The sequence below is a fragment of the Aminobacter sp. DSM 101952 genome, assembly GCF_001424795.1.
Lineage (GTDB): Bacteria > Pseudomonadota > Alphaproteobacteria > Rhizobiales > Rhizobiaceae > Aminobacter > Aminobacter aganoensis.
This window is the reverse complement of the sequence record NZ_LMCL01000031.1, coordinates 280,368-338,038: the sequence shown is the minus strand read 5'-3', so window position 1 is coordinate 338,038 and position 57,671 is coordinate 280,368. Positions and strand designations below refer to the sequence as shown.

Genomic DNA, 57,671 nt, shown 5'->3' with positions numbered 1-57,671 from the left:
GTTATGAGCCGGGCATCCTCCATGTCGTTCGAAGTCCCCAACCTCACCCTGCTCAAGCACTTCATCATGGTTGCCGAGGACAAGGGAATCTCGAAGGCAGCGAAGCGCCTGCGAATCTCACAGCCGGCCCTGTCGAAGAACATCAAGCGGCTTGAAGAGATGCTCGGGACACGGCTCTTCGAAAGGCATTCCGGCGGCGCCGACCTGACCCAGACGGGACAGGCCTTCTTCAACCGGGCCCAGATCATCGGGCTCGAATACGAGCACGCCGTGCAGGAAATCCGAAACCTGCTGTCCGAACAGGACGCCACCATCCGGGTGGCGGCCGGGCCGATCTGGTCGTCGACCATACTCCCGGCGGCGGCTTCCCGTTTCCACAAGCGCTTTCCACGCCATCGCCTGTCGGTGCAGACCGGTTCGGTCGACCAGTTGATCGAGGATCTGAGGCTCGGGCGCGTCGACATCTTTGCAGGCGCCGTGATCGCCAAGAGCAGGCTGCCTGGCTTCACGTCGCGGCGCGTCGCCAAGGCGCAGCTCGGCATCATGTGCGCGGAGCATCACCCGCTCGCCCGGATCGAAGGCCCGGTCGATCCCAAGGAGCTCGTCAGCTACCCGTTCGTGTCGTTCAACCTGAACAGGGACGTGCTGAAGACGCTGTCCGACTGGCTCAAGGAACGCGGCGCGCCGCCTCCCCGCTACCTTCTCGAAACCAGCTCGATCTACACCTGCGCGGAACTGGCACGCTCGGGCGACTACCTGTTCTACGAGTCGACGATGGTGGCGAGCAGCCCGATCGGACACGGACTGAAGGTGCTCAAGACCGACAAGGAAATCTTCCAGTACGATTTGGGCTTCGTGTTTCGCCAGGGCATGGACCGGCTGCCGCCGCACAGCGGCCTGATGAAGGCCATGGTAGAGGTGTTCGAGAACAGAGGCCTGCGCAACCTGCCGAGCGCCGCCGAATAGGCGGCGCTCCCCGATCGTCAGTCGATGTCGCCGCTGGGCGGCACGATCTCGCGGTCGTCGCCGAGTTCGATCACCAGCCGGTGGAGCTTGCCCGTGAACGGGAACTCGCCTGCGATCGCATCGCACACCGGCGGCATGCCGCTTCGCCCGATGAACATGGGCGCAAGGGAAATGCGCAGCAGCGTCTGGTGCTCACGCTCGCCGGTTTGCCGCTTACCGTTTACAACAAGCGCGCCAATGCCCTTGAGAAGGCCGGTCTTGCGGTATTCGAAGCCGAGCGTGATGGCACCGAACTCACTTAGCCGCTCCGAAGCCAGTCGCGTGATGTCACCGCAATGGTTGTAGACGTAGTTGAGCCTGCCATCCTTCAGATAGAGGACGTAGCCGCTGCCGCAGTTTCCGTAGCTGACCAACGTGCCTTCCGACTGCTGGTCGATCATCACCTCGGCGGTGATGCGATGCGACGTGTCCTGGGTCAGCGGCGCTGCCGACGAGGGGACGGATTCGAGCTGCGGGTAGAAGACATATCTGCCGCGCGCGCGGATGGAGTCCGGCTTTGCCTTGGCGCGGAAGCGCACCTCACGGTCGTCGAGGGGCATCACGTCATACCGCCCGGCCTCCGCCCACCAGCGCTCGGTCATTTCGCGCAGCTTGGCCGGATGGTCATCCGCCAGGTTTCGGGTCTCGTTGAAATCCTCGTCCAGCTTGTAGAGCTCCCAGTCGTCGAGCTCGAAGTCGTCGCCCCGCTTGTGCTTAGTGACCGCCTTCCAGCCCCTGTGCCAGATGCCGCGATGGCCGAACATTTCGAAATACTGGACGTCCTTGCGCGACTCTGCTTCCGGGGCGTCGAAGGTGTAGGCAAAGCTCGTGCCATGGACGGGCATCTGGGCTACGCCCCTGTAGACCTCGGGCGCCTCGACACCGCAGATCTCGAGTACCGTCGGGGTGATGTCGACGACATGATGGAACTGGTGGCGGATGCCGCCCTTGTCGGCAATCCGCGCCGGCCATGACACGATCATCGGGTCGCGCACGCCGCCGCCATGGGTGAAGGACTTGAACAGCCGCAGCGGGGTGTTGCTGGCCTGGGCCCATCCCCAGGGATAGTTGCTGAAGCTGCGCGGCCCGCCGATCTCGTCGATCGCAGCGAGATTTCGCTCGAACGACTCCGGTATCTGGTTGAAGCGTCGGAGCACGTTGGTCGTGCCCTCGGGACCGCAGTCAATCGACGCGCCGTTGTCGGAGATGACCACGATCAAGGTGTTGTCGAGCTTTGCGCTGGCCTCCAGGAAATCGAGCAGCCGGCCCAGTTGCTCGTCGGTGTATTCGAGGAAACTGGCATAGGCCCGCTGCAGCCTGGCGGCAACCTTCCGCTGGTCGGCCGACAACAGGTCCCAGTCTTCCACTCCCGGAGCATCCGGCGGCAGTTCCGTCGAAGCCGGAACGAGGCCCATCGCCTTCTGCCGTTCGAGCCGCCGTTGCCGGATGACGTTCCAGCCCTGGTCCCAGACGCCCTCGTATCGGTCCATGTAGGCCTTCGGCACCTGATGCGGGAAGTGCCCGGCCGAGAAGGCGAGGTTCAGGAAGAAAGGAGTGTCGGGCGCCAGCGAGACGTGGGCGCCGAGCATGGCGATCGACTTGTCGACCAAATCGGCGGTCAGATGGTAGCCTTCCTCCGGTGCATTTGGCTGCGCGACGGCGTGGTTGTCTTCCACCAGCTCGGGATAATACTGGTCGGTGCTGCCGTTCATGAAGCCGTAGAAACGGTGAAAGCCACGACCGAGCGGCCATTGGTCAAACGGTCCGACGGCGGTGATCTCGTCGGTTTGTGCGACATGCCACTTGCCGACGGCAAAATTGGCGTAGCCGACGCCGCCCAGCATTTCGGCAATGGTGGCGGCGCGATGCGAAATCGATCCGCGTCCGTTCTGGTAGCCGAAGTCGAAATTGGCAAGGCAACGCATGCCGACCGCGTGATGGTTGCGCCCCGTCAGCAGGCAGGCCCGCGTCGGCGAACACATCGTGGTCGTGTGGAAATTGCTGTAGCGGAGCCCCGCCTGGGCGAGCCGATCGAAATTAGGCGTCCGTATCTCTGATCCGAAACAGCCAAGGTCGGCGAAGCCGACATCGTCGAGGATGACGTAGATGACATTGGGGCTGCCGGGCGCGGGCCTGGGCCTGGTTTCAAACCAGTTGTCCGACTCGTGATAGGTGCGGCCAACGCGGCCGGGGGTGCGGTCTCTAGACATGAGCGCCTCGGAACATCGGGTAAATCGGAGATGCCGCATCTCGCCGATCATGCCGCATCCGTTGAATCTTGACCCGACCTGCCCACCGGCAGGCCGGGCCTGTGGCCACTACATGGCCACGCCAGGATCCCAGCGAATGATCCACTTCTCAAGCATCGAGACGATGGCGAAGCCGGTGATGGCAATGACCGAAGCCGTCAGGATCGTTGCAAACAAGCGCGGGGCGTTGAAGTCGAACATGCTCTGCAGCAGGAGATAGCCGATGCCCTTGTTGGCGCCGATCCATTCGCCGACGATCGCGCCGAGCACGCACATCGTCACCGAAATCTTGAGCGCCGAGAAGATGTAGGGCAGCGCGCTGTAGACCCGCACGCGGAGGAAGACCTCGGTCTTCGAAGCGGAGAGCACGCGCATCAGTTCGAGCAGTTGCGGATTGACCGCGCGGAAGCCGCGAACCGAGTTGACCAGGGTCGGGAAGAAGCAGATCAGCGCTGCGATGACGATCTTCGGTTCGATGCCGTTGCCGAGAATGATCTTGAGCACCGGCGCAATCGCCACGATCGGGATCGTCTTGATCAGGATCGCGACGGGATAGAACATCTCCTCGACGACCTTGTTGTAAACGAAGGAAACGGCGACGAGCAGCGCCACTGTATTGCCGAGCAGGAAGCCGAAAAACGCCTCCGTGATCGTCGGAACGGCTGCCTCGAGCAACAGCGGCAGATCCCGCGATACCGCGCCAGCTACGTCGGTCGGTGCCGGCACCAGGTAGGTCGGCACTTTGAACAGGACGATGATCAGTTGCCAGATGATCAAGGTAAGAGTGAGCCCCAGCATGGCCATGCCGAGAGCCCGCGCAGCATCGGGGCTTGGGAAGATGCTCCAGATGCGCGGCAATGGCGCGGCTGTGGTACCGACTGAACGATCGATGCTCATGGCTTATCCAGCTCCCAGCATGTCGCGCAGCCTGGCGACGTAACGGCCCAGTTCCGGGGCGTCCTTCAAGGCGAGGTCGCGTTCCGCAGGAAGATCGACCTCCAATATCCCGCCAATCCTCGATGGCCGACGGCTCATGACGACGACGCGCTGCGACAGGAAGACGGCTTCCTGAAGCGAATGGGTAACGAAGACGATCGTCATCCCGCTCTGCTTCCAGATGCGCAACAGCTCGACATTGAGCGTGTCGCGCACCAACTCATCGAGCGCCCCGAATGGCTCGTCCATCAACAGGACTTTCGGGCGGGTAACCAAGGCGCGCGCAATCGAGACACGCTGGCGCATGCCGCCCGAGAGTTCCGAAGGCAGCGCATCCTCGAAGCCCTCCAACTCGACGAGCTTCAGCGCTTCGCGCGGATCCATGAAGTTGCCGGTCTTCGGATTGGCCCCGCCAACCTCGAACGGCAGCCGCACGTTGTCGATGACCTTGGCCCAGGGCATCAGCACGGATTGCTGGAACACCATGGAGAAGGTGCGCGCCGCGCGTGCCGACGAGGTCGTCCCGGCAAAAATGCTGACCTTGCCTTCCGACGGCTCGATGATGTCGGCGATCGTCCGCAGCAACGTGGACTTGCCGCAGCCCGAATGCCCGATCAGCGAAATAAATTCGCCTTCGTGGACCTTCAGCGAGACATTGTCGATCGCGCGCACGGCCTTCGAGCTGCCGCCGAACGTCACCGCCACGTTGTCGATGTCGATGGCAACCCTGGCGGGGGCGATGCCTGCCGTGCCGGCATCAGCGGCCGTCGCCGCATGCGCCATGGCGTTCACCGCTTCGTCCTCTGCGCCGCAACAAGGACACGGTCGTCGAACACGTCGTCGGCCGTGAGTTCCGGCTTGATCTCGCCGATCCTGGCATAGGTCTGCAGCGTCGCGTTCCAGCGGTCCTTGCTGATGTTGGCAAAGCCGTGTTCGCGCGTTTCATCGGTGTAGATGAAATCGGCCACGATCACCTTCAGGGAGGCAAGTTCCTTGTCCTTTTCGATGGCGCTCGACATCGAGGCCACCATGTCGATGGCTTCCTCGGGATTGTCGGCCGCATAGGCCCAGCCCTTGTCGCAGGCCTCCAGGAACTTCGCCAGCATGTCGCTGTCGGACTCGATCAGGTCGGTGCGGGCGATGTAGTAGTTGGACTGGAACTGCAGCCCGTTGTCCCAGATGCTCTGGGTGTTGTAGCCGCCGGCATGCTGCAGGACGGGAGCGTTCTGGGCAACATTGGTCGGCCAGGAGGCGACAACATCGACCTGATCCTGGAGGAGGCCGGGTATCTGGGCCTGGATGAAGGTGATGTCCTCGAACTTCAGGCCACTGTGGTCGAGAACCGCCTTGACCTGGGCGGTTGCACCCTGGCCTGCGCCGATACGCTTGCCCTTCCAGTCGGCGACCGTCTTGATGTTGGCTTCACCGAGCGAATAGAAGGTCAGCGGCGCCTTTTGGAAGGCTGCGCCGAAGGTCTTGATCGGCAGTCCCTGGTTTGCACCATACATGATCTCGGGCGCATAGGTGGTGGCGATCTGCGCCACGCCCGACAGTGCCTCTTGCACCGTATTGGAGTTCGGTCCGCCTGGAAGGATCTCCACGTCCAGGCCCTTTTCTGTGAAATAGCCCTTCTTCAAGGCCACGATTTCACCGGCGGAAGCTGCATTGTAAAGCCAGGCGAGTTGCAGTTTGACCTGCTTCTGCTGAGCATGCGCAGGAACCACGCCCCCAAGCCCCAACGAGGCGAGCGGCATGATGCTGGCGGCTGCCAGAAGTGAACGTCGGCTGATCATCTTTATCCTCCAATCAGACAAGCGCAACGACCTAATCTCGGCGAGGATAGACCGCGTCCAGCGGCTCCACACCATAACATGCTTCTGCGAACTCATTCCATGTGGTTATGGTCGCCACCACGCGCCGAAGCGCGCGAAGAATGCGTCTGGAGGTCGCCCGCACAGCGAAAACCCAGATGGCTCGACGTGGCGCCAAAATGGTTGCAGGTCCGGGCTGCAACCCGATAACGGTCGCAATAGCTCGCGTGGCAAAGATACGAACCGCCGCGCATTGCCATCAATCCGGGTGCCTCGTTCGACCACGGCGAAGCAGTCCACTCCCATACATTGCCGAGCATGTTGTAGAGGCCGAAGCCGTTGGGCGGAAAACTCCGCGCCGGCGCTGTCGCGAGGTAACCGTCGTCGGCCGTGTTGTTGAGCGGAAAGCGCCCCTGCCAGATGTTGCACATGTGGCGCCCGCCAGGATGGAGGCCGTCGCCCCAGGTGTAGACGGCCCTCTGCAGGCCACCCCGCGCCGCCGCTTCCCATTCAACTTCCGTGGGCAGGCGCTTGCCGACGAAGCCGGCAAAGGCGGCGGCGTCATTCCACGAGACATGAACGACGGGATGATCGCGCAACCCATGCAGGGAGGAGCCTTCCCCATCAGGCGCGTGCCAGCAGGCGCCGCGAACAGGGAGCCACCACTCCGGCGCGCGCGCGTCTGCGCCCGCCACGACAGCGGCCTCCGGGTGCGCCTGGGCGATGAAGACGAACGACCATCCGAGACGCTCTGCCTCCGTGACATAACCGGTGGCACTGACGAACGATGCGAAGGCCTCGTTTGTCACCGCGGTCTTGTCGATGAGAAAAGCGGGCAGATCGACATACCTCACCGGCCCCTCCCCGTCATCGGGATTGGCGAAAGCCCGGTCCTCGCCGAGCAGCCAGCTCCCAGCGGGGATTCGCGCCATGTCCGGATGGCCGCCCGCCGCAAGCGAGACGGGAGCAGAGATTTGTTCCTGGGGACGATCGACTGCGGACCGACCCGGAGTGCAACAAGCCATGACGCGGTCCTGTCGAAAAACTGGGATCGTGGAATTTGACTCTTTCTCGATAACACGTAAAGGTAGGACGTCCTACCTCTTGGAGGAAAGAACGATGTCAGGATCTGCCACCGAGCGCGTCATGCAGTACATTCGCCAGCAAAAGCTGGTCGCAGGAGATCGCCTGCCCGCGGAAGTGGACATTTCGCGGATACTCGGCCTCAGCCGCAATTCTCTGCGTGAAGCCTATGCCGACCTGATGGCCAAGGGCCTGCTCAAGAACAAGCACGGCGTCGGCACGTTCATCGCCAACCCGCCCATTCTCAACGCCCTGACAGGCTCGGCCGGGTTCTGGAACCTGATCGAAAAGGCGGGCATGAAAGCGTCCTTTCGCGAGGTCCTGCGCGATCAGGTGATCGCCCCCAAGGAGATCGCCGTCATCTTTGGCCTGGCGGCAGAGAAGCCAACCCAGCGCCTGCGCTGGCTGTTCCTGGCCAACGACCAGCCATGCATTCTCGTCGACCATTATCTGGCACGCAGCATTCCGCCGAGTGCCTTCAACCAGACCACCGAGCATGACGCACTCGCTGCCATCGCGCCGTTCACGGTCGTCGATGGCGCGTCGCTGTCGACACGCACGTCGGCGATCAACGCGACCGACGAAATCGCCGAACTGCTTCAGGTCAACGAGGGAGACGCGCTCCTGTGGAGCACAGCCCTCGTGCACTCGGGCGACGGCAGCGTGCCGCTGGCCTCGCGCTCGTGGATGGTCCCCCACCTTCTCAACAGCCATCAGGTGATGGCTCTCTCTCCCGTTCATTTCCAGGGCAATGCAGCCCCTTCGCCGGAGGACGAACCGAAATGACCCGATTTACCAAGACTGCCCTCGGCCTTGCGTCCAGCCTGTGGCTGTTCTCGGCACAAATGGCCGGGGCGCAGACCCTCCAACCCGTACGCTTCGGCGTCGACGCCTATACCACCGGCTCCCAGATCTGGGTCGCCAAGGAAAAAGGCTTCTTCGAGAAGGAAGGGATCGATCCGCAGATCACCACCTTCGCCACCGGCGTCGAGGCGATCGACGCACTGCTGATCGGCCGCGCCGACATGGCGGTGGGGCTCGACTTTCCGATCGTCTCGCGCATCCAGGGCGGCAAGCTGACCGTGCTTGCCGGGATTTTTCATTCGACGCCGGGCTTCCACAAGCTGGTCGTCAGCAACGAGATCAAGGAAGCCAAGGACCTGGTCGGCAAGAAGCTGGGCATTGCCGCCGGCACGGCTCAGCACCTGGTCACGATGAAATACCTCGAAGAGAATGGCATCGCCGAGGACAAGGTCGAGATCGTCGGCTTCACCAGCCTGCTCGAAATCGTCGCGTCCCTCCGCTCCGGCCGCATCGACGCGGCATTCGTCTGGGCCGACGGCACTCAAAAGTCTATCGATGGCGGCGAGCGCTACGTGCTGACCGACGACGCGGCCGCCAAGCGCAACAGCAGCGCGTATATCGCTGCCCAGACCGATTTCACCGAAAAGCACCCCGAACTGACGGTGGCGACGCTGCGTGCGCTCAACGAGGCAAGCGCTTTCATCACGGCCAACAAGGACGAGGCTGCCGCCATCATCGCCAAGAATACGCGCGCGCCGCGCGACACCGTGCGCGAGCTTCTCGACTACAACGAGTTCGCGCTGGCGCTGACGGACTATGAGCGTCGCGGCTTCCAGGAAGTTGCAGACTTCCTCGTGAAGACCAAGTCGCAGCCAGTGACCTTCGAAACGGGCGTCAACCCGAAATACCTGAAGGAAGCGGCCCCCGACCTGGTCAAGCTGGACAATTGAGCGATACGACCATGACAAACAGCCCAACAAGCGAGACCCCTCCGACGCCGGCGGTGGTCTTCGACAAGGTCGGCATGGCCTATCCCGGTCAGAAGGCCGGCAGCGAACTGATCCTCGCCAACCTCTCGGTTACCGTGCCGCAGGGAGAATTCTTCGTGCTCGTCGGCCCCAGCGGCTCGGGCAAATCAACCTTGCTGAAGATCGTCGCCGGGACCGAGAAGCAGACCGAGGGTCGCGTCCTTGCCAATGGCAACGTCATCGACGGACCGGACCGCCGGCGCGGCATGGTGTTCCAGTCGATCGAGGAACCGTTGTTCCAATGGCTGACGGTCGCGGAGAACATCGGCTTTGGGCCCAGCGTGGCCGGCAAGTCGCGTTCCGAGTGCCGGACAATCGCGCAGCATTACATCGACCTCGTTGGCCTGCGCGGACACGAGGCAAAGTTCCCGCACGAACTCTCGGGCGGCATGAAACAACGCGTACAGATCGCCCGCACCCTTGCCGCCGAACCGGAACTGATCCTGTTCGACGAGCCGTTCGCTGCGCTCGACGCGCTGACGCGCCGCGTGCTGCAGAAAGAACTGACGCGAATCTGGCGCGAGACCGGCTGCACCATGGTCTATGTCACGCACGATATCCGCGAAGCGGTGCTGCTCGGCCAGCGTGTCGCTGTCATGAGCCGGGGACCGCGCGCCAACATCACCCGCATCTACGACATCGACCTGCCCTACCCGCGCGACGACCTCGACAGCCGTTTCGCCGACGCCGTGAAGGCGATCGAGGGCGACATCGAAAGGGAGGCGGCTTCGCAATGGGAGCAAAACTGATGCCATCCTATGCATGGTCGGCGCTGAGCGTCGCCACCGTCCTGATCGTCTGGCAGATCGCCTCGACCTGGCTGGTCGACCCGATGTTCCTGCCCGCCCCGCTGGCAGTCCTCAAGGGCGCAGGACAGATGCTGGAAGAAGGCACGCTCGGCCAGTCGGTGCTGGTGTCGATGATGCGCATTCTCTCAGGCTGGCTCGTCGGCAGCGCCATCGCCATACCGATCGGCCTGGCAGTCGGCGTCTCGCCGGTGGCCCGTCACCTGGTCGACCCGTTCATCCACTTCTTCCGCTTCGTTCCGGCGATCGCGCTGGTGACGCTGTTCATCATCTGGTTCGGCGTGGGCGAGATGTCGAAGATCATCCTGATCGCCTACGCGACGGCCTTCATCGTGATGGTCAATACGGCAAGCGGCGTGTCCTCGATCTCGCAGGACAAGCTGAACGCCGCGCGCTGCCTTGGCGCCAACGAACGACAGGTGTTCTTCCGGGTGATGATCCCGGCCTGCCTGCCCTCGATCTATGTCGGCATGCGGCTGGCGCTTGCCTCGTCCTTCCTGGTGATCGCGGCGGCCGAAATGCTCGCCGCCGACGCGGGCCTCGGATACATCATCTGGACCTCGCGCCTCTACTTCCAGGTGGACTGGATGTTTGCGGCCATCATCGTGCTCGGCCTCCTGGGTTTCGCCACTGACCGCCTGTGGCGGCTCCTCGGGCGCACCCTGCTCAAGCGCTATTTGCGCGGCGTCACAGGCTATTGATCAAATCGGGCCGGACCTGGCCTCACTTGGGTCCGGCCGTCATCTCTCAGACTTGGGACTGGTTCATGACTTCCGAATTTCGCGGACGCATTGGCCGTACGCACCACGAATCCGCACGCGACTACGCAGACATCCCGACAGGCCCGGCTGGCAAGCCGAACGTGATCTATGTCGTGCTCGACGACGTGGGCTATTCAGATCTCGGCTGCTTCGGCTCGTCCATCGATACGCCGAATTTCGATTCGCTCGCCAACAACGGCCTGCGCTACAGCAATTTCCATACGACGACGCTGTGCTCGCCGACGCGCGCGTGCCTTCTCACCGGGCGCAACCATCACTCCGTCGGCATGCGCTATCTCGCGAACGCCGACATGGGCTGGCCCTCCGGCCGCGGCGCGATCAGCCATCGCGCGGGAACGCTGGCCGAAATGCTCAAGCAACAAGGCTACGCGACATATGCAGTCGGCAAGTGGCACCTCGCGCCGACCGAGAACGCCAATGCTGCCGGCCCCTTCGACCAGTGGCCGCTCGGGCGCGGTTTCGAGCGTTTCTACGGCTTCATGAACGGCAGCACCGACCAGTTCCACCCCGAACTCTGCCAGGACAACCAGCAGGTTTCGCCGCCGGCGACGCCTGAACAGGGCTACCACCTGTCCGACGACCTTTCGAACCGGGCGGTGCGCTACATCGCCGACAAGATGGCAATCTGGCCGGACAAGCCGTTCTTCCTCTACCTTTGCTACGGCGCCGGGCATTTCCCGCACCAGGCGCCCGAGCCGGCACTGGCAAAATACCGCGGCCGCTTCGCCGATGGCTGGGACGAGGAACGCGTCCGCAGGCTGGTCAAGCAAAAGGCGATGGGGCTGGTGCCCGAAAGTACCGAACTGCCCCAGCCGAACCCCGGCGTGCGCGCCTGGGAGGAGCTTGCCGCAGATGAGCGCGAAGTGTCGGAGCGCATGCAGGAGGCCTATGCGGCGCTGCTCGACCACACCGACGCTGCGTTCGGCAAGCTGCTCGATTTCCTCGACCGCACCGGCATCCGCGACAACACGATCATTGTCCTCATCTCCGACAACGGGGCCTCCACCGACTGCGACCCGGACGGCACGACGAACGTGCTGCGCTGGTTCAACCGCTTGCCCGAGGACTATTCGGTCTCGGGCGAGCGCATGGCCGAAATCGGCTCGGCGCGCAGTTCCGGCAACTACCCCTGGGGCTGGGCACAAGCCTCCAACACCCCGCTCAAGCTCTACAAGAGCTTCACCCATGGCGGCGGCGTGCGCGATCCCATGATCTTCTCCTGGCCTGCCGGCATCGCCGACAAGGGCGGGATTCGTGCACAGTTCACCCATGTCACCGACATCACGCCGACAATCATGCAGCTTTGCAATGTCGCCGCGCCCGAGACGATCAACGGCGTGGCGCAGATGCCGATCCACGGCGAGAGCTTCGGCTATTCGTTCGATGCGCCCGATGCGGCAACCGAAAAGCAGTCGCAGTACTTTGAAATGTACGGGCATCGCAGCATCTGGCACCGCGGCTGGAAGGCGGTGACGCAACACAAAGCCGGAAGCGATTTCGACAACGAGCACTGGGAACTCTATCACCTCGACGAAGATTTCTCCGAGCTTCGCGATCTCTCCGTGGAAATGCCGGAAAAGCTGGCCGAGATGAAGGAGCGCTGGTGGGCGGAGGCCGGTCGCTACGGCGTCATGCCGCTCGACGACAGCGACGTGCTGTTCAAGCCGCCCTACCGGCCCGGCGCGCCGCGCTGGCGCAACGAATGCAGCTTCTTCCCGCCGACCTCCTCCATCCCGGCGGAGGCAGCGCCGATGACCCAGGATGTCTCGCATCGCATCACGATCCAGATCGAGCGCGACGATGCGAACCAAGGGGGCGCGCTGGTCTGCTTCGGCAGTTGCCACGGCGGCTATGCCATCGACATCATCGATAACCGGTTGGTCTACACCTACAACTACGCCGGTTTTGAAGTCAGCCGCATCGTTTCGGACCTAGAGATCCCGCTCGGTGCAGCGACCATCGCCTTCGAGTTCGAGAAGACGGGGACGCTCAAGGGGCGCGGCAGCCTGATCGTCGATGGGCGGCCGGCAGGCTCGCACCTATTCGAACGGACACTGCTCAGGCTTTCGCTGTCACCCCTGATGTTTGGGCGCAGCAATGCCGAGCCGGTCGACCCGAAGCGACGGACGAACCCGGATTTTGCCGGGCGGATCATGCGTATCGACTACGCCATCGGCCAGGATCGCGACGTCATGCCGGCGAGCCTAGATGTGGATTGACCAACTTAGGGGCTAAAGCACCACGCAGCTTGCGAGATCGCATTCGTTCCGAAAGGCGGGCGCAGTCCCTGCGCCCGCCACCGTCTAGAGGCCGCGGGCGATGACGAGGCGCTGCACCTCGCTGGTGCCCTCGTAGATCTGGCAAACACGCACGTCGCGATAGATCCGCTCGACCGGGTAATCCGCGAGATAGCCGTAGCCGCCATGGATCTGGATCGCCGCAGAGCAGACCTTTTCCGCCATTTCGGAAGCGAAGAGCTTGGCCATGCTGGCTTCGGTCAGGCAGGGCTTGCCCGCCTCGCGCAGCATAGCCGCGCGGAGCACCATGAGCCGCGCCGCGTCGATCTGCGTGGCCATGTCGGCGAGCCTGAAGGCCACCGCCTGATGCTCGATGATCGGCTTGCCGAAGGTGATGCGCTCCTTTGCATAGCTCAACGCCGCCTCATAGGCGCCGCGCGCCATGCCTACAGCCTGCGCGGCGATGCCGATGCGGCCGCCCTCGAGGTTGGAGAGCGCGATCCGGTAGCCGTCGCCTTCGGCGCCCAACCGGTTCTCGACCGGCACCCGCATGTCGGCGAAGGCCAGCGCGCAGGTGTCCGAGCCGTTCTGGCCCAGCTTGTGCTCGACCGAGACGACCTCGTATCCCGGCGTGTCGGTCGGCACGATGAAGGCCGAGATCCCCTTCTTGCCCACTGCGGGATCGGTCACCGCAAAGACGATCACCACCGAGCCGTTTCGGCCAGAAGTGATGAATTGCTTGGCGCCGTCGATGACGTAGTGGTCGCCCTCGCGCCGGGCGCGGGTCTTCAACGCCGATGCGTCCGATCCCGCCTGTGGCTCGGTGAGGGCGAAGCCGCCAATCCACTCGCCGCTCGCCATCCTGGGCAGGAAGCGTGATTTTTGTTCGTCGGTCCCGAAGCGCAGGATCGGCGTGCAGCCTACGGAACTGTGTACCGACACGATGGTCGAGCACGCCCCATCCGCCGCCGCGATCTCTTCCAGCGCCAGCGCATAGGCGACCATGCCGGTTTCCGAACCGCCATACGTCTCGGACACCAGCATGCCAAGAAACCCCAACTCCCCCATCTCGGTCAGTTCGGCACGCGGAAAGGCATGGTCACGGTCGCGTTGCGCCGCACCGGGCAGCAGCCGCTCCTGTGCGAACTGTCGAACAGCCTCGCGGATCTGTTCCTGTTCCTCGGTGAGCATCAGATCATCCTTTCGATGGCGACGGCCGTGGCCTCGCCGCCGCCGATGCACAGCGAGGCAACGCCGCGCCTTTGCCCATGGCTTTCCAGCGCTGCCAGCAGCGTGACCAACACTCGCGCGCCCGAAGCGCCGATGGGATGACCCAGCGCACAGGCGCCGCCATGGATGTTCACCACCTCATGCGGCAGGCCCAGGTCGCGCATCGTCGCCATGGCGACCACGGCGAAGGCCTCGTTCACCTCGAACAGGTCGAAATCGCCGAGTTGCGTCCCGGTCCGCTCAAGCAGCTTGCGGATGGCGCCAATGGGCGCGGTCGGGAACAGGTTCGGCCTGTCGGCATAAGTGGCATGGCCAAGGATACGCGCACGGGGGGTCAGCCCGCGCCGCTCTGCTTCCGAGGCGCGCATCAACACCAGCGCAGCCGCCCCGTCCGAAATCGAGGAAGAATTCGCCGCCGTCACCGTTCCGCCCTCGCGGAATGCAGGCTTCAGCGTCGGGATCTTGTCGATCCGCGCCTTGCCCGGCTGCTCGTCGACGCTGACGACGGCCACGCCGGCGCGCGACGCCACCGATACCGGCGCGATTTCGGCCGCGAAACGTCCTTCGGCGATTGCCGCCTGGGCCCGGGTCAGTGATGCGATGGCGAACGCGTCCTGTTCCTCGCGGGTAAACTGATATGCCCCGGCGCAATCTTCGGCGAAGGTGCCCATCAGCCGACCCTTTTCGTAGGCGTCCTCGAGCCCGTCCAGAAACATGTGGTCCAGCACCTGGCCATGCCCCATGCGATAGCCTGCGCGCGCCTTGGGCAGCAGATAGGGCGCGTTCGACATGCTCTCCATGCCGCCCGCGACAACGATTTCGGCGGAACCGGCCTGGATCGCGTCATGGCCCAGCATCACCGCCTTCATGCCCGAACCGCACATCTTGTTCACCGTTGTCGCCCCCGCGCCCAGCGGCAGCCCGGCCTTCAGCGCTGCCTGCCGCGCCGGAGCCTGGCCCTGGCCGGCCGGCAGGACGCAGCCCATGATGATTTCCTGCACCGCGCCGGGCTCCAGCCCATTCAGGGCAGCCGTGATGGCGGTGGCGCCCAGCGTTGGGGCATCGACGCCTGCGAAATCGCCCTGGAAACCACCCAACGGGGTGCGGGCCAAGCCGGTGATGACGATCGGGTCCTTGTCCATGATGATCTCCTTACTTTGGCGGGTGGTCACTATCGCGATCCTCGCACGAAAATTGAGCTGAGCCTCGGGTGAGTTTGAGAGCTGCGGTCATGCGATCGCCGATCGCTGACGATATTCGCAGATCTCAAATATGCAGCGCATGGCCCAAGGCACGCAGGCTGGCCTCGTGCAGGGCCTCGCCACGTGTCGGATGGGCGTGAATGGTACCGGTGATGTCCTCGATCAGGGCGCACATTTCCAGCGCAAGCGCGAAGCCGCCGGCCATCTCGGCCACACCGGCGCCGACCGCCTGGATGCCCACAACCTCGTGCGTATCTTCACGTGCGGTGACGCGGATGAAGCCCGCCTCGTCATCGGCAGTCATCGCCCGGCCATTGGCGGCGAAGGGGAAGAGACCGCTGATAACCTTCTGTCCCTTGGCGTGGGCCTCGTCGGGCGACAGGCCAACAGTGACAATCTCGGGATCGGTGAAGCAAACCGCCGGAATGGCGCGCTTGTCCCAGACGCGAAGCTCACCGGCGATAATTTCAGCGACCATCTCGCCTTGCGCCATGGCGCGGTGGGCCAGCATTGGATCACCTGTAACGTCGCCGATGGCGCAGACGCCGCGCATTGAGGTGCGGCAACCGTCATCCACGGCAATGAAGCGGCCTTGCATGTCGAGTCCCAGACCCTCAAGGCCGAAACCGTCGATAACCGCCGTGCGGCCCGCGGTGACCAGCACCTTGTCTGCCGCGATTTCCTGCCGGCCATCAACCGTTGCCAGCGTCACGCGGCCATCTGCAAAGCCTTCGGCATTCGCGTCGGTCAGCACCGTGACGCCCAGTGCCTTGAGCCGTGCCGCCACGGGTCGGGTCAGTTCAGCATCATATTGTGGCAGGATGCGCGGCCCGGCCTCGATCACTGTCACGTCGGCACCGAGTTTTGCCATGGCGGTGCCGATTTCCAACCCGATATATCCGCCTCCGACCACGGCGAGACGCGACGGCACCTTCGACAACGAGAGAATGTCCGTCGACGACAGGACATCGCCGCCGAAAGGCAGGGCGGGGATCGACAGCGGCTGCGATCCGGTCGCGATGATCAGGTTCTCCGTCTGGATCCTGATCGGGCCATCGACGCCGTCGACCTCGACCGCCTTGCCGTCGATGATGCGCGCATGACCGTTGACGACACGCACCTTGGCCTTTCGCAGGAGGGCCGACACGCCGCCCGTCAGGCGATCGACGATCCCGTCCTTCCAAGCAACGGTGCGCGCGAGGTTAATGGTGGGCACGGATGTGGAGATGCCGAGCGCGTTCTCAGCCGAATGAGATCTCGCCGCGAAGAATGCGTCCGCTGCGTGGATCAGCGCTTTCGAGGGAATGCAGCCGACGTTCAGGCAGGTGCCGCCAGGCGCTTGTGCCTCGACGACAATCGTGTCCAGCCCCAACTGTCCGGCACGAATGGCGCAGACATAGCCGCCAGGCCCTGCCCCTATGACCAGGACCTTGCAAGTCTCTCGTTTCATGCCTCGTCCTCCATGAAGATCAGAGCTGGCGCTTCCAGCAATTGCTTGATGCGCTGGACGAATCTCGCGGCGTCCCAGCCGTCGATCACCCGGTGGTCGAAGCTGGCAGAGATGTTCATCATCTTGCGCGGCACGAACTGGCTGCCGTCCCACATCGGGCGAACGGCCATCTTGTTCACGCCAAGGATCGCCACCTCGGGGTGGTTGATGATCGGAGTGGTGGCAATCGCGCCAAGAGGTCCCAGCGAACTGATGGTGATGGTCGAGCCCGTGAGCTCGTCACGGGTGGCCTTGCCGGTGCGAGCCGCTTCGGCGAGCCGCCCGATCTCGCCAGCCGTGGCGTACGGGCCATAGGCCTCGGCATGGCGCAGGACGGGAACGACAAGCCCGCTGTCCGTCATCGTGGCGATGCCGATATGGACTGGATTGTGGCGCGTCACGATCCCGGCATCGTCATCGAAATGCGCGTTCATCTCGGGATGATCCACCAGGGCACGGCAACAAGCGGCGGCCATGAAGGGTAGCATCGTCAGCTTCGGCCGGGCCCCACGCGTGGCGTTCATCGTGGCGCGAAGTTCCTCCAGTGCGGTGACGTCGACCTCCTCCACCACGGTGATATGCGGGATGCGCGCATTGGCCAGAGCCATGCGGTCAGCGATCTTGCGACGCAGGCCGATAATGCGGATCGTCTCGCTTCCCTGGCGCCGTCCCCGGCCGGAACGCGGCACGGCGCCTGCGGCATCGGCCGTGGAAGACGCAAACACCGCATCCAGGTCTGCATTGACAATCCGTCCGGCCGGGCCGCTTCCACGCATTTGCCGAATATCGATCCCGGCCTTGCGGGCACGGGCACGAACCGCGGGGGACGCGAGCGGTGGCTGTCCTTCGGGACGCGGCGCGCTGGCCGTGCCGGCAGGCGGAGGGACGGAAGATTGGAGGGGTCGGGCCGCGGAAACCGGCGGATTCTCATCCCGCTCTGCCGATGCCGGTTTGGGCTCGGAGGCCGTCGCCAGAGGTACGGGAGGCGCCTTTTCAGACGAAGGCTCAGCCGAAACCCGGCTTTCTCCCTCATGCTCGATCGTGACAAGGACCGACCCGACCAGAAGCGTCTCGCCGATTTCGCCGCCCAGCGAGACGATGGTCCCCCCGAAGAGACTGGGAATCTCGACAGTCGCCTTGTCGGTCATCACCGCGGCGAGGACGTCGTCCTCGCGGATATGGTCGCCCGGCTTGACATGCCATTCGATCAATTCGACCTCGGCCACACCTTCGCCGACGTCAGGAACCTTGATGTTGCTGATGCCCATTTCAATCCCCCATGACCTGGACCAGCGCTCGGGCGATACGGGCTGGGCTCGGGAAATAATCCCACTCCTGGGCGTGCGGATAGGGTGCGTCCCACCCCGTCACACGCAGAAGTGGCGCGCGCAGGTGCCAGAAACAGGCCTCCTGAACCTCGGCGATCAGTTCGCCGCCAAAGCCGCCGGTGCGTGTTGCTTCGTGGACGACGACGCAGCGGCCGGTTTTCTCAACCGACGTGCGGATCGTTTCCACATCCAGCGGCAGCAGGGTCCGCAAATCGATGATCTCGGCATCGACGCCGGCTTCGGATGCGGCCGCCTCGGCGACGTGAACCATCGTGCCATAGGCGAGGACGGTGACATCGGAACCAGCACGGCGGATCTCGGCTTTGCCCAGCGGCACCGTGTAGTGACCTTCGGGTACCTCGCCCGCCGGATGAGATGACCAGGGAACCGACTTGCCGGAATGGTCTCCGAAAAAGGGGCCGTTATAAATGCGCTTGGGCTCAAGGAAGATCACCGGGTCGGGGTCTTCGATGGCGGAGATCAGCAGGCCCTTCGCGTCGTAGGGCGTGGCCGGGATCACCACTTTCAGACCGGCGACATGGGTGAACAATGCCTCGGGGCTCTGGCTGTGGGTCTGGCCTCCGAAGATGCCACCGCCCGTGGGCATGCGCACGACCAGCGGACAGGTGAACTGTTCGTTGGAGCGATGCCGCAGCCGCGCGGCCTCCTGGGTGATCTGGTCGTAGGCCGGAAAGACATAGTCGGCGAACTGGATCTCGACGCATGGCCGCATCCCCTGCGCGGCCATGCCGACGGCCAGACCAACGATGGCGCTTTCATTGATCGGGGTGTCGAAGACACGCTCCTCGCCATGGCGAGCCTGAAGCCCTGCCGTGCAGCGGAAGACACCGCCGAAATAACCAACGTCCTCGCCGAAGACGATGACCGATGGATCATCCATCAACTTCACGTCCATGGCGCTGCGAAGCGCCTCTATCATGGTCATTCGCGCCATGTCAGCACCCCATTTCCTGCCGCTGCCGCCGCAGATGCTCCGGCAAGTCGGCATAGACGCCCCGGAATATCTCGGCGGGCGAGATCGGCTGCGGATCGACAAAGGTGCCGTGGGCCTCGACCGCCTTCTGGATAGCGGTGACCTCGTCGAGAATCTCGGCTTCGGCCTGCACATGGCGTTCTTCCGACCAGTCGCCACGGACGATCAGGTGGGCCTTCAATCGCTCGACCGGATCGCCGAGGGGCCAGGCTTGCGCCTCGTCCTTCGGCCGGTAGGCCGTTGGATCATCCGAGGTCGAGTGAGCGGCGACGCGGTAAGTAAACCATTCGATCAAGACCGGACCGAATCCTTGACGGGCGCGGTCGATCGCCCAGCGCGACACGGCGGCCACCGCCAGGTAGTCATTGCCATCCACGCGCAAAGCCGGAATGCCGTACCCAAGTGCGCGCGCCGCATAGGTTTCGCTCTTGCCGGCCGCAGTTCCGGTATATGTCGAAATGGCCCATTGGTTGTTCACGACATTCAGAACGACGGGCGGCAGGTAGACCGAAGCGGACAACAGCGCACTGTGGAAGTCGTTGGAGGCGGTCGCCCCGTCGCCGATCCAGCCGGCCGCAATCTTGCCGTTGCCACGCAGGGCGCCGGCCATGGCCCAGCCCACCGCCTGCACATACTGCGTGCCCAGATTGCCTGAAATCGAGAAGAAGCCATAGTCGCGCGCCGAATGCATGATCGGCAGTTGGCGCCCCTTCAGAGGGTCGAGGTCGTTCGAGTACAGCTGCCCCATCAGCGATTCCAGCGGATAGTCCGCTGCGATCAGCAATGTTTGCTGGCGATAGGTGGGGAAGTTCATGTCCCCCCGTTCCAGCTGACGCTGAAAACCGCAGCCTATCGCCTCCTCTCCGGTGCATTGCAGGTAGAACGAGGTCTTGCCCTGACGTTGCGCATTCAGCATCCGCCGATCGACGGCGCGCATCTTCAGCATGTCGCGCAGGCCAAGCCGCAGTTGTTCGGCCGAAACGTCCCCCAGGTATTCCGCCCAGGGTCCAACGGCCCGGCTGTTTTCGTCCAGCACCCGGACCATGCCGACCGCAAAGGACCGGGCATCTTGAGCCTCGATGTCAAGGGGAGGCACGGGCAAGGCACCGGCCGGCGGCACGACAATGTTGGAAAAATCCGGCGGTTGGTCAGGACGCGCGGGCGGGCGCGGAAAACTGAGTTTTGCCGCGGTTATTTCGCGCCGCGCTGCCGGCAAGACAACAGGTTGCATCCTCTCCCCCATCGAACATCTGTCACGACGTCTTCTAGACTGAGGCCGCGCATATGTTTTGCCTTCTTCCTCCGAATTCTGCTACTTTGTGCATTTATGATCTTCATTTATAGGAAAAATTGGCTGAACCATGCACACTGTCGATGAGACGGACTTGCGCATCCTTCGAGCGATGCAAAGCGACGGAAACCTGACCGTGACCGAGATCGCCGAACGGGCTGGCATCTCGCAATCCCCATGCTCGCGCCGGATCGCCATCCTCCAGGAAAAAGGGGTCGTCAAAGGCAAGCAGACCCTCCTCGATGCCAAGAAGCTGGGCTTCGACACGCTGGTCATCGTGAGGATCAAGCTCCAAGGGCACGACGCCACGCTTCTCGAAGCGTTCAAGAAAGCCGTGCGGAGCATTCCCGAGATCCAGATTGCGCTTCTGGTTCTTGGAGATTTCGACTTCTACCTGAGGATCGTGGTGCGAGACATCGAGCACTATCAACGACTTCTGCAGGGTAAGCTCGTATCGCTGCCCGGGGTCCGGGAGATGCAAAGCTCCGTCATCCTTGAAGTCGTCAAGGACTCGGCTGCCTTGCCGTTCTAGCAGGCCGCCGACCTTCTATCTTGCCACGGCCGAATGCCGGGTCCGAGAGGCCGGGCGGTCGCCCCTCACGACGCCGGCTCGACTTCTAAAGCAAACCCAGCCAGCGCGGCGAGCGGCAGTTCGGCCTTCCAGTCTTGCCGTTCATCGTCGTTCTCCCTCGTCTCAGGCCTCGTGTCGGTTCCTGAAAATCTCGTAGGCAAAGCGCGCCCTCACCCCGATATCGAGCAGGGGCCGAGGCGGAACGGGCGCCGGGGTGCCGAGGCTGATCATGTCCGCAATCAGGGGATCATCCTCGCCAAGCGCCATTGCCGCGGCGAGCCGGCCGCTGATCGTGCCCTTGGCGACGCCGACGGCGTTCTGGCAGACCGCGCTCCAGACATTCGGAGCAACCTGTCCGAAGCCCGGTGCGCCATTGCGCGAAAGGCAGATATAGCCAGTCCACGTACGCTCCATGGTGACGCCCTTGAGCATCGGAAAGCGATCGTCGAAGAGGCGTTGATGTTCGGCTCCGACCCTTGCCCGGCGCTCGTCGGACTGGCGCAGGCTCGGGCAGAAATGGATATTCTGCCGGATCAGGATGCGATGATCGTTGGTGTAGCGCATGGTAATGCCCGCAAAGGCATTTGCCGGCGTCGAGCCCCAGGGCGCGATGTTCCCCAGAGCGGCCTGTTCAGCCGCAGTCAGGCGGCGCGACAGGCTTGCATGGGCTGCGAAATTCAACAGCCTGCCCTTCCAGAATCCGAAGCGCATAGCCAGTCCGTTGACGGCAAGGATGACCTTTTGGGCGCGCACCGAGCCGTGCGCGGTCTTCAGGCTGATCGTCGTGCCTAAATCGGCCTCGAGCACGGGGCAGTTCTCGTAAAGAGTGACATTCTCGGGCAGGTTCTCACCCAGCCCCCGGTTGATCGCCGCGGGATTGAGAAGCGCGGTTCCCGGCGTATAAACCGACGCCACGAAATGGCTGGTGCCCAGTCGCTTGGCGGTCTTCCCGGCGTCGAGCCATTCATACGGCTCGTTCAGCCGCTTCAATTCCTCGACAGTGGGCAGCAGAATTTCCTCTGCGCCGCGCTCCGAACTTGCCGTGTGGTATTTGCCTTGCTCGCTCCAGTCGCACTCGATGCCATGACGCTGCACGCTGTCGCGCAGCGAAGCGATCCCCGCTCTCGCAAGCCGCATGTAGGCCTTGCCCTTGGCAAGTTCTTCGAGAGACGAGCCCACATTGTGCGGGAGATCGATGGCAAAGCCCGAATTCCGGCCTGAAGCGCCCTCGCCCAGTTCCTGCGCGTCGAAGACCACGATCTTCGCATGTGGCCTGAGCTCACCCAGACGCCGCGCCGCGCCCAATCCAGCATAGCCCGCGCCGATCACCACGAAGTCCGCAACGATGTCGCCGGACAGCGACGGCTTGGCTTGGCGCGAAGGCAAAAGGGCGCTCCAGCCATTCGTGCGGTCGTCCTTGGGAAGCAATGTGATCCGGGTCATGCGGCAGTAGCCGCATTGACCCAGCTCGCGGGCTGCAGGCTGTAAAAAACGAGAGCACTCGCCGCGAGGTAACGCACCCGCGTTCCGGCCGGCAGCCAGATCGTGTCTATCGGCCCGGCGTCGAGCCGGCCCTGTGGGGTCTCGACCGCAAACTTCCCGGAAATGACCAGGATCAGCTCGTCGTATTGGACTTGCCAAGGGATATCCGCATCGCGAAATCGGGCAAAGCCGCCAGAAAGCTCGCTGCGATCGGCGAGGCCGGCGACTTCCACGACATCGGCCATTTCAGGATAGGCGAAGCGAGGCTGAAAGCTGAGGTCGGCAAAACGGTTCAGGCGCGCGGGCGCCTTGTCGATATCCGTCATCTTTCTCTTCCCCCTGCCATGCCGTCTGTTGTGGTGCAGACAGAAATCGCACATGCCCGTACAGATGTGTACTGAACCATACAACTATTTATGTACATATATGTACAGATCAGTCAAATGAAAAAGCGCCAGGTGATTGAGCGTGTCAGCAGCCAGGCTGAGGAGGACCGCGCCCAGCCCCGGCTGACGCGGGCGGATTGGCTGGAAAAGGCGCTGGAGGTGCTGATCGAAAGCGGCGTCGATGCAGTGAGGATCACCAGGCTGGCGGAGCTGCTTGGGGTCACGCGCGGCAGCTTCTACTGGCACTTCGAGGACCGGAATGAACTGCTCGAGGCCATGCTCGACGTCTGGGAGCAATCAAATACGGCGAGCATCATCCGTGCGGCGACATTGCCGCACACGCTTCAGGACCGCATCCTGCCTCTGTTCATGTGCTGGCTCGATCCCGAGCTCTTCGATCCGTTACTCGATTTTGCGGTGCGCGACTGGGCACGTGGCGATGCCAGGCTTCAGGCGATCATCGCGACGTCGAACCAGCAGCGGATGGAGGCCCTGGTTGCGACATTCGCAGCCCACGGCTTTCCCCAGCAGCAAGCCGTCATTCGCGCCCACAACATCTACTACATACAAATGGGATACTAAGCGTTGAATGTTCGCGAGCCGCTGGCGGATCGGCTCGCCTACGTTGCGACCTATTTCGAAACGTACACGGATGAAAAACTGGACTCACTGGCAGAGGCGGAATTCCGCAAAAAAGTCATCGGGCGAAAGGACCGGGAAGGCGACAGCATTCCAGACAAGAGCAACGACGGGCCAGATACTGCCTCTTCCCAGTGACCAAAACTGGCCCGTTCGCGGCAGCCTGGTGCTCGTCACTCCGCCGCGCCTCGTCATGCGTGCTCGGCAATCACCGCGAGGAAGGCGGGGCCGTAGCGGTCGAGCTTAGCTTCGCCGATACCGGGAACGTTGGCCATCTCCGCGCGCGATGCCGGCCTGGCCGACGCCAGTTCGATCAGGGTCTTATCGTGGAAAATCACATAAGGTGGCACGTTCTGCAGGCGCGCAATTTCCGTGCGCTTCTGCCGCAGCGCCTGGAACAAATCATGGTCCGTATCTGAGACGGCGGCCTGCGCCGCACTACGCGCGACCTTGCCACGTCTGGCGCGCGCCGGTGCCGGCACGCGCAACATCAGCTCCGGCTTGTCGCGCAGGAATTCGCGGCCGGCTGGTGCAATCGACAGGCCACCATGGCCGGCCAAATCGACGTCGATGAGGCGCAGCGCGATCAGCTGGCGCAGGATCGCCCGCCATGTCCGGTTGTCGTGCTCGGTGCCGATGCCATAGGTGGAGATGCGGTCATGGCCGAACTGGGCGATGCGCTCGTTGTCTACGCCCAAAAGCACGTCGACGACATAGGCCTGCCCGAAACGTTCGCCCGTGCGGTAGATGCAGGACAGCGCCTTTTGCGCGGCGATGGCACCGTCGAACAATCTTGGCGGCTCCGCGCAGGTGTCGCAATTGCCGCACGGTTCGCTGTGGTCGCCGAAGTAGGACAAAAGAACCTGCCGGCGGCAGCCCGCCGTCTCGGCCAGCCCCAGCAGCGCGTCTAGCTTGTGCCGCTCCATGCGCTTGCGCTGGTCGGGCGCCTCCGACTCCTCGATGAAGCGGCTACGCAGGGCGATGTCCTCGTAGCCGTAGAGCATCAGCGTATCGGATGGCAGGCCGTCGCGCCCGGCACGGCCTGTCTCCTGGTAATAGGCCTCGATGCTGCCAGGCAGGTCGATATGGGCGACGAAGCGCACGTCGGGCTTGTCGATGCCCATGCCGAAGGCGACGGTGGCGACCATGACAACAGCATCGCCATGCTGGAAGCGCATCTGGTTGGCCTCGCGCGCAGCCTTGTCCATGCCGGCGTGATAGGCGAGCGCGTCGTAGCCGAGACCCTGAAGCCAGGCGGCGGTTTCCTCGGTCCGGCGCTTCGACAGGCAGTAGACGATGCCGCTCGCGCCCTCGTAGCGCTTGAGGAACTCCTTGAGCTGTGCGCGCGGATTGTCTTTTTCCTCGATGGCATAGCGGATATTGGGGCGGTCGAAACCGGCGATGAAGGCATCTGCCTCGTCGATCGCCAGATGCGACAGGATTTCGGCGCGCGTCGGCTCGTCGGCCGTCGCCGTCAGCGCCATGCGCGGCGTGCCGGCAAAACGCGCCACGACCATGTCGAGCTGGCGATAGGAAGGCCGGAAATCGTGCCCCCATTGCGACAGGCAGTGCGCCTCGTCGATGGCGATCAGCGACAGCTTCACATCATCGAGCAGCTCCAGCACATCCGGCCGCAGCAGCGTTTCGGGTGCGACATAGAGCAGGTCGAGCGCTCCTGCGCGAATATCGCGCCACAGGGCACGGCGATCGTCGGGCGAAAGGTCGGAGTTGAGCCCGGCCGCCCGCACCCCAGCCTGGCGCAGCGCCGTCACCTGATCGGCCATCAGCGCGAGCAGCGGCGACACGACGAGACCCATGCCGGGACGGACGATCGCGGGGATCTGATAGCAGAGCGACTTGCCGCCGCCCGTCGGCATCAGCACGAAGGCGTTGTTGCCGGCAATCACATGCTCGACGATGAGCGCCTGCGGTCCCCTGAAGGCATCATAGCCATAAACGGTCTTGAGGATTTCGAGGGCAGTGGCGGTCATCGGCTGCAGCAAGGAGAATCATGGAGAGGTCCTTCATAGCAGCTTCGCCCGGCTAGCGATCACTGATGCACAGTTTTGCGAATCTCCGGACCATAACGGCCTTGCTTGAAAGCCCGAGTCGGCCAGCCTTACAGGTCGATCCAAGCACGCGCAGACGCCAACCGCGCGGCTTCCTGCTTCGTTGATCGCGCCCAACCATGGACAAGCTGGCGATTATCGCGAGGTACCCAAGTTCATGGCACCACCTCGGGCTTTGGCAATTGTCATGACCGCCATCGATGGTTAGTGAGGTAGGGAGCCGAGCGACAAAGGGAGAGCCGAGATACTGATGCCAGACAACAGCTTGCTGACGTTACTTATTGTGCTGCCATTCCTCGGAAGCCTGGTAACCGTCATGCTGGCATCAACGTCGCGAAACCTTGCCGGCGGCATTGCCGGCGCAGTGGCGCTTGCCTGTCATCTGCTGGCCTGGCTGCTCTATGTTCCGGTCCGGGACAACGAGGTGGTCCGCGCGGTGTTCGAATGGGTGCCCAGCCTCGGCCTGACCGTGTCGCTGCGGCTGGACGGCTTCGCCTGGCTGTTCGCGCTGCTGGTCAGCGGGATCGGGGTGCTCGTCGTCCTCTACGCCCGCTACTACATGTCGGCGGAAGATCCGGTGCCGCGCTTCTTCGCCTTCTTCCAGGCCTTCATGGGAGCGATGCTCGGCATCGTCGTCTCGGGCAACCTGATCCTGCTGGTCGTGTTCTGGGAGCTGACCAGCGTCACCTCCTTCCTGCTCATCGGCTACTGGCACCACAACCAGGCGGCGCGCGACGGCGCCCGCATGTCGCTGACCGTCACCGCGATCGGCGGGCTCGGCCTGCTGGCCGGCGTGATGGTGATCGGGCACATCGTCGGCAGCTACGACCTCGACCGGGTGCTGGCATCGGGCGACCTGATCCGCGCCCACCCGCTCTACGTTCCGGCGTTGCTGCTGGTGCTGCTGGGAGCGCTGACCAAGAGCGCCCAGTTTCCGTTTCACTTCTGGCTGCCCAACGCGATGGCCGCGCCGACACCGGTCTCCGCCTACCTGCATTCGGCCACCATGGTGAAGGCAGGCGTGTTCCTGATGGCGCGGCTCTGGCCGGTGCTGTCGGGCACGCCGGAATGGTTCATGATCGTCGGCCTGGCCGGCATGGCCTCGCTCGTCTTCGGCGCCTATCTCGCCATGTTCCAGCAGGATTTGAAGGGTCTGCTCGCCTATTCGACGATCAGCCATCTCGGGCTAATCACCCTGCTTCTCAGCCTCGGCAGCCCGCTCGGACTGGTCGCCGCCATCTTCCACATGATGAACCATGCCACCTTCAAGGCATCGCTGTTCATGGCGGCAGGCATCATCGACCACGAGACCGGCACGCGCGACCTCAGGAAGCTGAGCGGACTGTTCCGCTTCATGCCGATCACCGGAACGCTCGTCATGGTGGCGAGTGCCGCCATGGCCGGCGTGCCGTTGCTCAACGGCTTCCTGTCGAAGGAGATGTTCTTCGCAGAGGCCGTGGCGACGCACGCCGATTCCTGGCTCGACAGGGTGGCGCCCTATGCCGCCGTGCTGGCCAGCGCGCTGGCTGTTACCTATTCGATGCGCCTGATCCACTCGATCTTCCTCGGCGCCCCGCCCGAGAGCTTTCCGCGCGAACCGCACGAACCGCCGTTCTTCATGCGCCTGCCGGTGACGCTGCTGGTGTTCGCCTGCCTGGTGGTCGGCATCGTTCCCGGGCTGACGATCGGTCCATACCTGCACATCGCAATCACCTCGGTGCTGGGCGCCGCGACGCCGGAATACAGCCTCGCGGTCTGGCATGGCTTTACCGTGCCGCTGGTCATGAGCCTGATCGCGCTGGTCGGCGGCGCCCTGCTCTATCTTGCCATCGGCAACTATCTCGAGCGCTCCGAAGGGGCGTTCCTGCTGCGCCGCTTCCAGGCCCAGCGCATGTTCGAACAGGTCATGGTCACCGTCTCCTGGCGGTGGGCCCGTTTCATCGAAACCAATCTCGGCACACGGCGCCTGCAGCCGCAGTTGCGCCTGCTGGTGTTCGTGGCATTCGCCGCGGCCCTGCTCTCCCTGTTCGGCAGCGATATCGGGCTGGCACCGGTGCAGCTCGCCGGCACTGACTGGGTTTTCACTGGCATGTGGGCCGTCGGCGTGACCTGCGCCATTGCCGCCGCGCACCAGGCCAAGTTCCATCGCCTGGCAGCGCTTGCCCTGCTTGGCGGTACGGGCCTGATCACCTGCATGACCTTCGTCTGGCTGTCGGCCCCCGACCTCGCGGTCACGCAGCTGGTCGTCGAGATCGTGACGACCGTTCTGATCCTGCTTGGCCTGCGCTGGCTGCCCAAGCGCTCCCAGGCGCTCACCGAACCGCTGGGGGCGATGGCGCGCGTGCGCCGGCTGCGCGACCTTGCGATGGCGATTGCCGCGGGCGTGGGCATGACCGTCATCGCCTATGCGGTGATGACCCGCCCGGCGCCCGAGACGATCGCCGACTTCTTCCTCGAGAAGGCCTACAGCGAGGGCGGCGGGCGCAACGTGGTCAACGTCATCCTCGTCGATTTCCGCGGCTTCGACACGCTCGGCGAAATCACCGTGCTCGGCATCGTGGCGCTTACGGTGTTTGCGCTTCTGCGCCGGTTCCGGCCAGCGCCCGACAGCGTCGAGCGGCCAGAGCAACAGCGTATCCAGCGCGCCTATGACGAGGCGCAGCCGGACCGCCAGCCCGGCGCGACCGCTGCCGACTACCTGTTCGTGCCGTCGGTGATCATGCAGTGGATGTTCCCCGTCATCATCATGTTCTCGGCCTATCTGTTCCTGCGCGGCCACGATTCGCCCGGTGGGGGCTTTGCCGCCGGCGTGGCAATGGCCGCCGGCTTCATCCTGCAATACATGGCGGCGGGCACCATCTGGGTGGAAGACAGGCTGCGCATCCTGCCGGTGACCTGGATCGGCGGCGGCCTGCTCGTGGCCTTGTCGACAGGGATCGGTGCCTGGGTGTTCGGCAAGCCGTTCCTGACCTCGTACGCGCAGTATGTCGACCTGCCTCTCATCGGCAAGATACCGCTGGCGACAGCCGCCCTGTTCGACCTCGGCGTGCTGACGCTGGTCGTCGGCGCGACCGTCTTGATGCTCATTGCGCTTGCCCACCAATCGGTCCGCAGGTTGCGGGCCGCGCGCAGCGAGGAGCAGTCGTGATGGAACTGACGCTGGCCATCGCCATCGGCTGCTTGACGGGATCTGGTGTCTGGCTGCTGCTGCGCCCGCGGACCTACCAGGTGGTCATCGGACTGTCGCTGTTGTCCTATGCGGTCAACCTCTTCATCTTCAGCATGGGCAGGCTCCGCGTCGGAGCCGCACCCGTGCTGGAGGGCGCCGGAACTGTCAACCCGGCGGACTACGCGGACCCGATCCCGCAAGCCCTGGTGCTGACCGCGATCGTAATCGGCTTTGCCACCACGGCGCTGTTCCTCGTCGTGCTGCTCGCCGCGCGCGGCTTGACCAGCAGCGACCATGTCGACGGGCGGGAGCCATGATGGGTTTCTCGCAGCACCTGCTGATCCTGCCGATCCTGCTGCCGATGGCGGCGGGAGCAATCCTGCTGTTGATCGAGGAGCGTCGCCACGGCGTGAAGGCCGGCATCAACATCGTCGCCACTGCCCTTCTCCTGGTCCTGGCCTGCGGACTGCTCCGCCTCGCCGACACCGGCGATGCGGCAGGTGACGCCATGACACACACCTATCGGCTGGGCGATTGGGCTCCGCCGTTCGGCATCGTTCTGGTCCTCGATAGGCTGTCGGCCCTGATGCTGATGCTGGCCTCCGTGCTCGCTGCCGCGGCGCTGGTCTTCTCGCTGGCGCGCTGGCACAAGGCAGGACCTCATTTCCACACGCTGTTCCAGTTCCTGCTGATGGGCGTGAACGGGGCCTTCCTGACCGGCGACCTGTTCAACCTCTTCGTCTTCTTCGAGGTCCTGCTGGCGGCATCCTATGGCCTGATGCTGCACGGTTCGGGCACCTTCCGGGTCCGTGCCGGCCTGCACTACATCGCGATCAACCTTGCCGCATCGCTGCTGTTCCTGATCGGCGTCAGCCTGATCTACGGCGTGACCGGCACCCTGAACATGGCCGACCTCGCCACGCGCATCCCCGATGTGGCAGCCGAGAACCAGGCCCTGCTTGCGGCCGGTGCCGCCATTCTCGGCATCGCGTTCCTCGTCAAGGCCGGCATGTGGCCGCTGTGCTTCTGGCTGCCGTCGGCCTACATGGCAGCCTCCGCGCCTGCTGCGGCGCTGTTTACCATCCTGAGCAAGGTCGGATTCTACGTGCTGCTGCGGCTCACGCTGCTGCTGTTCGGCGAAGGTGCCGGCCCGCTTGCCGGCCTGGGCAGCCAGGTGTTGCTGATCGGGGGAATGGCAACGATCGCATTCGGCGCGTTCGGCGTGCTTGCCTCGCAGTCGCTGGGCCGGCTCGCAGGCTACAGCATCCTGGTGTCGTCCGGCACGCTGCTGGCCGCAGTCGGGCTTGGCGACCAGGCCGTGGTCTCCGGTGCGATGTTCTACGTCGTCACGTCGACGCTCACCGTCAGTGCGCTGTTCCTGATGATCGAACTGGTTGAGCGGGCGCAGGAACCCGGGGCAAACCTGCTGACCGTAACCATGGAGGCCTATGGCGACGACATCGAGCCCGAAGCGGAAGACGAGGAAGAAGTCGGCGTGGCGTTGCCGGGGGCGCTTGCCATCCTCGGCATTTGCTTCGGCTGCATCGGCCTGCTGCTCGCCGGCCTGCCGCCGCTCTCCGGCTTCATCGGCAAGTTCGCGCTGATCAATGCCATCTTCAATCCCGACGGTCTCGGATCCGCTACCGGCGGCCCGGACAGCATCGGCTGGATCCTGACGGCACTTCTGATCCTGTCGGGCCTGGCAGCCCTGCTCGCCATGATGCGAACCGGCATCCGCACGTTCTGGGCGCCGCTGGAGGTCATCGTGCCCAGGGTCCTGGTGGTCGAGATCGTGCCGATCATCCTGCTCATCGGCCTTTGCTTCCTGCTGACGATCCAGGCCGGGGCGGTCATGCGCTACACCGATGACGCGGCGCAGGCACTGCACGAACCGCGGTCCTACATCGAAGGCGTGCTACCCGGTTCCGCGCAGACGGGCGGGGTGTCGACGCCATGAGACGCATCCTGCCATACCCGGTTCTCACTGCATCGCTGGTCATCGTCTGGATGCTGCTCAACGCGTTTTCGCTGGGCCATTTCCTGCTCGGCCTGGTCGTGGCCGTGGGCGCCTCGCGTGCCATGATGCAGCTCGAGCCGTCGAAGCCGCGGCTGCGGCGCTGGCAGCTCATCCCCTGGCTGTGCGGCATCGTCCTGCTTGACATCGCGCGCTCCAACATCGCCGTCGCCACCATCATCCTCCGGGGTGACCGACACGCGCGCAGAGCCGGCTTCGTTTCGATCCCGCTCGACCTGCGCGACCGGACCGGGCTCGCCGTGCTTGCCTGCATCGTGACCAGCACTCCCGGCACCGCCTGGGTGGAATACGACTCGGCGTCGGGCATCCTGCTCATCCATGTCCTCGACCTCGTCGACGAGCAGGAATGGGTCGACCTGATCAAGACGCGCTACGAAGCGACCCTGCGGGAGATTTTCGAATGACCGCCACCATCCTCGCCTGGTCGGTGACCGCAGCCCAGCTCATGCTGGTTGCAGCCATGGCCTGCAACACCTACCGGCTCATCATCGGCCCCCGCGCCCAGGACCGCGTCCTCTGCCTGGATGCGCTCTATGTCAACGCGATGCTGCTGGTTCTGACCTTCGGCATCCGCACCGGCAATGCACTCTATTTCGAGGCGGCGCTGGTGATCTCCCTGCTCGGTTTCATCTCGACTGTCGCCCTCGCCAAATTCCTGATGCGCGGCGAGGTGATCGAATGAGCCATGCCGAAAACCTGCCCGCTTGGGCGGCCCTGCTGGTTGCGTTCCTGGTGCTGGCCGGTGCCGGCCTGACCCTGATCGGGGCGATCGGCACGCTGCGTTTCCGCAGCTTCTTCGAACGGGTCCACGCGCCGACTTTGGGCACCAGCTGGGGCACAGGGGCGATCGTCGTCGCATCCATGATCCTGTTTTCGGTACTCGGCTCGCGGCCGGTATTGCACGAAGTCCTGATCGGCGTGTTCATCAGCATCACCACGCCGGTGACGCTGATGCTGCTTGCACGCGCGGCACTCTATCGCGACCGTTCGGAAGGCAGCTCCGACGTGCCGCCGGATCATCTCGCCGATACGCCGGATGAGCGATAGCCATCGTTCACTGCCGGGTGCCCAAAGCACGGCCCGGAGTATCTGAGACGGAAACGGAACTCCCGGGACTGTAGCCCGTTAAAGCTTACCTAATCCGAAGCGGCGGGCCTTGATGACCAGCAGTGAACATCTCCTCGGCCCGCTGCCTGCCGCAGCCTACACGACCGATGCGAACGGTCGGATCACCTATTTCAACGATGCGGCAGCGGAACTCTGGGGTCACACCCCCGAGATCGGCAAGGACGAGTGGTGCGGCTCTTGGCGGCTGAGGACCGCCGATGGCGATCCGCTCGCACACAGCGACTGCCCGATGGCGCTGGCATTGAGGGAAGGCCGCGCAATTCGCGGCGCAGAAGCCATCGCCGAGCGGCCGGACGGGACGCTCGTGCCGTTCCTGGCATTCCCTGCGCCGCTGCGAGACGGTTCCGGCAAGATCACGGGCGCCATCAACCTGCTGATCGACATCTCGGCGCAGAAGCAGGCGGAAGTGCAGACGATGCGCCTGGCGTCGATCGTCGAATCCTCCGACGACGCCATCATCAGCAAGGATCTGTGTGGCGTCATCGAGAGCTGGAACGCCAGCGCCACGCGGCTTTTCGGCTATTCCGCGGAAGAGGCCATCGGGAAGCACATCACGATGCTGATCCCCGCAGACCGGCAGGGCGAGGAGGACCTTATCATCGGCAAGGTCCGGAATGGCGAGCGTGTCGACCATTTCGACACGATAAGACGGCGCAAGGACGGGCGGGAGGTGGCGATCTCGCTCACTGTCTCGCCCGTGCGCAGCCCCGCCGGCAAGGTCATCGGCGCTTCCAAGATCGCCAGGGACATCACCGACCGCAAGGAAAGCGAACATCGCATCCGCATGCTGATGCGCGAGGTCAACCACCGGGTGAAGAACCAGTTCGCGGTGATCCTGTCCATGATCCGGGAGACTGGCAAGCACACGGCGACGATTGCCGAGTTCGAGCGCCAGATCCGCAATCGTATCATGGCGCTGTCACGATCCCAGGACCTGCTCGTCGACGGCGACTGGCGCGGCGCCGACCTCGCCAACCTGGTCGACAACCAGATCCGGCCTTTCGCTGCGGGACATCGTGTCCAGATATCTGGCGAGCCGATCATGCTGTCGACCGTCGCCGTCCAGAATCTCGGCATGGCCTTCCACGAACTCGCCACCAATTCGGCCAAGCATGGCGCGCTGTCGTCACCCGGAGGAACCGTCGAGGTCGTCTGGACCACGTCCGGCCGCTTCCGCCTGACCTGGAAGGAAAACAATGGGCCAACGGTGGAAAAGGCGTCGCGAAACGGTTTTGGCAAGATCGTGCTCGAGCGGATCGCGCCGCTGGCACTGAATGGCGTCGGCCATCTCAGCTTTGAACCGAATGGTGTTACCTGGACGCTGGATGCGCCTGTCGAATCGATCCGTAACGCCGAACTCTAGCCGCCACCTCCCCTGCAGCCGCTGGCGCGTTCAGATCTCGGAGACCGGATCGACGAGCAACGGCGCGCTGTGCAGGTAGCGCGTCGTCTTTCGCTTGGAGGCAATGTCGGTCCACACCCGCCCGACCTGCTCGGCCGACAGCCCCGCGGCACGGCCGACTTCTTCGACCGGCACGCCATTGTTGAGCCCATAGAGGCACAGGTCCATCCGGTCATAGGGCAAGGAGAAATAGAACTCCTCCTGCGTTTGCTGCAGCGAATAGGTGTCCGTCGTCGGCGGCCGCCGGCGGATTTCCTCGGGCACGCCGAGGTGCTCCGCAAGCTGGTAGACCTGCGACTTGTACAGATGCGCTATCGGCTTGACATCGGCCGCACCGTCGCCGTTCTTGACGAAGAAGCCCTGGTCATACTCCAGCCGGTTCGGCGTGCCGATCACGGCATAGTTGAGACGGTCGGCGTGGAAATACTCGACCTGCTTGCGCGTGCGTTGCTTCATGTTGGTGGACGCGACGATGCCGAGATAGACCTGCGGCGGCATGCGCAGCTTGGTCTGCTTGCCTTCGGGGTCCTGCACAACCAGCGAGGAGATGTTGTAGCCGTCATTGGTCAGCGCATTGGCAATCACGATCTTGCACGCCCAGCCGGATCCGTATTCGGGTACCAGTTGACGGATGAAGTCGTCGCGGCGCTCGTAGCAGCCCATGGCCTTGAGCGTCGGGCCGATGTTCTCGACGACTGCCGAAATGCCGAAAGTTTCGGCGACGAGACGTCCGAGGCGCAGGCTTTCGGGGTCGGAATCGTCCTCCGGCATGAACAGCGCAAAGACGTTCTTGGCGCCGACGGCTCGCACGGCAAGGGCGGCACTCACGCTCGAATCGACGCCGCCCGACAGGCCGAGCACGAGGCCGCGCCGGCGCAGCGTGCCGGTCAGCTGGGTGCGCAAGGCAGCAGCAATCCTCGCGGCCTCGGCCTCAGGATCGATCGCCAGCGTCGCAGCGCTGAAGCTTCCGGCTTGGACTACAGTCAGGTTCATCCCGTCGGCTCCATGGATTCGGCGGCCAGGCGCCGGCTCACCTTGCCGGTGTCGGTCCTTGGCAATTCGGATCGAAATTCGATAATTTTCGGAACCATGAAATCTTCGAGATGGCCCTGGCAGTGGCGCAGGATCTCGCGCTGGGTCAGCCCCGGGTCGGACAAGACGACAAGGGCCCCGATCGCATGGCCCAGGATCGGATCGGGCACGCCGATGACCACGGCCTCCGCGATACCGGGACAGGCGTGCAGCACGGCCTCGACCTCCTTGGGCGCGACCTTTTCGCCGCGCGTCTTGATGATGTCGTCCTTGCGCCCGACGAAATACAGGAAACCTTCCGCATCGCACCTGAACAGGTCGCCGGTGTAGAGCAGCTTTTCCCAAGGATTCGTCCCCGGGCGCAGCATGCGGTTCGTTGCTTCCTCGTTTTCCCAATAGCCTTGCATGACATGCGGCCCACGGATCACCAGTTCGCCGGGTGTATCTGGCGGCACCGGATTTCCGTCGTCGTCGAGCACGAAGGCTTCCGTGTTGGGAATGGCGATGCCTACCGAGCCGGGACGCCGGTCGAGCTCAGCCGGCGGCAGATAGGTGCAGCGCTTGCACTCGGTCAGGCCGTACATCGAATAGAGGCGCACGCCCGTGAACAGCTCGCGCAGCCTGGCGATATGCGCCGGCGGCAAGGCGGCCGCGGTGTTGGTGACGTAGCGCAGGCTGGGCAGGAAGCCCGGCTTGATGTCGCGCATCTGCAGGATCAGCGCGGCCATCGTCGGGACCAGCGGAAAACCTGTTACATTCTCAGCGCGAATGACATCGAAGATGGCCTGCGGGAAGGAAAACGACTTCTCCAGCACCAGCGTGGCGCCAACCTTGACCGACATGATCAGCTGGTAGAGGCCGTAGTCAAAGGCCAGCGGCAGAACGTTGAGAATGATGTCGTCGGGCGTGTTCTCGACATAGGTGGTAATCGAGTTGGCGGCAGCCTCGATGTTGCGGTGGGTCATCATCACGCCCTTGGGTCGGCCCGTTGAGCCCGAGGTGTAGATGAGCATGGCAAGGTCGACATCGATGCCGCCATGATTGGCGAGTGCCATGTCGCTTGCGAGGCAATCGTTGAACGAGACCGTACCTTTCGGAGCAACGCCAGCCGTTGCGGTCGAGACCACCAGCAAATCCCTGTCGCCGCCGGCCAGTGCCTCGGTGACGACGGGCAACAGCCTGGCCTGGGTCAGCACGGCGCGCGCACGGCAGTTGCCAATGACAAAATCGAGCTTGTCGGCCTTGGTCGATGGGTTGACCGGGCTGAAGACCGCTCCTGCCTTGGCAATGGCGAAGACCGACACCGCAGCTTCCCAGCAATTGTCCATGAACACCAGCACCCGGTCGCCACGGCCAATGCCGAGATCGCCAAGCGCTCCAGCGAGCCGATCGGAAAGGCTGTCGAGCTGGGCGTAGGTGAGGCGTGCGTCGCGCGCAATCAAGGCCGTCTTGTCGCCCCGCAAGCGCGCGCTGTCGCGCAAGAATTGCTCCAGTCGCATTGCCCCTCTCCCGGCGCCGTCAGGCAGCGCCTGCCGCCTGCTCCGTGGGCTGTGCCTTGGCCATCTTGGTCTCGATGAAGGCCGTAATGCGGACCAGCGAGTCCAGATTGGCAGGAACGATGTCGGAGTCCGCCATCTCAAGCCCGAACTGGTCCTCGATGAAGGTAACCAGTTCAAGCACGCCGGTGGAATCGACCACGCCGCTTTCGATCAGCGAGACGTCATCGTCCAAAGCATAGGAGGTGTCCCCGAACAGGAAGTTTTCGATGATGAAGGCTTTGACGGTGTCCTTGATCTGCGGCGTCATGCTCTCTCCTATTGGCCCATCCTCAGGCAGCCACGGTGGCGCCCGACTTCGTCCCGGCAAACGACCGGTTCCATAACTGCGTCGACAGGATGCCCACGAAAGCGGCATTGTCGCGGAAACCGGCCACCGCCTTGTGCCGACATTTTTCCGTCAGCTTTCGTACCGTCGAAACATCAAAAAATCCCGAATCCGCAATCGCTTCCGGGCTCATCGCTTCGCGCATCCAGTCCTGCTCGCCGGTGCCGACGAAAGATTGCGAATCCGGAGCGCGATAAGGCTGCTTGACCCGCCTGCCGATCGACGCCGGCAAGAGATCCTTCGTCGCCTCGCGCAGGATGTGCTTTTCGACCAGCCCCTTGAGCTTCATCGTCGGCGGCAGCCGGCTGGCGAACTCCACCAGGCGATGATCAAGGAACGGAAAACGCCCCTCGATGCCGTGCGCCATCGCCATGCGGTCGCCCTGGCTCGACAGGATGTAGCCCGGCAGCAGGTAGCGGCTTTCGAGATATTGCGCCTGGTGCAGCGGGTGCCAACGGAAGAACCGCTCCGGCAGGGACGCGGCAAGTTCGGCGGCGGCATCGTATGAAGCAAGCTTGGCGCGCAGATCGGCGGAAAAGAAAAGCTTTGCCGCCGCGGTGTTGCGCATCCGCGGACGATGCGAATAGAGCGGATCGTCGAGGCTGTCCTTGCCCGCACCGAAGAACGCGGCGAGATAGGCGGCGGACTGCTTCTGCAGCCCGGGCAGATAGGGATAGAGCTTGCGGAAGATATGCGGCCTGCTTGCCGACCCAGGCTGGCGGTCGCAGAAGCGCCGTACCAGCGTCTCCTTGAAGATGTCGTAGCCAGCGAAGACCTCGTCGGCCCCCTCGCCCGTCAGCACCACCTTGATGCCCTTGGCGCGGACGAGGCCGGAAAGCTGGTAGAGTGGCGCCGGCGCCGTGCGGATGACCGGCCTTTCGGTGGCGTCGATCACCTTGGGGAAGACCGAGGCGATGTCGCCCGGACCGACATTCACCGCGCTATGATGCGACCCGATGGCCAGGGCCATTTCTTCCTGGAACTCGCTCTCGTCGTGCTCGGCACTGTCGAACGTTACCGAAAAGGTGCGCAGCCCGCCGGCCGCCATCGGTGCGGCGAGCGCCGAGACGATGGAGGAGTCCAAGCCGCCCGAGAGGTAGGAGCCGACCGTGACGTCGGCGCGCATGCGAATACGCGTCGCATCGGTCAGCAGCGCCCTGAGCTCCTCCGCGGCGCCGGTTTCGTCGCGCGGTTCGCGGCTCGCTTCGGCGTCGGGGAAATCGAGCCGCCAGTAGGGACGCGTGGCGAGCCCGCCCCTGTCGGCGATAATGATGTGCCCGGGCTCGAGTTCGAAGACGTTCTTGAACGCCGTGCGCGGGGCGATCGGCGCCCAGAGCGTGAAAATCTGGTCGAGTGCTACCTCGTCGAGCTCGGCCGCAAAGCCGGGAACCTGCAGCAGCGCCTTTACTTCGGAGGCAAAATACAAGGTGCCGCGCACCTCGGCGTAGAACAGCGGCCGCACGCCCATCCTGTCGCGAGCCAGGAACATGCGCTGGCGCGGCGCGTCCCAGATGGCGAAGGCGAAATCGCCGTTCATCACATCGACGCAATCGGGACCCATCTCCTCATAGAGATGCAGGATCACCTCGGTGTCGCTTCCGGTCCGGAACCGACGCCCTCGCGCCTTCAGCTCGTCGCGCAACTCGACATAGTTGAATATCTCGCCGTTGAAGGCGATGTGGAGGTCGCCCGAGGCGCTGGCCATCGGCTGCTGCCCGTCGCCAAGTCCGACAACCGACAAACGCGCGTGGCCGAGCCCCGCCCCGGATGAAACATACACCCCCTGCTCGTCCGGTCCCCGGTGCGCGATGCTGCTGGTCATCCGGCGCAGCAGCTTTTCAGCTGCAGCAGGCTCTACATCGCCAAGATACCCAACAAATCCACACATACGCCGAACCCTGATACGCTAGCGCGACGAGCGCACTGTCTAGCGCAGGTTGATCAAATCAGGAAAGCACACTTCGGCTCCCGAGACACATCACAAAGGCGATAGTCTTGGCTTTCCGGGCGCTCGACATCCCAGGTACGAAGCCTCACTATGTAAGCAATTGTATGAACAAGTCATGTTGATGGTCATCCTTGCCGGCGAATGCATTGATCAGTTGACGATCTTGGCCCCAGCAGGTTGTGATGGACGTTGCGAAAGACTTGGCGAGGGCAACAATGCATATCGTTAAGGGCGACGGCGACAATATTCGCCTCCACCGCTTCATGGGAATAGAACTGGAGCTCGGACCCGACGTGCTGGTGCCGCGCGAGGAGACCGAGATCCTGGGCAATGCCGCGGTCGGCCTCCTTGGCGGATGCGCAGCCGGCGCGCGCGTGATCGACATGTGTTGCGGCTCGGGCAATCTGGGCCTGGCGGTCGCCACCAAGGTGCCAGGGGCGCAGGTGTGGAGCGCCGACCTGACGGACGCCACCGTGGCAGTGGCCCGAAGAAATGTCGACCGCCTCGGGCTGGGCGACCGTATGAGCGTTGCGCAAGGCGACCTGTTCGGTGCGTTTGACGGGCTGGACCTTGCCGGAACCGTGGATCTGGTCGTCTGCAATCCGCCCTACATCTCGTCTGCCCGTCTGGAGGGCGAACGCAGCGAACTACTCGCATCCGAACCGCGCGAAGCCTTCGATGGCGGCCCCTACGGCCTGTCGATCCACCAACGGCTGATCCGCGACGCGGTGGCGTTTCTCAAGCCGGGAGGATGGCTGGCGTTCGAATTCGGCGAAGGCCAGGACCGCCAGGTCGCGGCCCTCGTCGCCAGGAGACGGGCCTACGCGCCGGTGGAATTCGCCACCGATGCTGCAAGGTTGCCGCGCGTGGCGATCGCCCGGAAGCTCGACCCGGCGTGACCGGAGTTCGAATTTCGAAACGCTTCCTAGACATTTCCACCTTAAGCCAGTGCTGTCGTGAAATGACCGAGGCTTCGCCCGATGCCTGAAATCCGTCCCTTGCGGGCCGACGATCTGCCTGTCGTGGCAGCCATGTTCCAGCGGGTGCTGCGCAAGCGACGCAGCCCGGCGCCCGCGACGCTGGCCAGCTACCTCCAGCGCCTCTATCTCGATTCCACCGACGGTAGCGCCGGATCGCCGTCGCTCGTCCACGTCGCCGACAACGGCCGGGTTTCCGGCTTCGTCGGGGTGACGTCGCTGCCGATGCGCTTTGGGGAAACCAGGCTGAACGCCTCGATCTGCGGCTCGCTGATGGTGGACGAGGACCAGCGCAACGATCTTTCCGGCGCCAGGCTTCTCAAGGCGTTCCTTGCCGGGCCTCAGGACATTTCGTTCAGCGAGACGGCGAGCGACGTCACCGCCAATATGTGGACGACACTGCGCGGCACGATCTTGCCCCAGCACAGCCTCGACTGGATCAAGGTCATCAAACCCGCGAGCTTTACCATCGCGGGAGCCAAGGTGCGCGTACCGATGGCCCGCTTTGCGGCTCCACTCGCCCGTGCCGCGGACGCCGGCTTGCGGCTCCGGCGCAGCGGCGAATTCTCGCGCTGGTTCGGCGCCCGCGATGCCGCGGCGACTCTCGGTCGCTACACGGTCGCGGACATCGACCAGGACGGCTTCGCCAGGCTGCTTGGCAATTTTACGTCAAGATTCGCGGTTCATCCCGAATGGAACGATGCCTTGCTGGCGCGCATCATGGCGGACGCCTCGGCCAAGCAGGACTTCGGCGCGCCGTTCCGATGCAGGGTGTCGAGCCGAACCGGTGCCGTCATCGGCGCCTTCATGTATTTTGGACGCGCCGGAGAAATCGGCCACGTCCTCCAGATCCTGGCCCTGCCCGGCCAGGCCGGGGCAGTGATCGACTGCCTGATCGCGCATGCGGCGACAACGGGCCTCGCGGCGGTCAGGGGACGAACCCAGCCTGCATTGCTGGAAGCGATGCTCGGCCGGCAAATAATCTTCATCAACGTCAATTCGACGGTGGTGCACGCCCGCGATCCGGAACTCGTACGGCAGTTCCAGGCAGGAAACGGCTTTTTCAACGGGTTGGTGGGGGAGCATTGGAGCCGGATATTCGGCGACAGGTTCGACTGAGCGGCCGCCGGCTCAGAAGGCGTAGGAGAGAATGTCTCCGGCCTGGCTGCTCATCGGTCCGAAGCGACACGCGCCCCGCATCGATTTCGACACGCAAAACCGGTTGACCGCGCGCGTCGTGGTTCCGCTGAGCACGCCGTTTACCGGACCGTTGTAGAAACCGGCTTCCTTGAGCTGATGCTGGGCCAGGTAGATGTAGGCGTTGGGATGGGTGGTGCGCATCATGCGTATGAGCGATTGGCGCTGCTCCGCCGAAAGCTCTTGCATGCGCGCTGCGATCTGCTGGTAGCCTCCGCGCCCTGAGGGCTCGGCCGAGAACAACATTTCCTCGACAAGCCTGTCGCCCCGCGACAGCCAGGGCGAAACCCCAGCGAACAGCTGGCGCGCGCGCTTCGGATCGGCCCTGATGAAGGTCGTGCGTCCGTAGCGGCGGCCGTCGCGATAATAGCTGATCAGGTGGCGCGCGGCCGCGATGTTGCCGGCCTCGGCAGCCTGAACCAGAAGAGCGACCGCAGCCTTGGCGTCGCGCTTCGTACCCATGCCGTAGAGCATGGCATCGGCCAGCGGGACGACCGCGTCCAGCAGACCCATGGCATCGGCCTGGCGCAGCGCGGCAACGCCGTCGGCTGGCTTGCCGGCATTGCGCAGCAGGCTCTCCGAAAGTGCAGACCCGAGAATGAGCAAGCCGTAGGCATCGCCGGCCTCGGCCGCCTGGCGGTAATATCCGGCCGCGCGCCGTCCGTTGCTCTGCAGCAGCTTGCCTTCGCGGTAGAGGTCGCCGAGCCTGATCAGGCCCTGCGTCCAGCCGAGCGATGCGGCTTCGGCATATTCCCGCATTGCCGCCGATAGATCGGGCGGGCCGGCATCGCCCCGGGTCAACAGGTCGCCCATGACGACATGCGCCTCGCCCTCGCCGCTTTCCGTCGCTTTCCTTACCATGGCGCGACCGGCGGCGACGTCCTGCGCGGTGCCCTGTCCTCGCGCCGTCATGGCGCCAGCCCGGACCTCGCCTGCAACGCTGCCGCGCGCAGCAGCCTGGCGGTAGTAGTCGAGCGCCTTCGGCAGATTCACGGCAACCGTCATGCCGTCGCTGTAGAAATCGCCGAGCCGCACCAGTGCATCCGCATCCTCGAGATCGGCAGCCCGCTCGTAGGCTGCAACCGCGCCTTCGCCGTCGACCTTGCCCGATTGCGGTTCCCGCAGCAGGTCGCCCAGGGTGATCAGCGCCACGGCATTTCCGGCATCGGCGATCCGCCGAACGATACTGCGCCCTGCCTCCACGTCGCGTGGCGTACCAAGCCCATGCGCCGTCAGTTCGCCCAAACGCAAGGCAGCGTGGACGTTGCCGGCGGCACTTGCCTGCCTGTAGTAGGCGAGTGCTGTCGGGAAGTCGGCTGCCGGCACGCCCGACGTTTCACGGCTATAGATGTCGCCGAGCACCGAAAGCGCCTCGGCATCGCCTGTGTCGGCGATCGCCTTTATCGCGGCCAATCCGCCCTCGACGTCCTGGCGCGTGCCTTGCCCCCGAAACGTCAGTTCGGCGACACGCAGCTTGCCGAGTTGCTGCCCTGCCCTTGCCGCCGCCCGGTAGAATTCGAACGCCTTGGCAAAGTCCGGTTTGCCGGCGCGGCCACTGCCATAGAGATCGCCGAGCCTCAGTGCCGCATCGAGATGACCAAGGGCTGATGCCTTGGCATAGGCTGTCTCCGCTTCCTGGATATCGAGCGCGCCAACCTTGCTGTCGCTCATGAGGTCGCCCAGGGAAACGAGCGCGTGCAAATTGCCGCGATCGGCGAGCGAACGCACCAGCGCGCGCCCGGCCTCACTGTCCTTTTCGGCACCTTGGCCGCGCGCCAGCATTTCTCCGCTGCGCAGTATGCCTGTTTCATTCCCTGTCGCCGCGGCGCGGCGGAAGTAGTCGTAGGCGCGGGGCAGGTCGAGCGACAGCCCGCGGGTGCCGGGGCGGCTGTAGAGGTCACCCAGCAACGCAAGGGCAGCGCCGTCGCCAGAGGAAGCGATCTCTTCGATGGCGGCGAGGCCGGCATCGACATCGCTTTCGGTGCCTTCGCCAAGGACGCGCATTTCGCCGACGCGAAGCCTGGCAGTTGCACTGCCGGCCTCGGCAGCCTGACGATAGTAGTCGAATGCCCTGGAAGGATCGCGGCTGGTGTTTCCAGCGTCACTGTAGAGGTCGCCAAGGCGCAGCAGCGCGTCGGCGTTGACGATGCGGCCAGGTGTTGCGGCATCGCCGGCGCTTGCCGATGCGCCCGTCTCCGGCGCGGTCTGTGCCGACAACGCGGTGGCCGCCAACAAGGTCACGACCGAGGCCGACAACACCACATGACATAAACGCGACAACGCCAACTCCCCAGCCGCAACACCTGCGCTGTTCAGTAACGAACGCTTTCGCCCGGCGCCGTTGCCGTCGGGTTTTCTGCGTCGACTGCTTTCAGATAATACTCCGCCGCCTTCTTGCCGTCCGACGGCACACCCTTGCCGTCGCGATAAAGATCTCCGAGCCGGAGCAAGGCATCCGCCCGCCCCTGCCGGGCAGCACTCTCGTAGGCCGCCACCGCGGCCGGGCCATCGATGGCCCCAATGGCACCCGAAAGATGCAGGTCGCCGAGCACGACATAGGCATAGGGGTCGCCGGCCGCGCCAACCTGCCGGACGAGTTCGAGGCCCGCCGCGATGTTCTGGGGCGTACCTTCGCCGCGTGCGGTCATCTCGCCCTGGCGCAATCGGCCGGTCTCATCTCCGGCCAGCCCGGCCCTGCGGTAGAACTCGAATGCCTTGCCCGAATCGACTGGGATAGGTCCGCCCTGGCGATAGATGTCGCCGATGCGCACCAGCGCCTCAGGTCGGCCGAGGACCGCCGCCTTCTCATAGGCACGCACCGCCTCCGGCGCATCAAATGTCCCCGTCGAGCCGTCCGCCATCAGTGTTCCCAGCGACATCAGCGCGTCGCTGCTGCCGGCATCTGCCGCAGCCCGCACCAGCGCGAGGCCACTTGCCACGTTCTTGGCCGTGCCCTGGCCACGAACCATCATCTCGCCGGCGCGCACGCTGCCGATGACGCTGCCAGCATCGGACGACTTGCTGAAATAGCCGTAGGCCCGGGCCGGATCGGCCTGCAAGAGTCCGCCGATGCCACGCTGGTATAGCGCGCCAAGCAGGTTCAACGCATCGGCGTCTCCGTCTTTCGCGAGCGCATTCATCTGCGCGAGCCCCGACTCGACATCGCGGTTCGTGCCACGCCCGAGCAGGGTCATCTCGCCGGCGCGCAGTTTTCCCAAGACGTTGCCCGCCTGCGATGCCCTGGCGTAGTAGGAGAACGCCCTGGGCAATTCCGACGTGATCGAGCCGTTGCGGCTGTAAAGATCGCCAAGCCTGACAAGGGCATCGGAATGGCCGAGCGAAGCCGCCTTGTCATAAGAAGCAACAGCCGCAGCGAGATCGACGGGCGCCACAGTCGCATCGCTGAGCAGATCGCCAAGCGCGATGAGCGCGAAGGTATCGCCCTGGTCGGCAAGACCGGCCAGCATGGCGCGCCCCGCCTGATAGGACTGGCCGGTGCCGCGTCCTCGGGCCAGCATCTCGCCGGTTCGCAGGATACCAGTCTCGTCTCCGCTGTCGGCGGCGCGGCGGAAATAGCCGAACGCCTTGGCAAAATCGATCGAGATGACGCCGCCGTCCGAACGGCTGTAGAGCGAACCGAGAAGCACAAGCCCGGCAGGATTGCGGGTGCGGGCCACCACTTCCTCGATCATCGCGATCCCGGCGGTGACATCCTTCGCCACGCCCTGGCCGATGGCCGTCATTTCGCCGATCCGAAGCCTGGCGACATCGTAGCCGAGAGCGACAGCCTTTCGGTAGAAGTCGAACGCCTTGGCCGGATCCATTGCGACCATGCCCTGGCCGCCCGGCCTGTATAGATCGCCGAGCAGCACGAACGCCTCGGCGTTGCCGCCATCGGCAAGGGCGGTGATGACGGCCAGCCCCTTGCCGGTATCGCGTGTCACGCCCTGCCCGCGCGCCAGCATCTCGCCCACCCTCAGCCTGGCATCGTCGCTGCCGGCCTTGGCTGCCTGGTCATAGAAGAGGTAGGCACGCTTCGGGTCGGCGGCCACCACCCTGCCCTCGCGGTAGAGATCGCCAAGCCGCATCAGCGCTTCGGCACTGCCCATGGATGCGGCCTGCAGGTAGAGTTCGGTCGCGGCGAAGGGATCGGCCGTGGCGTCCCTGGCGATGCCGATCAGATCGGATGGCGCAATGATCGCGTAGACGGCATCGGGGCGGCCCGGATTGGCCATAACGCGATAAAAAGCGAGCGCCGCCTCGGCACCCTCGACCGTCGTCTTGCCGTCGCGATAGAGGTCGCCGAGCGCCATATAGGACGCAGCAAGCGCCTTGGTGAAGCCGTCGGGACGCGCCGACCGCTGGCTTTGCCCGACTGGCGGCCCGACTTCAGGAGACGTCGGAGCCTGCCCGTCGGGACTGGCTTCAGCCGCCATTCCCGACATCACAACGCTGGCGACAAACAACCAGCCGAAACGCATGGGCCCAAGCTCCCGACAGCGCGCAGGCTGCATTCAATGCAGCAACGCTAATATGAAACAATCATTGCACTTTCCCGGCAAGAACAATTTCGAGCGGCATGCCAGCCACGCCTGTTCGCGCAGGCCGGCAGCGCGATACGACACCCATGGCGGCACGCTTCTACCTGACCCATTCGCCCATCCTTATGCCTTCGCCGTCCGGAGCGAAGATACTGGCGTCGGGCGTCGCACTCACCAGCCGAAACCGCGCCGAAGCCCGCAAGGCGCTTTCGATGTCATCAAGCGACCCTTTCGGCATGACGCCGAGGTCGTCGATGTATGCCTTCTGGCTTCGCGTGATGATGACGAACGACGTGCCCGGCGACCGGCCTCGCAACCAATGCGACAACTCCGCAGCAGGGTCGGCCAGCACGGCAGCGATGGACTGCTTGCTCTCTGCGGAGATCGGCACATAGGTGAAGTGCTCGTAGTTCATGAACTGCTCGGGGTAATTGGGCGCCCCCTCGACCAGGACAGAACCGACCGGCGCATGCGCATAAAGCCATTGCGAGGCCTGAACCTCGGCCTGGGTGAAGCTGTACTGCCTGTCCTTGCCATTGTTGGCGAGCACGAACGCCACCGACAATGCCGCACCCATCGTTGCCAGGGCATAGCGCGCGATCGCGTCACGCTGCGTCCCCGACCATGGAAAGAACAGGGCAGCGGCGAAGAAAGCGAGGAATGGCAGCGCAAACAGGTAGACGCGGAAGGCGATCTCGCCGCCATAAGACGTCGCGACCAATAAAAAAGCAGGGGCAAGCGTCAACACAACCGCAGGCCCGTCACGATAGCCCGCCACCAGGCGGCGCAATCCGCCGAACACGGCGGCGAGCGCAATGATGCCGGTCAGTGCGCGCGAGGCCCACGACACCACCACCTGTCCAGGGCTTACGATAGAGGTGTCGACGAGGCGCTCGCCGATCTCGGTGGAGGTGTCGCCGAAGCGCTGGACCAGTTCCGGCAAGACCGAGGCCATGTAGCCGTCGGCGTAAAACAGCAGCCATGCCGCTTCGACCAACACGGCAAAGACCAGATATCCCAGGCTGAGCTGCCCGAGGAACCACAGGCCGCCGAGAGCCACCATGACCACCATCGGCGTCAAGGGATGGGTCGCCACGATGGCAAAGATCAGCACCATCGCCAGCACCGAGGCCATCACCCGCACGCGCGGCTGCAACCCCAGCGTCATCAACGGCTGGCCGCGCGAAACTAGGCCGAAATAGCGACCGCAGAGCCCGACGAGGCTGCGTCCGCCGGGATCGGCCCAGGATTGCTCCGCGCGAAGCGGACCGACGCACAAGGCGATGAGCATCAAGTAGAAAAGGAATGCGACACCCTGCGGCGAGTAGTAGTCCTGACCGATCCAGTTGCCGACGGCGAAGAGCCAGACAGCGCCCCAGCCAAGCCTGGGGTCAGCGGTAAAGCGGCGGTAAATGAGTGGCAGCACGAGGATGTAGAGCAAATTGAGCACCGGCGGCGAGAACCGTGCGATGTTGGCGACCTGGAGCGGCTTGATGTCGAACAGATTGGCAATGGCGGCGCTGACGACGAACAGACCAGGCCAGTTGCTGTAGGCGGCCAAAAAGGGGGCCGTCGGATCGATCTGGCCATGCCGCTGCACGTAATCGACGACACCGACATGCTTCCATGCCCAGGCATAACGCAAGGTGTCGTAGACGATTGCGGGGGTGCCGTGGAGCAGCAGGACCAGCATGGCGATCTGCAGCAGCGGAATTTGGGTCTCGCATACGCCACGTTTCAGGCTGAGTGCGAAGCCCGCGCCGACGGCTGCGTAGGCCGCCCATATCGTGGCCGGCAGAACCGAGAACAGGCCGTAGTCGTCCACGCCTGCAGTGTCCGTGAGGAAGAGGCTGGCTATCCAAAGCGCGAACCCCAGGCCGAGGCACGTCAGTGACAAGATGGCCGAACGATCGGAAAACCAGCCCGCCCTTGTAGCGGGTGGATGCTCGACTGCCGTAACGATGGCAGCAGGGATCACTTCGGTCGCCATCACATTCATATCGCGCCTCCATTGGAGGATACGATACGAAGGACGCGATCGACATTCGAAACTATCCAGAGCCGGCTGACTTCGCTGCGATTGCGATCCCTTGACCGCTCGCTGACCTGATGCAGCCAGACCAGACCAACCATTGCGCGGATCGCTTCGGTATCTCTGCTCCAGTGGCGATCGTCGTCTGGGGCGCCGGAAAGCCAGGTTCTTTCGTCCGCATGCCAGGCCGGCTCCCACAGAAGGTCGGCAACGACACCACCCAGCGGTTCCGTCGAAGCGCTCATGCGCGCCGCGATCGCCAGGCCGCAACTGTCGAAACCGCCTGGCGCGTTCGATCGCGCATTGCCCCATTCAAGAATGCTCGCGAGCCTGACGCCGGCGCCGCCAGTCCTGGAAAACCGGAGATTGCACAACTGCAGGTCGCCGTGGCACCAGCCGAGACGCTCGTCCCGCTCCAGCCAGTACCTGCGCTGCGCCGCCACAAACATTTCGAGCGCCTGCTTCCGCCGAGCCGGCGACATCAGCGAACCCTTCAGGTGCAGCAACTGGGCCGCGGGGCGCTCGACCCATTCCCGGAACCAGATTTCGTCGATGGCTTGCAAGGATGATGTCTGGTCGTGCAGCAGGGCCATGGCGCGGGCCGCTTCCGCGAGCCCGAACTGAAGGCGCATCGGGGTTTGCAACAATGCATTGCCATCCTCGCCCGCAACCATCGACTCCATGCATTCGACAATGCCGTCCGCACGCCGGACGGCCAGCAGAGAGGGCAGCAGCGGCAGCAGCCCTTCAAGTCGCGGGTCGGCGCGCAGCAGGTCGAGATTGTCGATCATCCGCTCGAGATAGGCGGCGGCGACGGGATCGCGCGCGCTGCGCAAAATGGCATGCGTATCGAAACCGTGTTCAGCGCGACCATCGTCAGCATGATCGCCAAGGTAAATGATTGCCGTTCCTTCCGGTCCCTGCCCGGATGACAGCGCCTGCCAGCGGAAAGCGTCCGGCGTGCCGGTCAAACCGAGCACCGGCACGAGATCGGTCTCGCCGGGCAGAACGGCCACATGGCGACGTCCCGACGGCAGCAACGGGCCCGCGAGCCGGCTCAGCGAGTGCGCCAAGGCCAAGCTCCAATCGTGCAGGCTGTGGCGTCGATTGCTGACAAGGGCGACGACGCCAATGCCGCATGTGACTACCAGCATGGCCAGCAGCCAGGCATGGGCCATACCGATCGGCCCCTGGAGGCGCACGAGAACGGCACCAGCGCCAAGCGCCAGCACCATCAGCGAAACCTCGACGGCAGCGACCGACCGCATCCAACCCTTGGTGCGGGCAATCGAGAGGTAGATCGACAGTACCGCGGAGACGACGCTGGTGATCGTGAAGACACGCAGGATGGAGGCACCTTCGGCGGCGTAGGCGGCGCCGAAGACCGACATCACCGGATGCGCGAACACCAGCATCAGCACCACGAGGCCGAGCAGCGGCAGCACCGACATGACGGCGGCATCGGCGGCGAGCGTGCGCAGCCTGCCGCTGTCGCTTGCGCCTTCGGCGAGCAGCGAAAGCCCCATCGAACTGCCGACATAGTAGAGGGAGGTGAAGATCGTCCACGCAACGAAGAAGCTGGCGCTCTCGGCAGCACCGACGAGGTTGAGCACAATCAGGGGGGTGGCAGTCCATGCCACCATCATCGACACCGAACCGATATAATCCCAGCCGAAGAAGCGGGCCATGGCGCGGCGGTCGAACAGCCGTGGATCCCCCGGTCCGGCCTTCGGCAACAGGTGCCTGAAGATCAGCAGGTTGACGGCAAGGACAAAGACCAAGACCGGCGCCGTCCAAGACAGCGCTATCGCTTCCCAACCGAGGCCGACGAGGGCAAGCGGCACCAGCATCGCAATCTTGACGACCTGATAGATCGTCTTGGAGACGGGAACCCATATCGACTGCCGCAGGCCCGAAAGCGCGCTGTCCTGCAGGGCAAAGACCGACCAGATGGCGACGGTCGCCACGAACCAGGCGATGACGCCGACGCTATCCGTCAGCACGTCGAGCTTCGGCATGAATGCGCCGACGACGAGCAGGAAGACTGCCGCCACGATGACCGAGGCAACCACCGATGTCGCATAGGCAAACAGAATCAGCCTGCCGGAGCGGTTCCCGATGGTCGGAACAAAACGGACGAGCAGATTGCCGAAATTAAGCTGGGCGGCATTGGAGAGGTTGACGATGGTCGCAGTGATCGCACCACCGAGACCGATCGCCTCCTGCGAGCAGTAGCGCGCCGCCAGAAACCAGAAGGCCAAGCCCAGTACGGCGCTTAGCCCGCTGTTGGCGATGAGGGCGTAGCCGTTGCGCAGCAGCGACGACGCCATCAATCCCGACGGCACAAGCGATTTCCAGTTCCACCCGCGCCTGCCTCTGCCCGGGATAGGTCCCGATCCAGAGTGCCGCAGGCTGGGCGGATGTGCGGTCATTGCCCGACGCGCCGCCAGACCCGGACATAGTCGACCAGGAACTCGGCCGGGAACTTCGTCCTGGCATTGGGCGAGCCCGGCCAATTCCCGCCCACCGCCAGGTTGATGAGGAGGTACATCGGCTCCTGGGAAATGCCTTCCTGGTTGGTGTAGCGCCACATCTCCTTGCCATCAAGGTACCAGATGACGGCGTCCTTTCGCCACTCCAGCCCATACACATGCCAGTTGTCGGCGAGGTCGACGGTCTTGGCATTCTTGCCGGCGCTCTTCCAGTTCTTCTGCTTGTCGAGATAGTGCAGGTGCATCTCGTAAGTGCTGGTCGCGTGGCCGAGCACTTCAAGAATGTCGATCTCAGGGCGCGGTTCCTGCGTCGACGGCAGCAGCCAGATGGCCGGCCACAGGCCCTTGCCGCGCGGCACCTTGGCCCGGATTTCGAAGTAGCCGTACTTCGTGGCAAAACGGTCGAGCTGTGCCCGCTCGAGGTAGTCGCGCCCCGTCGTCACCATGCCGGATGTGTAGTTGAAGATACGGCCCTCGTGGCCTGAAACGTTCTCAGGCCGTGCCGTCAGGCGCAGATGCCCACCGGCAACGCTGACATTGTCGGGCATGTACCACTGCAGTTCATTGTTGGCGAGGTTGGTGCAGCCGCCCTTGTCCCACCAGTAGCAGCGGGTCCATTTGCTGCGGTCTAGCCTCGGCCGGTTGAACTCCTCGGTGAAGATTCGTTCCCATTGCCCCTTGATGAGCGGCGGCTCGAGGTTTCGGGCCGAAGCGCCTTCAAGCGAAAACCACCAAACACACGCCAGCCCTACCAGCGCCGCACCCCAAGATCCCATAACCATGCACCAACCCAATAGGTCCGACTACATTGGCCCGCCGTAGTACATGCCAGCCTGAAGTTGCCTGCGTGGTTCCGCAAAACGGATCGCGCGCATTTGCCAACTGTGTCAGGCAGTCAGTCGCTTACGATCTGTTAACTAGGGCCGACCGGAGCACGGTTCGTCAAGCAATTTTACCTGTCGCGGTAAATGACAATGCCGTTACAGGGCACCAGGAAAGATCACCGAAACCGAAAACGATCACGTCAATTTGAGCAGACCAACTATCTCTACATACTCGTAATAGATCGAATGATTTACTTACATGCTGATTTTCAAGTCTATAATCCACACCGCAGCGAACAAATAATAAATTGTTGATCGAAAATCTCTATCAATTCAGATTATGGATGCTTCTTGAAAAACACGAAACTGTGAAAGTAAATCTCGCCTGCGCGCAATTGCAATTTTGCAAGACCAGCGACACCGGCCGGCAAAACGGGAGGGGTTCACGGACCCGACGGATTTCACGATGACCGAGAACCCGCTGGCAGCGGCAGTCGCGCGATCGCGCGGGTTCGTCGTCCAAAGCCCTGCGCCGCGCGAGGTCTGGCGGCGCCTGATGCTGCTCGATCACGAAGCCCTTCCGTATCAGTCGCCGGCTTGGCTCGACGCCCTTTGCGCACTCGGCAAGCACAAGGATGCAAGCCGCGCCTATCGCTTCGACAGTGGCCATCAATACATCCTGCCGATGGTCAGCCGCAGTGGGCTGCCCGATCGGCTGTCGGTCGCCGAGTCAATGCCCTATGCCTGGGGCCGCGGCGGGGTCATCTCTTCGGCACCACCCAGGATAGAACACCTGCGCGCCATTTTCGAGGACCTGGCCAGCCTGCCCTATCTCAGGGTTGCGGTCAGGCCGAACCCACGGCATGCACATCTGTGGTCGGCCGCAGCGCCGCCGTCCGTCACCGTCGTGCCGGGGCTTGCCCACGTGCTCGACCTGAAAGGCGGCTTCGAAGAAGTTTGGTCGAAACGTTTCAAGAAGACGACACGCACACGCGTTCGCAAGGCCGAGCGCACGAGCATCGTCGTCGAGCGCGATACGACCGGAAGGCTGGTGCCGGTGTTCCATCAATTGCTTCGCTCGTCCTTCAACCGATGGGCTGACAAGCAGCACGAGCCACGCCTGCTCGCAAACCTGCGCGGCGGCCGACGCGACCCGATGGCCAAGTTCAGCTCGATTGCCAGGCACTTCGGCGAGGCATGCCACGTCTGGATCGCGTGGGTGGACGGCAGGCCGGCAGCGGCCGCATTCGTGCTTCAATATGGAAACGTCAACGACGCCCGCGGCGCGATAGATCGGCAGGCACTCGGCACATCCGGCGCCAACGACCTGATCCAGAAACTGTCCATCGAGGAAGCCTGCCGCAGCGGATGCCGGTATTACCATTTCGGCGAGACCGGCGCCTCCGCCTCGCTGGCACACTACAAGCAGCGATTTGGCGCCACGCCACATCCGCATGCAGAATATTTCCTGGAGAAGCTGCCGATCACGGCTGCGGACGCACGCCTGCGCAGGGCCGCGAAGTGGATGATCGGCTTCAAGGACACCTGAAGACGGACATCATCCCGGCACTGCCAGCAACACCAGCCGCTGCGCTGCGAAAAAGAACGCCGCCGCGAGCACCACCATGGTCGCTGCCTCGAGCCACCATGGCCAGCGCGTGCGATCTGGTCGCAAGCTGGCAACCGACATCTGGCGAAAGGCCAGAACCGCGATGGCCGATGCCACGGCAATGAGACCATTGCGATAGCCGCCGGCAGCGTCGTCAACTCCCAACTGCTCCTCGCCAATCTCTGCCTTGAGCTGCAACTGGCCCTTGTCGTCAACGCCGTCGGCGCTCAGCACCCTTGCCGTCCTGATCGAGGGATGGGCGATCAGCGCCTCACGGAAACGGTCCAGCACCAGCGGATCATAGGCGTCGCCAGGCTTGAATGGCTGCAGGCGGACTAGTTCCGCTTCCTTGAGGCCGACAAGCCCGCTGTAGGTGACGGCACCAATGCTGGCCATGGCGCCAGGATCGACTGCGATGCGCGCCACCGCCAGCGGCCGGCCCGGCATCGGCTGCAATTCGCGGCCGGCAATGCGGACGAAAGGATACGACGCGCTGCGAATGCGCCAAAGTATCTCATCCTCCAGAATCGCAAGGACCTCGCCTTTTGCCGGCTTGCCGGCGGCGGTGGCCATCTGCCGGGCGATGTCGTCGCGGACCGCCTGGGCAAGGCTGCCAACACCATCGAGCTCGATAAGGCCGACACGATAGAGCGGGCCGGGTTGCGGCTTGAACACGACCTTTGACGGCAAAACTCCATCCGAAGGGCCAGAGACTGCGATGCGTGCCTCGCGATAGCCTTGGCCACGCATCATCTCTACCAGACGAAGCCGCTCGGCTTCGACGAGTGATTGCCAGGGCCCCGGCCGTTCGATACCGGCCCTCGACCGCTCCAGTTCCGGGGCGTTCAGGCTGGCTCGCAGCGCCCTGTCGAGGGCGGCATCGGAGGTCGGCTCAAGTGCGATGGAGGGAAAGTCGGCAGCAAAACCAACGCCCACCAGCCACGACAGAATTGCCCCAAAAGCCATCGTCAGGACAATGGCTGGCAAGAACCTTGCTCCTGGCATGTCTCTCGCTGTCACAGCTCATTCATACACCGCGCCTTGCCGGAGTGGGAATAGCCTTGGCCGGTTCCATCGCTCAGGGTCTCGCGACACGCGTCATCCCCATTCGCTGACGTGCGCCGAAGCGAACGTCTCACCTGCGCCACAGGAACGGCGCTGCGACAAAAGCCGAGCCCGACGGGAAGGAACTGTTAACCACTCGCTTCCTATTGCTCGGGGGTACGTTTCACCGGCGAGTCTTGAGTATGGCATCCACGCGTTATCCTCGAATCAATCCTTCCAACCCCGCCTCGCCCGACAGCTCCGAGCAGCCGGGAGGCTCCGGCCATTCCGGGCGGGTCGTCAACCTCTATGGCGACGAACAGACCTACATGAAGCCCGGTGGCAATCTACCGGCCGGCTCTCCGAAACCTGGCGGGGTGGAAAGCCCCACCTGGCAGGACTATTTCTTCCTCGCACCCAATGTGCGCTTCACCCGCACGCCCGACTACGAGGCGGCGAAACGTTCGCCACGCGACACCGAAGCCGATGTCGCAGGGATTGAAACCGCCGCACCCGTTGACTCCCAGGCATCTTCGACCGGCCAGCGGCCAGTGGCACCGGTGAACAATCGGGACACCGCGCAGCCAACGACAGGCAGCAGGGCGCATCCGTCGCCGGCCGGTCCGCTGCAGCGTGTCGTCGAAAAGGCACAGGTTCTGCGATCAGCCGCGCCGGCGACGGCCACGGCTACGACCGCAATGGCGCAGCGGCCAACGCCCCGGCAGACCGACGCGGCGACTGCCGGAACGAGCGGCCAAGAGACGCGCTGGTCGTATCTCTCCGACCACGCATTCTTCGAGTTCATGGCGCCATACGTGGTCGAAAGCACCAGGCTCGCCGTGCCTTCGGCACCTGTCCAGGCCCGCGTGGCGCCCGCCGTGACGGCACCAATTGCACCGGCTCCCGTTGCCGCAAGGCACGTCGATGAACGCCCGGCTCCGGCGATCGATGTCACCTCGCTGTTCCGCGTCATCGAGCGCCCTTCCAAGGCGCAATCCGCTGCCACATCGGCCTCTGCAGCACTTACACCCGTCGAGCCCAAGACTGCGATCGCCGAGGCAGCGCCGGCAAGAGCCTTGCAGGAATCTGCCATCGCGCCGCTGGTCGCAGCCAATGACGCCGTTCCGGCGCCGGCGGCCAAAAGCGTGGAAATCACCATGCCGGTTCCAGTGGCGCGGCCGGCCTCGCCCTTGCCTCCGATGGCTGCGCTCATTCACTCCCATGCGGGCGAGACGTACGAACTCCCCTCCGAGGAACTGCTGCAACTGCCGCCGGAAGGCCAGGGCTTCTACATGTCGCAGGAGCGGCTGGAGCAGAACGCCGACCTTCTGGAAAGCGTGCTCGAGGATTTCGGCGTGCGCGGCGAGATCATCCATGTCCGCCCGGGGCCTGTCGTCACACTCTACGAATTCGAGCCGGCGCCGGGCGTCAAGTCTTCCCGCGTCATCGGCCTCGCAGACGACATCGCGCGTTCGATGTCGGCGATTTCGGCACGCGTGGCCGTCATCCCCGGCCGCAACGTCATCGGCATCGAGCTGCCCAACGAAACGCGCGAAACCGTCTACTTCCGCGAACTGATCGAGTCCGGCGACTTCCGCAATACGAGCTGCAAACTCGCGCTGTGCCTGGGCAAGACCATTGGCGGCGAACCCGTCATCGCCGAGCTCGCCAAGATGCCCCACCTGCTCGTTGCCGGCACCACCGGCTCGGGCAAGTCCGTCGCGATCAACACCATGATCCTGTCGCTGCTCTACCGGCTGAAGCCGGAGGAATGCCGCCTCATCATGGTCGATCCCAAGATGCTGGAACTGTCGGTCTATGACGGCATCCCGCATCTCCTGACCCCTGTCGTCACCGACCCCAAGAAGGCTGTGACCGCGCTGAAATGGGCCGTGCGCGAAATGGAGGACCGCTATCGCAAAATGGCGCGCCTCGGCGTGCGCAACATCGACGGCTACAACCAGCGTGCCGCCGTTGCCCGCGACAAGGGCGAGACGGTGGTGATGCAGGTGCAAACCGGCTTCGAGAAGGGCACCGGCGCGCCGCTGTTCGATGAGCAGGAGATCGACCTCGCGCCGATGCCCTACATCGTCGTCATCGTCGACGAGATGGCCGACCTGATGATGGTCGCCGGCAAGGAGATCGAGGGTGCCATCCAGCGGCTCGCACAGATGGCGCGCGCCGCCGGCATCCACCTGATCATGGCGACGCAGCGCCCGTCGGTCGACGTCATCACCGGCACCATCAAGGCCAACTTCCCGACCCGCATCTCGTTCCAGGTGACGTCGAAGATCGACAGCCGCACCATTCTGGGTGAACAGGGTGCCGAACAGCTGCTCGGCCAGGGCGACATGCTGCACATGGCCGGTGGCGGCCGCATCGCCCGTGTCCACGGCCCATTCGTCTCCGACGCCGAAGTCGAGCAGGTCGTCGCCCATCTCAAGTCGCAGGGACGGCCCGAATATCTCGAGACCGTCACGGCCGACGAAGAGGACGAGGCGCCTGAGGCCGACGAGAGCCCGGTCTTCGACAAGAGCAGCATGGGCGCCGAGGACGGCGACAACATCTACGACGAAGCGGTCAAGGTGGTGCTGCGCGACAAGAAGTGCTCGACCTCCTACATCCAGCGTCGCCTCGGCATCGGCTACAACCGCGCGGCCTCGCTGGTCGAGCGCATGGAAAAGGAAGGCATCGTCGGTGCACCCAACCATGTCGGCAAGCGCGAGATCATGCTCGGCCGTCGCGAGCCGGGAAACGGACCCGACGACATGGAGTGATGGCCGCCGGGTGAATCCCAGCGCAATGCTTCAAACCAGAAATGCCCAAGACGGTCCCCCGTCCTGGGCATTTTTGCTATGACCTCGTCAGCTAACTGCCAGATGGTCTACCCGGCGATGGCGCGGCTCTTGAGGATTGCCGAAAAGCGCGGATCGAACGCCCGGCTGATCGGCTCCGAAGCAGCCCCGAGCGCGATCGACCACGGATCGGTGATGCCCAACTGCAGGCGCGGCAAGGTTCGGTCCGGCCGGGCGGCGATCGACTGTAGCAGCGGATGCATGGCTTGCAGGATGAGGCGGGCGAGCGCCTCGGGGGCACCGCTGGTCAGGATAACAGTCTGCGGATCGAAAACCGTTTCGATGAGGTGGACGCTCCAGCGCAGGTCCTGGGCGGCGGCATTCACCCAAGCCAGCAATTCCGGGTCCCTGGCCATGGCGAGTGCATCGACACGTTCGTAGAGACCGGCATCGGAAGGATCGAGTTCCAGATGCTGATAGAGCGAGGCGAGCGAGGCCCGGTGCTCCAGGACCGTGCCGTCGGCGCCACGCGGCGACAGCAGCGCCATGCCGATCTCGCCGGCATTGCCGTTGCCGCCACGGTAGAGTTCGCCATTGAGGATGAGGCCGGCGCCGATACCGTATCCGACATAGAGACAAACGGCGTGGTCGACGCCATGTGCCGCACCCACCATGCGCTCTGCCGTGGCGCAGGCCGCAGCGTCGTTCTGCAGGCCGACCTCCAGCCCTGTGCCGGCGGCAAGCGTCTCGAGCAGCGGAAATTTCTGCCAGGCCGGCATCATCCATTTGTTGTCGCCGAACTCTTCCAGCCCGAATGGGCCGGGCATGGCAACGCCGAGGCCGACAAGGCGCTTTTCCGACTGCGCCGAGATGCGCGAAAGCTTCGCCCTGATGCCCTCGATCAGGCCGAGAATGACCCTGACACCGCCCGAGGGATCGTCGGGCGGCAGGTTCGCCTCCGAACGGACCAGGACGGTGCCGACGAGGTCGACGGCAACGGCGCGGGTCAGGTGCCGGTCGATCTGCAGGCCGATGGCAAACGCGCCTTCGGGCAGCAGCCGGTAGGGCGTAGATGGCTGGCCCCTGCCCTTTCTCACCGCCTCCAGCGGCACCACGAAACCGTCGCGCTCAAGCTCGTCGATGATGTTGGACACGGCCTGCTTGGTGAGTTGCGTCGCCCGAGCCAGGTCGGCACGCGACAGGGCGCCATTGAGCCGCAACGCGTCGATCATGACGCGGCGGTTGTGGGCGCTCGCGCCCTCCTGGTTGGTGCCGCTGGTGGCTCGGATGGGCCTGATATCGTTCACCGCTGTTTCCCCTCTTGACTCCAATAGATAATTGCAGAAGTAATAAGTCAAGTCAGTTGACTTAATAAGGAGCCGTGAGAGTTCCGGGGAATGAAGACGGCTGGAGCCGTCGCGCTTTTCGACTGTGACACCGCCTGGGAAAGAACGCCGAGACCTTCGCGCGATGCCTTTCCGAAGCGAGATGACGGCGCGTGGCGCCGGCATCGCAGGAATTGCCAACGTCAGATAATGGAGGATGCAATGTTGAAATCGTTTAGCAGGATGCTGCTTGGGGCGGCTCTCATTGGCGCGGCTTTCGTGCCCCAGGCTTTCGCCGAAACGTCAATCAATGCGCTGTTCATGGCGCAGGCCGCCTACAGCGAGGCGGACGTGCGGGCCATGAGTGAAGCCTTCACCAAGGCCAATCCCGACATCAAGGTGAACCTCGAATTCGTGCCCTATGAAGGCTTGCACGACAAGACCGTGCTGGCCCAGGGTTCGGGCGGCTACGACGTGGTGCTGTTCGACGTCATCTGGCCCGCCGAATATGCCAGCAACAACGTGCTGGTCGACGTCTCCTCGCGCATCACCGACGACATGAAGAAGGGCGTGCTGCCGGGCGCCTGGACCACCGTCAACTATGACGGCAAGTCTTATGGGATGCCCTGGATTCTCGACACCAAGTATCTGTTCTACAACAAGGAAATCCTAGAGAAGGCGGGCATCCAGAATCCACCCAAGACCTGGGATGAACTGGCCGAACAGGCCAAGATCATCAAGGACAAGGGCCTGCTGGCAACACCGATCTCGTGGAGCTGGTCGCAGGCTGAAGCCGCGATCTGCGACTACACCAC

At 64.0% G+C, this 57,671-nt stretch carries 46 protein-coding genes (1 of these 46 only partly in view); 21 read left to right on the top strand and 25 right to left on the bottom strand.

Features of this window, described 5'->3' with window-relative positions; all coding sequences use genetic code 11:
- Positions 1-21 precede the first annotated feature (21 nt).
- Positions 22-966 (top strand): LysR family transcriptional regulator, encoded by a 945-nt coding sequence (locus ASC75_RS20040; protein WP_055979193.1) that lies wholly within the window; start codon positions 22-24, stop codon positions 964-966.
- 17 nt (positions 967-983) lie between these two features.
- Here the strand turns inward: ASC75_RS20040 and ASC75_RS20035 are convergent, their stop codons facing one another.
- From ASC75_RS20035 to ASC75_RS20015, 5 genes are all read right to left on the bottom strand, one after another.
- On the bottom strand, positions 984-3,215 hold the full coding sequence (locus ASC75_RS20035; RefSeq protein WP_055979308.1) for an arylsulfatase: 2,232 nt from the start codon (positions 3,213-3,215) through the stop codon (positions 984-986).
- 108 nt (positions 3,216-3,323) lie between these two features.
- Entirely contained in the window at positions 3,324-4,151 is an 828-nt protein-coding gene (locus ASC75_RS20030; RefSeq protein ID WP_055979189.1) for an ABC transporter permease, read from the bottom strand.
- A gap of 3 nt (positions 4,152-4,154) precedes the next feature.
- Positions 4,155-4,973 (bottom strand): ABC transporter ATP-binding protein, encoded by an 819-nt coding sequence (locus tag ASC75_RS20025; RefSeq protein ID WP_055979305.1) that lies wholly within the window; start codon positions 4,971-4,973, stop codon positions 4,155-4,157.
- Between the two features lie 5 nt (positions 4,974-4,978).
- Positions 4,979-5,983 carry an ABC transporter substrate-binding protein gene (locus ASC75_RS20020; RefSeq protein ID WP_055979186.1) on the bottom strand — a complete coding sequence of 335 codons (1,005 nt, stop codon included), beginning with the start codon at positions 5,981-5,983 and terminating at the stop codon, positions 4,979-4,981.
- A gap of 92 nt (positions 5,984-6,075) precedes the next feature.
- A complete protein-coding gene (locus ASC75_RS20015; RefSeq protein ID WP_055979183.1) occupies positions 6,076-6,933 on the bottom strand; it encodes a formylglycine-generating enzyme family protein in 858 nt (285 codons plus the stop codon).
- A gap of 187 nt (positions 6,934-7,120) precedes the next feature.
- Here ASC75_RS20015 and ASC75_RS20010 point away from each other — a divergent pair, with 187 nt between their 5' ends.
- The 5 genes from ASC75_RS20010 to ASC75_RS19990 all read left to right on the top strand — a co-directional run bounded on the left by ASC75_RS20010 (position 7,121) and on the right by ASC75_RS19990 (position 12,723).
- Positions 7,121-7,870, top strand: coding sequence for a GntR family transcriptional regulator (locus tag ASC75_RS20010; RefSeq protein ID WP_162244947.1), 750 nt, complete (start codon positions 7,121-7,123; stop codon positions 7,868-7,870).
- A complete protein-coding gene (locus tag ASC75_RS20005) occupies positions 7,867-8,838 on the top strand; it encodes an ABC transporter substrate-binding protein (RefSeq protein ID WP_055979177.1) in 972 nt (323 codons plus the stop codon). Before ASC75_RS20010 ends, ASC75_RS20005 begins: the two co-directional genes overlap by 4 nt.
- 11 nt (positions 8,839-8,849) lie before the next feature.
- Positions 8,850-9,665, top strand: coding sequence for an ABC transporter ATP-binding protein (locus tag ASC75_RS20000; protein ID WP_055979174.1), 816 nt, complete (start codon positions 8,850-8,852; stop codon positions 9,663-9,665).
- Complete coding sequence (locus tag ASC75_RS19995) at positions 9,665-10,423, top strand: ABC transporter permease (RefSeq protein WP_055979172.1); 759 nt, start codon at positions 9,665-9,667, stop codon at positions 10,421-10,423. Before ASC75_RS20000 ends, ASC75_RS19995 begins: the two co-directional genes overlap by 1 nt.
- Before the next feature lie 65 nt (positions 10,424-10,488).
- On the top strand, positions 10,489-12,723 hold the full coding sequence (locus ASC75_RS19990) for an arylsulfatase (protein ID WP_055979169.1): 2,235 nt from the start codon (positions 10,489-10,491) through the stop codon (positions 12,721-12,723).
- A gap of 84 nt (positions 12,724-12,807) precedes the next feature.
- On the opposite strand, the gene ASC75_RS19985 is transcribed toward ASC75_RS19990, so the two are convergent.
- The 6 genes from ASC75_RS19985 to ASC75_RS19960 form a co-directional block, all read right to left on the bottom strand.
- Positions 12,808-13,935: an acyl-CoA dehydrogenase family protein gene (locus ASC75_RS19985; protein ID WP_055979302.1), complete on the bottom strand. Its 1,128-nt coding sequence runs from the start codon at positions 13,933-13,935 to the stop codon at positions 12,808-12,810.
- A complete protein-coding gene (locus ASC75_RS19980; protein WP_184117351.1) occupies positions 13,932-15,116 on the bottom strand; it encodes an acetyl-CoA C-acyltransferase in 1,185 nt (394 codons plus the stop codon). The genes ASC75_RS19985 and ASC75_RS19980 overlap by 4 nt, the downstream gene beginning before the upstream one ends.
- A 121-nt stretch (positions 15,117-15,237) precedes the next feature.
- Complete coding sequence (gene lpdA / locus ASC75_RS19975) at positions 15,238-16,623, bottom strand: dihydrolipoyl dehydrogenase (RefSeq protein WP_055979162.1); 1,386 nt, start codon at positions 16,621-16,623, stop codon at positions 15,238-15,240.
- The gene (locus ASC75_RS19970; protein ID WP_055979160.1) at positions 16,620-17,930 is read right to left on the bottom strand and encodes a dihydrolipoamide acetyltransferase family protein; all 1,311 of its coding nucleotides are present in this window, start codon (positions 17,928-17,930) and stop codon (positions 16,620-16,622) included. Before ASC75_RS19970 ends, lpdA begins: the two co-directional genes overlap by 4 nt.
- A gap of 1 nt (position 17,931) precedes the next feature.
- The gene (locus ASC75_RS19965; protein ID WP_055979158.1) at positions 17,932-18,945 is read right to left on the bottom strand and encodes an alpha-ketoacid dehydrogenase subunit beta; all 1,014 of its coding nucleotides are present in this window, start codon (positions 18,943-18,945) and stop codon (positions 17,932-17,934) included.
- 1 nt (position 18,946) lies between these two features.
- Positions 18,947-20,215 (bottom strand): thiamine pyrophosphate-dependent dehydrogenase E1 component subunit alpha, encoded by a 1,269-nt coding sequence (locus ASC75_RS19960; RefSeq protein WP_055979155.1) that lies wholly within the window; start codon positions 20,213-20,215, stop codon positions 18,947-18,949.
- A 130-nt stretch (positions 20,216-20,345) separates the two neighbouring features.
- Here ASC75_RS19960 and ASC75_RS19955 point away from each other — a divergent pair, with 130 nt between their 5' ends.
- Positions 20,346-20,807, top strand: coding sequence for an Lrp/AsnC family transcriptional regulator (locus ASC75_RS19955; protein WP_055979152.1), 462 nt, complete (start codon positions 20,346-20,348; stop codon positions 20,805-20,807).
- Between the two features lie 162 nt (positions 20,808-20,969).
- On the opposite strand, the gene ASC75_RS19950 is transcribed toward ASC75_RS19955, so the two are convergent.
- On the bottom strand, positions 20,970-22,274 hold the full coding sequence (locus ASC75_RS19950) for an FAD-binding oxidoreductase (protein WP_244487884.1): 1,305 nt from the start codon (positions 22,272-22,274) through the stop codon (positions 20,970-20,972).
- An 11-nt stretch (positions 22,275-22,285) separates the two neighbouring features.
- Positions 22,286-22,654: an ethanolamine utilization protein EutQ gene (locus ASC75_RS19945; RefSeq protein WP_055979299.1), complete on the bottom strand. Its 369-nt coding sequence runs from the start codon at positions 22,652-22,654 to the stop codon at positions 22,286-22,288.
- A 117-nt stretch (positions 22,655-22,771) separates the two neighbouring features.
- Here ASC75_RS19945 and ASC75_RS19940 point away from each other — a divergent pair, with 117 nt between their 5' ends.
- Both ASC75_RS19940 and ASC75_RS19935 read left to right on the top strand, forming a co-directional pair.
- On the top strand, positions 22,772-23,296 hold the full coding sequence (locus ASC75_RS19940) for a TetR/AcrR family transcriptional regulator (protein ID WP_162244946.1): 525 nt from the start codon (positions 22,772-22,774) through the stop codon (positions 23,294-23,296).
- Between the two features lie 3 nt (positions 23,297-23,299).
- A complete protein-coding gene (locus ASC75_RS19935) occupies positions 23,300-23,491 on the top strand; it encodes a hypothetical protein (RefSeq protein ID WP_055979143.1) in 192 nt (63 codons plus the stop codon).
- A 53-nt stretch (positions 23,492-23,544) separates the two neighbouring features.
- Here the strand turns inward: ASC75_RS19935 and recQ are convergent, their stop codons facing one another.
- A complete protein-coding gene (recQ, locus tag ASC75_RS19930) occupies positions 23,545-25,344 on the bottom strand; it encodes a DNA helicase RecQ (RefSeq protein WP_055979296.1) in 1,800 nt (599 codons plus the stop codon).
- Positions 25,345-25,672: 328 nt separating this feature from the next.
- Between recQ and ASC75_RS19925 the strand changes: the two genes are divergently transcribed.
- From ASC75_RS19925 to ASC75_RS19895, 7 genes are all read left to right on the top strand, one after another.
- Entirely contained in the window at positions 25,673-28,570 is a 2,898-nt protein-coding gene (locus tag ASC75_RS19925; RefSeq protein ID WP_055979139.1) for a monovalent cation/H+ antiporter subunit A, read from the top strand.
- Positions 28,570-28,908 (top strand): Na+/H+ antiporter subunit C, encoded by a 339-nt coding sequence (locus ASC75_RS19920; protein ID WP_055979137.1) that lies wholly within the window; start codon positions 28,570-28,572, stop codon positions 28,906-28,908. The genes ASC75_RS19925 and ASC75_RS19920 overlap by 1 nt, the downstream gene beginning before the upstream one ends.
- Entirely contained in the window at positions 28,905-30,548 is a 1,644-nt protein-coding gene (locus ASC75_RS19915) for a monovalent cation/H+ antiporter subunit D (RefSeq protein WP_055979134.1), read from the top strand. The genes ASC75_RS19920 and ASC75_RS19915 overlap by 4 nt, the downstream gene beginning before the upstream one ends.
- Complete coding sequence (locus ASC75_RS19910; RefSeq protein WP_055979132.1) at positions 30,545-31,030, top strand: Na+/H+ antiporter subunit E; 486 nt, start codon at positions 30,545-30,547, stop codon at positions 31,028-31,030. The genes ASC75_RS19915 and ASC75_RS19910 overlap by 4 nt, the downstream gene beginning before the upstream one ends.
- A complete protein-coding gene (locus tag ASC75_RS19905; protein ID WP_055979129.1) occupies positions 31,027-31,308 on the top strand; it encodes a K+/H+ antiporter subunit F in 282 nt (93 codons plus the stop codon). Before ASC75_RS19910 ends, ASC75_RS19905 begins: the two co-directional genes overlap by 4 nt.
- Positions 31,305-31,673, top strand: a complete 369-nt coding sequence (gene mnhG / locus ASC75_RS19900) for a monovalent cation/H(+) antiporter subunit G (protein WP_055979126.1) — start codon at positions 31,305-31,307, stop codon at positions 31,671-31,673. Before ASC75_RS19905 ends, mnhG begins: the two co-directional genes overlap by 4 nt.
- Positions 31,674-31,785: 112 nt before the next feature.
- Complete coding sequence (locus ASC75_RS19895) at positions 31,786-33,117, top strand: PAS domain S-box protein (protein WP_055979123.1); 1,332 nt, start codon at positions 31,786-31,788, stop codon at positions 33,115-33,117.
- A 30-nt stretch (positions 33,118-33,147) separates the two neighbouring features.
- Here the strand turns inward: ASC75_RS19895 and nadE are convergent, their stop codons facing one another.
- Genes nadE through asnB form a run of 4 tightly spaced genes read right to left on the bottom strand, consistent with a single transcriptional unit; the run spans position 33,148 to position 37,960 of the window.
- Positions 33,148-34,149, bottom strand: coding sequence for an NAD(+) synthase (gene nadE, locus ASC75_RS19890; protein WP_055979120.1), 1,002 nt, complete (start codon positions 34,147-34,149; stop codon positions 33,148-33,150).
- Positions 34,146-35,687 carry an AMP-binding protein gene (locus ASC75_RS19885; protein ID WP_055979117.1) on the bottom strand — a complete coding sequence of 514 codons (1,542 nt, stop codon included), beginning with the start codon at positions 35,685-35,687 and terminating at the stop codon, positions 34,146-34,148. Before ASC75_RS19885 ends, nadE begins: the two co-directional genes overlap by 4 nt.
- A gap of 19 nt (positions 35,688-35,706) precedes the next feature.
- Positions 35,707-35,994 carry an acyl carrier protein gene (locus tag ASC75_RS19880; RefSeq protein ID WP_055979114.1) on the bottom strand — a complete coding sequence of 96 codons (288 nt, stop codon included), beginning with the start codon at positions 35,992-35,994 and terminating at the stop codon, positions 35,707-35,709.
- 22 nt (positions 35,995-36,016) lie between these two features.
- Positions 36,017-37,960: an asparagine synthase (glutamine-hydrolyzing) gene (asnB, locus tag ASC75_RS19875; RefSeq protein WP_055979111.1), complete on the bottom strand. Its 1,944-nt coding sequence runs from the start codon at positions 37,958-37,960 to the stop codon at positions 36,017-36,019.
- A 275-nt stretch (positions 37,961-38,235) separates the two neighbouring features.
- On the opposite strand from asnB, the gene ASC75_RS19870 reads away from it, so the two are divergent.
- Together ASC75_RS19870 and ASC75_RS19865 are read left to right on the top strand one after the other, a co-directional pair.
- Positions 38,236-38,919, top strand: a complete 684-nt coding sequence (locus ASC75_RS19870) for a HemK/PrmC family methyltransferase (protein ID WP_055979108.1) — start codon at positions 38,236-38,238, stop codon at positions 38,917-38,919.
- A gap of 81 nt (positions 38,920-39,000) precedes the next feature.
- Entirely contained in the window at positions 39,001-40,116 is a 1,116-nt protein-coding gene (locus ASC75_RS19865; RefSeq protein WP_055979105.1) for a hypothetical protein, read from the top strand.
- A gap of 12 nt (positions 40,117-40,128) precedes the next feature.
- On the opposite strand, the gene ASC75_RS19860 is transcribed toward ASC75_RS19865, so the two are convergent.
- The 5 genes from ASC75_RS19860 to ASC75_RS19840 form a co-directional block, all read right to left on the bottom strand.
- Positions 40,129-42,474: a tetratricopeptide repeat protein gene (locus ASC75_RS19860; RefSeq protein WP_156381330.1), complete on the bottom strand. Its 2,346-nt coding sequence runs from the start codon at positions 42,472-42,474 to the stop codon at positions 40,129-40,131.
- A gap of 32 nt (positions 42,475-42,506) precedes the next feature.
- Complete coding sequence (locus ASC75_RS19855; RefSeq protein WP_055979099.1) at positions 42,507-44,675, bottom strand: tetratricopeptide repeat protein; 2,169 nt, start codon at positions 44,673-44,675, stop codon at positions 42,507-42,509.
- 160 nt (positions 44,676-44,835) lie between these two features.
- Complete coding sequence (locus tag ASC75_RS19850; RefSeq protein ID WP_162244945.1) at positions 44,836-46,560, bottom strand: hypothetical protein; 1,725 nt, start codon at positions 46,558-46,560, stop codon at positions 44,836-44,838.
- A gap of 170 nt (positions 46,561-46,730) precedes the next feature.
- Positions 46,731-47,921: a phosphotransferase gene (locus ASC75_RS26965; protein ID WP_348271301.1), complete on the bottom strand. Its 1,191-nt coding sequence runs from the start codon at positions 47,919-47,921 to the stop codon at positions 46,731-46,733.
- A 1,274-nt stretch (positions 47,922-49,195) separates the two neighbouring features.
- Positions 49,196-50,041, bottom strand: a complete 846-nt coding sequence (locus tag ASC75_RS19840; RefSeq protein WP_082496672.1) for a glycoside hydrolase family 16 protein — start codon at positions 50,039-50,041, stop codon at positions 49,196-49,198.
- 508 nt (positions 50,042-50,549) lie between these two features.
- Between ASC75_RS19840 and ASC75_RS19835 the strand changes: the two genes are divergently transcribed.
- Positions 50,550-51,632, top strand: coding sequence for a GNAT family N-acetyltransferase (locus ASC75_RS19835; protein ID WP_055979087.1), 1,083 nt, complete (start codon positions 50,550-50,552; stop codon positions 51,630-51,632).
- Positions 51,633-51,641: 9 nt separating this feature from the next.
- On the opposite strand, the gene ASC75_RS19830 is transcribed toward ASC75_RS19835, so the two are convergent.
- Positions 51,642-52,679 carry a hypothetical protein gene (locus ASC75_RS19830; RefSeq protein ID WP_156381328.1) on the bottom strand — a complete coding sequence of 346 codons (1,038 nt, stop codon included), beginning with the start codon at positions 52,677-52,679 and terminating at the stop codon, positions 51,642-51,644.
- A 260-nt stretch (positions 52,680-52,939) separates the two neighbouring features.
- Here ASC75_RS19830 and ASC75_RS19825 point away from each other — a divergent pair, with 260 nt between their 5' ends.
- Positions 52,940-55,513 (top strand): DNA translocase FtsK, encoded by a 2,574-nt coding sequence (locus tag ASC75_RS19825; protein WP_055979083.1) that lies wholly within the window; start codon positions 52,940-52,942, stop codon positions 55,511-55,513.
- A 107-nt stretch (positions 55,514-55,620) separates the two neighbouring features.
- Here ASC75_RS19825 and ASC75_RS19820 read toward each other — a convergent pair whose 3' ends face one another.
- The gene (locus ASC75_RS19820) at positions 55,621-56,838 is read right to left on the bottom strand and encodes an ROK family transcriptional regulator (protein WP_055979079.1); all 1,218 of its coding nucleotides are present in this window, start codon (positions 56,836-56,838) and stop codon (positions 55,621-55,623) included.
- A gap of 240 nt (positions 56,839-57,078) precedes the next feature.
- On the opposite strand from ASC75_RS19820, the gene ASC75_RS19815 reads away from it, so the two are divergent.
- On the top strand, positions 57,079-57,671 hold the 5' end (the start) of the coding sequence (locus ASC75_RS19815; RefSeq protein WP_055979293.1) for an extracellular solute-binding protein. 643 nt of this gene lie beyond the right edge of the window; only the first 593 of its 1,236 coding nucleotides appear in the window; its start codon is at positions 57,079-57,081; its stop codon lies off the right edge, out of view.

Coding starts and splice junctions, on each gene's coding strand:
- ASC75_RS19960 (WP_055979155.1), bottom strand. CDS start 20,215: ATGCAACCTGTTGTCTTGCCGGCAGCGCGGCGCGAAATAACCGCGGCA.
- recQ (WP_055979296.1), bottom strand. CDS start 25,344: ATGACCGCCACTGCCCTCGAAATCCTCAAGACCGTTTATGGCTATGAT.
- ASC75_RS19905 (WP_055979129.1), top strand. CDS start 31,027: ATGACCGCCACCATCCTCGCCTGGTCGGTGACCGCAGCCCAGCTCATG.
- ASC75_RS19865 (WP_055979105.1), top strand. CDS start 39,001: ATGCCTGAAATCCGTCCCTTGCGGGCCGACGATCTGCCTGTCGTGGCA.
- lpdA (WP_055979162.1), bottom strand. CDS start 16,623: ATGAAACGAGAGACTTGCAAGGTCCTGGTCATAGGGGCAGGGCCTGGC.
- ASC75_RS19970 (WP_055979160.1), bottom strand. CDS start 17,930: ATGGGCATCAGCAACATCAAGGTTCCTGACGTCGGCGAAGGTGTGGCC.
- ASC75_RS26965 (WP_348271301.1), bottom strand. CDS start 47,921: ATGCTGGTAGTCACATGCGGCATTGGCGTCGTCGCCCTTGTCAGCAAT.
- ASC75_RS20025 (WP_055979305.1), bottom strand. CDS start 4,973: ATGGCGCATGCGGCGACGGCCGCTGATGCCGGCACGGCAGGCATCGCC.
- ASC75_RS19965 (WP_055979158.1), bottom strand. CDS start 18,945: ATGGCGCGAATGACCATGATAGAGGCGCTTCGCAGCGCCATGGACGTG.
- ASC75_RS19855 (WP_055979099.1), bottom strand. CDS start 44,675: ATGCGTTTCGGCTGGTTGTTTGTCGCCAGCGTTGTGATGTCGGGAATG.
- ASC75_RS20040 (WP_055979193.1), top strand. CDS start 22: ATGTCGTTCGAAGTCCCCAACCTCACCCTGCTCAAGCACTTCATCATG.
- ASC75_RS20020 (WP_055979186.1), bottom strand. CDS start 5,983: ATGATCAGCCGACGTTCACTTCTGGCAGCCGCCAGCATCATGCCGCTC.
- ASC75_RS19990 (WP_055979169.1), top strand. CDS start 10,489: ATGACTTCCGAATTTCGCGGACGCATTGGCCGTACGCACCACGAATCC.
- ASC75_RS19835 (WP_055979087.1), top strand. CDS start 50,550: ATGACCGAGAACCCGCTGGCAGCGGCAGTCGCGCGATCGCGCGGGTTC.
- ASC75_RS19915 (WP_055979134.1), top strand. CDS start 28,905: ATGATGGGTTTCTCGCAGCACCTGCTGATCCTGCCGATCCTGCTGCCG.
- ASC75_RS19825 (WP_055979083.1), top strand. CDS start 52,940: ATGGCATCCACGCGTTATCCTCGAATCAATCCTTCCAACCCCGCCTCG.
- ASC75_RS19955 (WP_055979152.1), top strand. CDS start 20,346: ATGCACACTGTCGATGAGACGGACTTGCGCATCCTTCGAGCGATGCAA.
- ASC75_RS20030 (WP_055979189.1), bottom strand. CDS start 4,151: ATGAGCATCGATCGTTCAGTCGGTACCACAGCCGCGCCATTGCCGCGC.
- ASC75_RS19870 (WP_055979108.1), top strand. CDS start 38,236: ATGCATATCGTTAAGGGCGACGGCGACAATATTCGCCTCCACCGCTTC.
- ASC75_RS19920 (WP_055979137.1), top strand. CDS start 28,570: ATGGAACTGACGCTGGCCATCGCCATCGGCTGCTTGACGGGATCTGGT.
- ASC75_RS19840 (WP_082496672.1), bottom strand. CDS start 50,041: ATGGTTATGGGATCTTGGGGTGCGGCGCTGGTAGGGCTGGCGTGTGTT.
- ASC75_RS20035 (WP_055979308.1), bottom strand. CDS start 3,215: ATGTCTAGAGACCGCACCCCCGGCCGCGTTGGCCGCACCTATCACGAG.
- nadE (WP_055979120.1), bottom strand. CDS start 34,149: ATGAACCTGACTGTAGTCCAAGCCGGAAGCTTCAGCGCTGCGACGCTG.
- ASC75_RS20000 (WP_055979174.1), top strand. CDS start 8,850: ATGACAAACAGCCCAACAAGCGAGACCCCTCCGACGCCGGCGGTGGTC.
- mnhG (WP_055979126.1), top strand. CDS start 31,305: ATGAGCCATGCCGAAAACCTGCCCGCTTGGGCGGCCCTGCTGGTTGCG.
- ASC75_RS20010 (WP_162244947.1), top strand. CDS start 7,121: ATGTCAGGATCTGCCACCGAGCGCGTCATGCAGTACATTCGCCAGCAA.
- ASC75_RS19940 (WP_162244946.1), top strand. CDS start 22,772: ATGAAAAAGCGCCAGGTGATTGAGCGTGTCAGCAGCCAGGCTGAGGAG.
- ASC75_RS20015 (WP_055979183.1), bottom strand. CDS start 6,933: ATGGCGCGAATCCCCGCTGGGAGCTGGCTGCTCGGCGAGGACCGGGCT.
- ASC75_RS19885 (WP_055979117.1), bottom strand. CDS start 35,687: ATGCGACTGGAGCAATTCTTGCGCGACAGCGCGCGCTTGCGGGGCGAC.
- ASC75_RS19925 (WP_055979139.1), top strand. CDS start 25,673: ATGCCAGACAACAGCTTGCTGACGTTACTTATTGTGCTGCCATTCCTC.
- asnB (WP_055979111.1), bottom strand. CDS start 37,960: ATGTGTGGATTTGTTGGGTATCTTGGCGATGTAGAGCCTGCTGCAGCT.
- ASC75_RS19995 (WP_055979172.1), top strand. CDS start 9,665: ATGCCATCCTATGCATGGTCGGCGCTGAGCGTCGCCACCGTCCTGATC.
- ASC75_RS19895 (WP_055979123.1), top strand. CDS start 31,786: ATGACCAGCAGTGAACATCTCCTCGGCCCGCTGCCTGCCGCAGCCTAC.
- ASC75_RS19945 (WP_055979299.1), bottom strand. CDS start 22,654: ATGACGGATATCGACAAGGCGCCCGCGCGCCTGAACCGTTTTGCCGAC.
- ASC75_RS19880 (WP_055979114.1), bottom strand. CDS start 35,994: ATGACGCCGCAGATCAAGGACACCGTCAAAGCCTTCATCATCGAAAAC.
- ASC75_RS19910 (WP_055979132.1), top strand. CDS start 30,545: ATGAGACGCATCCTGCCATACCCGGTTCTCACTGCATCGCTGGTCATC.
- ASC75_RS20005 (WP_055979177.1), top strand. CDS start 7,867: ATGACCCGATTTACCAAGACTGCCCTCGGCCTTGCGTCCAGCCTGTGG.